Raw genomic sequence first — 54,834 nt, 5'->3', positions numbered from 1 at the left:
GACCAGCAGGTCCACGGGGCGCTGCTGGTCGGCGAGCCGGTCCGCGACGCGCTGCAGCTCGGCACGGTCGGTGAGGTCGGCGGGGAGCACCTCGCAGGTCGTGCCGTGCAGCTCGCGCAGCTCGTCGGCGAGGCCCTGGAGGCGATCCTGCGCGCGGGCGACGAGCACCAGGTCGTGACCGCGGCAGGCGAGCTCGCGGGCGAAGGCCTGACCGATGCCGGCGGACGCGCCGGTGACGAGAGCGATTGCCATGCGGGCAGTATGTCGGACCCGGCCCCTAGGGTGGGCGCGTGCGCATCGCTACGTGGAACGTCAACAGCATCCGGACCCGGGTCGACCGGGTCGTCGCCTTCCTGGAGCGGCACGACGTCGACGTGCTCGCCCTGCAGGAGCTCAAGTGCAAGGACGCGCAGTTCCCGACGCTGCCCTTCGAGCAGGCGGGCTACGAGGTCGCCGTCCACGGGCTCGACCAGTGGAACGGTGTCGGCATCGCCTCCCGGGTGGGCCTGAGCGACGTGGAGGTCGGCTTCGAGGGCATGCCGACGTACGGCGAGCCGGAGGCCGTCGCCGAGGCCCGCGCGCTGGCCGCGACCTGCGACGGCGTGCGGGTGTGGTCGCTCTACGTCCCCAACGGGCGCGAGGTCGGCCACAGCCACTACGCCTACAAGCTGGACTGGCTGGCGCGGCTGCGCGACCGGGGGGCCGAGTGGCTCGCCGCGGACCCGCAGGCGCAGGTGGCGCTGATGGGCGACTGGAACGTCGCCCCCCGGGACGAGGACGTGTGGGACGTGGCGGTCTTCGACGGGGCCACCCACGTCTCCGAGCCCGAGCGGGCCGCCTTCCGCGCCGTCCTCGAGGCGGGCTATGCCGACGTGGTGCGCCCCCACACGCCCGGCCCGGGGGTCTACACCTACTGGGACTACACCCAGCTGCGCTTCCCCAAGAAGCAGGGGATGCGCATCGACTTCTGCCTGGCCTCCCCCGCCCTGGCGGCCCGGGTGACCGGCGCCTGCATCGACCGTGAGGAGCGCAAGGGCAAGGGCGCGAGCGACCACGCCCCCGTCATCGTCGACCTGGACTGAGCCCACCGGGGTCGACGGGCCGCGGGAGCGGCGGCCGGACGCCCGTCGGCCGGAGGGCGGGGCTCAGGGCTCGGTGCCCAGCCCCTGACACCCGGGCAGGAGGCCGGGCTCAGGCGGCCAGGCGCAGCGGCTGCAGCTGGTCGATGCCGCGGGTGCCCATGACGAAGAAGCCCAGGTCGCGGATCCCCTGCTCCTGGCAGTAGCGCTGGACGGCCTCCTGCCAGAGCCGGTCGGTCGGGGTGGCGTGGATCGGACCGTGCCGGACCACGCAGCACGCCGCCGACACGTGGGGTGCACCCACGCCGATGGTGGCGTCCAGGACGGTGCGCTGGGTGACCGGGTCGACCGGGATCTCGTCGAGCCGGAGCAGCAGCGGGGTGAGCAGGTGCCCGTTGAGGTCGCACAGCAGGAAGCACAGCTCCGGCCCCGACCCCGGCCCGGGGAGGGTGTCGCGCAGCACCGTGCGCACCAGCTCCGGGTCGGTGAGGGGCCGCTCGTCGATGAGGTCGTAGATCGTCATACGACCGATGAAAGGCGCGTCGACCGGCCGGGTCCAGGGTGCCGTTCTGCCTGGGGACGCCGACGTGGGCTGCCGCGCGGGCACCAGACGGCATGTGCGTGGCGAGCGGACCAGGCAGGTGGCCTCAGCTGCGGTCGGGGACGGATCGACCACGCAGGGTAAGCGAGAGGACGGCCGCGAGGGCGGCACAGCCGGCCGCCCCCCAGAAGACCGTCTGCACCTGCACCAGGGCCGCCGTGAGCAGCACCGCGGGGTCGCCGGGGTCCGGCAGGTGCGTGGTGGCGGCGTAGAAGCGGCGCAGCCCGATGGCCGTGAGCAGCGCCAGGCCGACGATCATCCCGACCATGCGGGCCAGCACCACCAGCGCGCTCATGCTCCCGTGGCTCTCGGGGGCGACCTCGGCCAGGGCGGCGGCATTGACGGGGGCGAGCGCCAGCCCGAGACCGAGCCCCACCAGGGCGAGGGTGGGGGTCGCCGACCCGCTGGTCAGCGACCCGGTGGTCCAACGCGCCATCTCGGCCAGACCGAGGGCAGCCAGGGCGAGACCGGCCGCCGACACCCAGGAGGGCCCGACACGCCGCAGGAGCAGACCGCCGAGCAGGGCCCCGACCGGCAGCGCCACCAGGAACCGCAGCAGCACCATCGCCGCCGCGGCCTGGGTGCCGGCGACGGTGAGGCGGGCGAGCACGGGCACGTCGACGACCACCGCGGCGAGGGCCGCGCCCACCAGGAGGGACAGGACCAGGGCCGTCGCCCCGACCCGGCGCAGCAGGCCCCGGGGCACCAGCGGCACCGCGGCCGTGCGGTGTCGGACCACCCACCCCGCGGTGCACAGCGCGCCCAGCGGGAGCAGCCACGGGCCCTGCGGGCCGACGACCTGCACGGCCGGGTCGGCGGTCGCGAAGGTGAGCACCAGGCAGCCCAGCGCGCCCGCGACCAGCAGCGTCGCGACCACGTCGACCTGGCGCAGCACCGGTGTCCAGCCCCGCCAGGACAGGCCCAGCCAGGCCAGGACCAGGACCGCGGCCCCGGCGCCCAGCGGGGTGGCGAGGCGAGCCCGAGACCCCAGCGGCAGGTAGCCCCACCCCCAGGTGAGGTGGGTGACCAGGGCCTCGGGCGCCCACAGCGCGAGGACCAGGGCAGCCAGGGCGAGCCCGGGGAGCAGGTGCCGTATGCCGGCGGAAAGCGCTCGACCACCGCGATGCGGGAACGAGGAACCCCGGGCCGGCCGCGTCCGGGACGAGGCACCCGGGGCCGGCCGCGCAGGGACCACCACGTCCGGGGCGGTCGACCGCGCGGCGCCTCCCCGGCGGGTCAGCGCAGCCACCGCGCACCACAGCACCGCGGCCAGGGCGGCGTTGAGCCAGAAGACATCTCGCCAGGTGCCGGCCGCGAGCACGGCCGCGCCGAGGAGGGGCCCCACCACGGAGCCGAGCTCTTGCACCGCACCGACCACCCCGAGCGGCACGCCGCGCCGGGCGGGCGGCCAGCCGTCCGCGACCAGTGCGAGGGTGGCCGGCACCAGGCCACCGCCGCCGAGCCCCTGCAGGACCCGGCCACCCACCAGCACCGGCAGCTCGGTCGCGAGCGCGGTCACCACCGACCCGACGAGGAAGACGACGAGCAGGGCCCGCAGGACGCGTGGCCGGTCGACGAGATCGGCGAGCCGCCCGACGAGGGGCAGGACGACGACATAGCCGAGCAGGAAGCCGCTGATGATCGGGGTGGCCCGCTGCATAGCGTCGATGCCGAGCCCGACCCCGGCCATCATGTCCGGCAGGGCGAGGACCACGACGTAGGTGTCGGCCGCCGCCAGCAGCACCGCGAGGGAGGCGGCCGCCAGCAGGACCCGCGGGTGGGCGTCGGCGACCCCGCGCGCGTCAGGGGGCACTGACGGTGACCTGCTCGCCGTAGCCGTCGAGGCGGACGTCGTACCGGCTCGTGGCGCCGGTCGCGGGGAAGAAGGGGCCGGTCACGGTGACCGAGCGGACCCGGTCGTCGTCGCCGACCTGGAAGGAGACGGGGAAGGTCGCCCCGCGCTGCCCGGCCGCGAGCACGTCGACGACCTTGTCGCCGGGCAGGGTCCCGGTGATCGTCTGCACCTCGGCGCTGCCGTCGCGCTTCTTGTCGCCCAGCGCGGGCGACCGCACCGCGCCGAGCAGCGAGGAGATGCCCTTGTCGGGCGAGAGCAGGTCGGCCGGGTCGGGGGCGCCGTAGTCCGCGGCCTTGGCCGGGACGTAGGACCGGGTGAAGGGCAGGCGCAGGTGCAGCGTCCCGCCGACGGAGACCACGTCGACGGTGCCGGACAGTCCGCGGGCACGCACCGTCAGGGAGCCCTGGAAGGCCGGCTGGTGGGTGACCACGCCCTTGGCGGCGCTGACCCCCTGCGCGTCGGCGGGGAAGTCCGGCGAGGACAGGTCGACCCGCACCGACGGGCTCGCGTCCAGGGTCCTGCGGGCAGCGGCGAGCCGGTCGGCGGCGCTGCGTCCGGGCTCGTCCGGGGCGTCGCTGCAGGCCGAAGCCCCCGCGAGCAGGAGCCCGCTCAGCAGCAGGGCGCTCCCCTTGGTCCAGGTCATCTCAGGTCCCCTCCCGTGCCTCCCCCGACCGTAGCCGACCGAGGTGGGCTAGGGTGCGACCACGACGCGGGGTGCCCCTCGAGGGCTGAGATCACACCCGTCGAACCTGATCTGGCTAGCACTGGCGAAGGGACGTCGCATGGCCGAGCACACCCCGGTCTCACCCCGGCAGGTCGGCGAGGCGGTGCAGCGCCTGCGCGAGGGCAGCCCCCTCGTCCAGAGCCTGACCAACATCGTGGTCGCGCAGTGGACGGCCAACGTCCTGCTCGCCGCAGGGGCGGCCCCCGCGATGGTGGACAACCCGCACGAGGCGGGCGTGTTCGCCCAGGTGGCGGGCGGGGTCCTGGTCAACACGGGCACGCCGTACGACGACACGACGGCGGCCATGCGCGCCGCCGTGGAGGGCGCGGCGCAGGCGGGCACCCCCTGGGTCCTGGACCCCGTGGCCGCTGGTGGGCTGCCGTGGCGCACCCAGGTGGCGAGCGAGCTGATCGGCGTGCACGCCCCCGCGATCGTGCGCGGCAACGCCTCGGAGATCTCCGGGCTGCTCGGCGGTCTGGGCGGCCGGGGCGTGGACTCCGCCGCCCGGCCCGAGGAGGTGCTCGAGCAGGCGCGCTCCCTGGCCCGCGACCACGGCACCGTGGTCGCCGTGAGCGGCCCGGTGGACCACCTCACCGACGGCGAGCGCCTGGTGCGCGTCGCCAACGGCCACGAGCTGATGACCCGGGTCACCGGGGTCGGGTGCGCGCTGGGCGCGCTGATGGCGGGCTTCGCCGCCGTCTGCGAGGACCGGCTCGTCGCCGCCACCGCTGCCACGGCCCTGCTGTGCGTCGCGGCCGAACGGGCTGCCGCGACCACCCGCGGCCCCGGCAGCTTCGCGGTCGCGCTGCTCGACGAGCTGGCCCTGGTCACCCCCGACGAGGTGGCCGAGGCGGTGCGGCTGTCATGACCCGGCCGCCGCTCGACCTCACCGTCTATCTCGTCACCGACACCGTCATGGCGGGCGGCGCCGGCCGGGTCGCCCCCCTCGTCCGCGCGGCCGTCGACGGGGGCGCCACCGTCGTGCAGGTGCGCGACCCCGAGGCGGACGACGACACCGTCCTGCGGATCTCCCGCGAGGTCGTCGCCGCGCTGGTCGGCACCGGGGTGCCCGTCCTGCTCAACGACCGGGTCCACCTCGTCCAGCCGGCCGGGGCCCACGGCGCCCACGTCGGCCAGGGCGACCTCGACCCGGTGCGCGCCCGCGAGCTCCTCGGCCCGGACGCCTTGCTCGGACTCTCCTGCCAGACCGTCGAGCACGTCGAGGCGGCGCGGGCGCTGCCCGACGGCACCCTGGACTACCTCGGCCTCGGGCCGGTCTGGGACCAGACGACCAAGCCGGACGCCGCCATACCGTCCGGGCCTGCCGGAATCGCCCGGCTCGCCGCCGCGAGCCCCTGGCCCACCGTCGCCATCGGCGGCATCAGCGCCGACCGCATCGGCGAGCTGCCCGCCACCGGCGTCGACGGCGCCGCCGTGGTCAGCGCCATCTGCGCCGCCCCCGACCCTCGGGCCGCCGCGACCCTGCTCCGCACCCGATGGAAGGACGCCCCACGATGACTCCCCCGCCCAAGGTCCTGTCGATCGCCGGCTCCGACCCCTCGGGGGGCGCCGGGATCCAGGCCGACCTCAAGACCTTCAGCGCCCTCGGCGCCTACGGCATGTGCGTCGTCACCGCCCTGACCGCGCAGTCGACGAAGGGCGTGACCGGCGTCCACCCGGTGCCCGCGGGCTTCGTCACCGAGCAGCTCGACACCCTCCTGGACGACATCGCCGTCGACGCCGTCAAGATCGGGATGCTCGCCGACGCGTCGGTGACCGCCGCGGTCCGCGCCTGCCTGGAGCAGCTGCGGGCGCACGAGAGCGGCACCGAGCTGCCGATCGTCCTCGACCCGGTCATGGTCGCCACCAGCGGCGACCGGCTCCTCGCCGACGACGCCGTCGCCGCCGTGCGGGACCTGGTGCCGCTCGCCGGGATCATCACCCCCAACATCCCCGAGGCCGCCGTGCTCCTCGGCTGCGAGCCGGCCGGACACGTGGACGAGATGCTCGACCAGGCGCGGCGACTCGTCGACGCGGGCGCGCGGCGCGTCTACCTCAAGGGCGGGCACCTGGACGAGGGTGATCGGGCGACCGACGTGTATGCCGACGCCGACACCTGCGTCGCGGGGTGGAGCGAGCGGGTCGACACCCGCAACACCCACGGCACAGGCTGCACCCTGTCGTCCGCGCTGGCGGCCCTGCGACCGCAGCGCCCCGACTGGATGACCACGGTCACCGACGCCAAGCGCTGGCTGACCGACGCGCTCCACCGCGCCGACGAGCTGCAGGTCGGCCACGGCCACGGACCGGTCCACCACTTCCACGCCACCTGGAGCTGAGATGACCTTCACCCTCGACACCTGGGAGCGCTCGCGCGCCATCCGCACGGCCATCGACGAGCTGCCCTTCGTGCGCGGGCTCGGCGACGGCACCCTGGACCGCGAGCGCTTCACCTACTACATGGCCCAGGACGCGCTCTACCTCGCGGACTACGCCCGGGTCCTGGCCACCCTCGCCGGGCAGGCGACCGACCCGGACGACACGACCTTCTGGGCCGACTCGGCCCGGACCGCGGTCGCTGTCGAGCGCGAGCTCCACTGCGCCCACGTCCAGGACTTCGCCGCGGTCACCCGCTCCCCCACCTGCCTGGCCTACACGTCCTACCTCGCGTCGCTGACGACGCAGGGCTCGTATGCCGTCGCGGTGGCCGGGGTGCTGCCGTGCTACTGGATCTACCAGGACGTGGGGGACGCGCTGCTGCGGACCGCCGGCGACCTCGGCGCCCACGCCTACGGCGACTGGATCGGCACCTATGCCGACGAGGCCTTCGCCGCCTCGGTCGCCACCGCCAAGGCGATCGCCGACCGCTGCGCCGAGGGCGCCTGCGCCGAGACGGTCGAGCGGATGCACGTGGCCTACGCGACGGCGTCGCGCTACGAGTGGATGTTCTGGGACGCGGCCTGGCGGCAGGAGACCTGGCCCGTCTGAGGACCTGGACGTGACGGCGGTGTGACGGCGGACTCGCCAGGGTGCACCGTGGCGAGCCCTCCGTCATACGGCTGGGGTCCGGGTCAGTGGACGGCCTCGCTCGTCGTGTCGTCGTGGCGGACCTTGCCGCGGATCGCGAACCAGCCGACGGTGAGCAGCAGGAACCACAGCGGCGTGACGAGGAGCGCCTGCAGGGTGTCTTTCTCCTGGGTGAGCAGGACCAGGACGACGCCGAAGAACGCCAGCACGACGTACGGCATGAAGGTCGCGCCGGGCATCTTGTAGACGCTGCGGGCGTGCGCCTGCGGGTGGCGGCGAAGGTAGACGACGTAGCTGAGCAGGATCAGCGACCAGACGAAGATGAACAGCACCGCCGAGATCGTGGTGACGACGGTGAAGGCCCCCATCACGGAGTCGTTGAGCATCAGCAGGATCGAGGTCGCCACCAGGATGACGGAGATGAACAGGCCGTTCTGGGGGACCTTGCGCGAGGAGAGCTTGCCGAAGGCCGCGGGGGCCATGCCCTTGTGGGCCAGGCCGTAGAGCATCCGCGAGGTGGAGAAGAGCCCCGAGTTGCAGCTCGACGAGGCCGAGGTGAGGACCACGAAGTTCATCATCGTGGCGGCCCCGGCCAGGCCGGCCAGGCTGAACAGGTTGACGAAGGGGGACTGCGCCGGGTCGATCTTGTCCCAGGGCGTCACGGTCATGATGACCAGCAGGGCGAGGACGTAGAAGATGATCACGCGGATCGGGATCGAGTTGATCGCCTTGGGCAGCGTCGTGACCGGGTCCTTGGTCTCGGCCGCGGTGGTGCCGACGAGCTCGATGCCGACGAACGCGAACACCGCGATCTGGAAGCCGGCGGCGAACCCGCTCAGCCCCTTGGGGAAGAACCCGCCGCGGTCCCACAGGTAGCTCAGCGAGGCCTTGGTGCCGTCGGGCGAGGTGAACACCGTGACGAGCATCCAGACGCCCATGATGATCAGCGCCACGATGGCGACCACCTTGATGATCGCGAACCAGAACTCCATCTCGCCGAAGAGCTTGACGGTCAGCAGGTTCAGGAAGAGCAGGAAGGCCAGCATGGCGAGCGCGAGGACCAGCGACAGGGGCTTCATGTCGCCGGGGTGGTCGGGGTTGACCCAGAAGTTCCAGTAGCCCGCGACGGCGATGATCTCGGCCATGCCGGTCACGACCCAGCACAGCCAGTAGGTCCAGCCGGACATGAATCCGGCCCAGGGGCCGAGCATCTCGGCGGAGAAGTCCTGGAAGGACTTGTAGTCCAGGTCGTGCAGCAGCAGCTCGCCCATGGCGCGCATGACGAAGAAGAGCATCACGCCGACGACGACGTAGACGAGCAGGATCGACGGACCGGCCGCGTGGATCGTCTTGCCCGAGCCCATGAACAGGCCGGTGCCGATGGCGCCGCCGATCGCGATGAGCTGGACGTGGCGGTTGGACAGGTTGCGCTGGAGCTGCTCGCCCGAGGCATGGGGTTGCCCGGACGGGTGCGCATCGACGGTTGCCATGCTGACCTCGCTGTCGTGGTGGGGCCCCTGGGTCCCAGGGGGCGACGGTGCGGTAACCCTATGCGGGCGAGCGCATCTCTCCCCAGGTGAGAGCCGGTATGGCGAGCCCTTGTGACCGACCCGACACCCGTGGGCCGCCCGGCGGGGCGGGCGCGGGGCTCGGCATACTGGAGTCATGAACACCGTTCAGGAGGGGTCGACCGCCGAGCTGCTCGCCTGGGACCGGGAGCACCTGTGGCATCCCTACTCCACCTTCCCCGCGAGCGGGGACCCCTGGCTGGTGCGCTCCGCCCGCGGCGTCCGGCTCACCCTCGAGATCGACGGCGCGCAGCGCGAGGTCGTCGACGCGATGTCGTCCTGGTGGTGCGCGGTCCACGGGTATGCCGTGCCCGAGCTGGACGCGGCCGCGCGCGACCAGCTCGGCCGGATGTCCCACGTGATGTTCGGCGGGCTCACCCACGAGCCGGCGATCCGGTTGGGGCGCCGCCTGGTCGAGCTGGCCCCCCGACTGCCGGGCGCGGCCGCGTCCCCGCTGCAGCACGTCTTCCTCGCCGACTCCGGGTCGGTCTCGGTCGAGGTGGCGCTCAAGATGGCCTGGCAGCACCACGTGGCGCTGGGGCGCCCGCGACGGCGCCTGTTCACGGTGCGCGGCGGCTACCACGGCGACACCTTCGCCCCGATGTCGGTGTGCGACCCGGTCGGCGGGATGCACACGCTGTTCACCGGCGTGCTGCCGGAGCAGGTCTTCGCCCCGCGCCCGCCCGCCGGCCTGGACCGCGACGGGTCCGACCCCGAGACGGCAGCCTGGGAGCGCGAGGTGCGGGCGCTGTACGCCGAGCACGCCGACGAGGTCGCCGCGATCGTGGTGGAGCCGCTGCTGCAGGGGGCGGGCGGGATGCACGTCTGGTCGCCGTACGCCGTGCAGGTCCTCGCCTCCCTCGCTCGCGAGTCGGGCGCGCTGCTGGTGCTCGACGAGATCGCCACCGGCCTCGGACGCACCGGGACGCTGTGGGCCGCCGACCGCTGCGGCGTGGTGCCGGACATCATGACCGTCGGCAAGGCGCTGACCGGCGGCTACCTCACGCTGGCCGCCACCTTGTGCACCCGCGAGGTCGCCGAGACTGTGAGCGGCGGGGCGGCCGGGGCGCTGATGCACGGCCCGACCTTCATGGGCAACCCGCTGGCCTGCGCGATCGCCCTGGCCTCGCTCGACCTGCTGGAGTCGCGCGGCTGGCAGGGAGAGGTCGCCCGCATCGAGGCCGGGCTCGCGAGCGGGCTCGCGCCGGCGCGCGAGCTGCCCCACGTGGCCGACGTGCGGGTGCTGGGCGCCGTCGGGGTGGTCCAGCTGGCCGAGCCGGTGCGGGTCCGCGAGGTGACCCGGGCGGCCCTGGACCGCGGCGTGTGGGTGCGGCCCTTCCGCGACCTCGTCTACACCATGCCGCCGTACGCCTGCACCGACGAGGACGTCACCACCATCTGCCAGGCCCTCGTGGGGGCCGTGAAGGAGTGTCACGCATGAGCCCCGCCCCGATCATCGTCGTCACCGGCACCGGCACCGACGTCGGCAAGACCATCACCACCGCGGCGCTCGTCGTCGGGCTGCAGGAGCAGCGGCTGCGCGTCGTCGTGGTCAAGCCCTGCCAGACCGGGCTGCAGCCGGGCGAGGACGGCGACCTGGCCGTCGTGGACCGGCTGGCCGGCGGCGTCGAGACCGTCGAGCTCGTCCGCCTGCCCGACCCGCTCGCGCCCGACGCCGCCGCCCGGCACGCCGGGCTGGACCTGCCGCCGGTGCCGGTGCTCGCCTCCCAGGTGGCCCAGGTCGCCCGCCGCGACGACGTGGACCTGGTGCTCGTGGAGGGCGCGGGCGGGCTGCTCGTCCGCCTCGACCTCGCCGGGGGAACCGTCGCCGACCTGGCGCTGTGCCTGCAGGAGCTCGGCCTCAAGGTCGGGGTGGTGGTCGTCGCCGCCGCCGGGCTCGGCACCCTCAACCACGCCGCGCTCACCGCGGAGGCCCTGCAGCTGCGCGGGCTGGACTGCCTGGGCTTCGTCATCGGCTCGTGGCCCGAGGAGCCCGGGCTCGCCGAGCGGCTCAACGTCGACGACCTGCCCGAGGTGACCGGCGCCCCGCTGCTCGGCCGTGTCCCCGAGGGGGCCGGGTCGTGGGACCCGCAGACCTTCCAGGACCGGGCGGGGGCCTGGCTGCCGATCCTGTGAGCGGCGCGGGGCACTGCCCGGCCCGCCCGAGGCGGCCCACCCGAGCAAGGCCCCGCGGCCCGCATGTCGGCAGGCCCTCAGCGCGCCGCCGGGCCGACCGACCGGGAGGGCGTGAGCGCCAGGGTCGCGACCAGGCCCAGCAGCACGAGGCCGAGCGACGGGGCCGCCACCACCCACGGGGCCCGCTCGGCGTGGACCACCGAGTCGGCGAGCAGCTTGCCCCACTCCGGCGAGTCGTGGCCCGCCCCCAGCCCGAGATAGCTCAGGCCGGTCAGCGCGAGGGCGAGGTGCGGCACCCGGATCACCGCGTGGCCCAGCACCGGTCGAAGCACGACCGGGAGCAGGTGGGTGCGCAGGATCCACCACCGACCGGCGCCCGCGACCAGCGCCGCCTGGTGGAAGCCCGACGCCCGCGCCTCGGTCGCCAGGGTGCGGGTGTGCACGGCCAGCGGGATCCAGCCGACGAGGCAGACGGCGACGCACGCGCTCGGCAGACCCGGTCCGGCGACGGCCGCGACGACGATCCCCATGAAGACCGAGGGCACGGCGTTGAGCACGTCGGTGACGCCTGCGCCGCGCCCCGAGGAGCACAGGCCCACGAGCAGCCCCACGACGAGGCAGACGGCGCTGAGGACGACGGCCAGGCCAATGGTCTCCACGGCCCCGTGACCGACCCGAGCCCACACGTCCCGACCCACGTGGTCGGTGCCGAGCGGGTGAGCCCAGGACGGTCGCAGGTGGCGGGCGGCCGGGTCGATCGCCACCCGGCGCGTCATACCGCCGAGGACCAGCACCAGCAAGGCGCCCGCCGCGAGCCACCACGCGATGCCGAGCCGACCCCGCCCCTCCGGGCGAGGTCCGCCGACCACTCCCCGGCCGGCGCCCAGCGCGGGCCCGGTCATGGCCCGGTGGCAGAGCACCCCGGCGCCGCCGACCGCCAGGCCGGCGACCACGAGCATCACCGCGCACGCCTGCACCATCGGGATGTCCTGGGACAGAGCGGCGTCGAGCGCGAGCCGGCCCAGACCGGGGATGGCGAAGGTGTCCTCCACGACCACCGACGCCCCCACCAGCCCGGCGAGCAGCAGCAGCACCTGGGGCAGGACGACGGCGACGGCCCGGTGCGCCACCGCCAGGCTGGTCCGCAGGGGCCTGGCGCCGTTGGCCTGCCAGGTGCGGGTCCAGGGCTCGGCCGCCACGTCGTCGACGGCGAGCGCCAGCACCCGCGTGAGCACCCCGACCGCGCAGATCGCGAGAGTGGCCACGGGCAGGACCAGGTGCACGGTCGTCGTCCACCCCGTGGCCGGCAGCAGCCGCAGGTGCAGGGACACCACGACGACGAGCAGCACCGCGACGACGGCCTCGGGCAGGGCGGCCAGCGAGGCGATGACGGTGGTGAGCACGTCCCGGCGCCGCCGTCCGCCGGACCCGGCCGCCAGGATCCGGGGCGTCACCAGGACCAGCGCGATCGCGAGGGCCGCGAGCGCCGAGCACCCCGCCAGGGTGAGCGACACCCCGAGCGCCCCCAGGGCCACGGGGGCGACGGGGGTGCCGCCGACCCAGGAGGCGCCCAGGTCGCCGCGCAGCGCCCGGCTCCCCCAGCGCAGGGCTCCGGTGACGGGATCACCGGCCAGGTCGAGCTCCTGCCGGACGGCGGCCAGGGCTGCGGGGTCGGCGACCCGCTCGACCTGACGGGCGCGCAGCACGGTCTGGGCGGGGTCCTGCCCGGACAGCCAGGGCAGGCACCCGGCCAGCAGCACCACGGCGGCCACGGAGCCGACGAGCACCGCGAGCGGGCGCAGCGCCAGGAGCAGCGCCAGGCCGCGACCGTCCCGCCGGACCAGTCGGCCCGCAGGATGAGCACCCACGGCTCAGCGCGCCAGGGCGGTCTGCTCGGTGACCATGCGCCACTCGAGCGGGTCCTCGCTCAGGCCGGTCACGCCGGCGACCCGCCCGATGCGCACCCGCTCGTGCACCAGCGGGAGATAGGCCGCGGTCCCGAGCATGCGGGCCTCCGCGGCGAGAGCGGCCGTGCGGCGGGCGGCGACGTCGGACAGCGACGCCCCTCGCGCGACCAGGGCGTCCAGGCCGCGGTCGCACAGGTGGGACTGGTTGAAGGTCCCGGCACAGGTGAAGTCGCTCTGCAGCCCGGACAACGGGTCGGCCGCCTGGCTGAGGTACATCCGGGACCCGATCACCGCGTCGTAGGTGCCCGCCGCGATGTCCCGCTCGAGCAGGGTGTAGCTCTTGACGACCGGGGCGTCCACCACGAACCCGGCCTTGCGCAGCTGGTCGGCCACCACGGTCGCGGTCTCGGGCAGCTCGGGGCGGTCGGTATAGGTCGCCAGCGTGATCCGCTTCCCCTTCGCGACGCCCGGGGCCGGGAACGTCGGCGTCGGGCGGCCCTGCGCCCACGCGGTGTCGCCGCGGAAGAAGCCCCGGGCCGGGTCCGCCTGGCCCTCGAAGACGCCCGTGGCGACGGCAGCGGGGTCGACGGCAGCCCGGGCGGCCGCCCGCAGCGCCGGGTCGGCGAGGACGCCCTTGGCGGCGTTGAGGTAGATGCCGGTCGTGCGGGGCACCGGCCGGGAGACCACCTTGTCCGCACCCACGTTGGCGATCTGGGCGATGGGGACGTTCTGGATCACGTCGACCTGGCCGTCGCGCAGGGCGGCCGTCCGTGCGTCGGCCTTGCCGATGAACCTGATGTCCAGGCCGGACAGCCGCGGGTGGCCGCCCCAGTAGGTCGGGTTGGCGTCGGCCTTGGCCTCGGACGCGCCGGTCAGGGCCACCAGTCGGAAGGGGCCCGTGGCCGACCCGATGGGGTCGGGGCGGTTGGGGTCCTTGGCGTAGGCCTTGGGGGCCAGGATCGCCAGGTCCGGGTTGCCCATCCGCTGGACCAGGACCGGGTCCGGGACGGCGGAGGTGACCTCGACGGTGTCGGCGCCGACGGCCTTGACGGCCAGGGGGCGGCCGCTCACCGTCTCGGGCGCCGGCCTGGCCGAGATCGCCCGGGTCAGTGCGCCCGCGACGGCCTGGGCGTCCATCGGGGTGCCGTCGTGGAAGGTCACACCCTTGCGCAGCACGAACCGCGCGGTCCGGTCGCCCACCATCGAGAAGCTGCGGGCCAGCGCCGGCTGCGGGGTCCCGTCCTTGTCGAAGCGGATGAGGGACTCGGTGATCCCCGCGCGGGTGAGCAGCACCGCGTCGTCGCTGTAGGGCGACAGCCCCGCGACCGGCGGGAAGTTGAGCGCGACCCGCAGCCGGGGCGCGGACCCGGACGAGGAGTCCCGCGCCGGGGCTCCCCCCGGCATGCAGCCGCCGACGAGCAGCGCGGCGAGGGCGATCGGGAGGGTGATGCGGGCGCGGCGCCGGCGATGGGTCATGGCGTCTCCTGGTCTGGTCGGGTGGACGGGGACAGGCAGGAGGGGTGAGCCGTCGCGGTGGCATCGGGCAGCCGGCGCAGCACGACGGGTATGCCGGCGGCGGACGCCGCGGGGAGCGCGGCCAGCACCGCCCACGGCACCCAGGCGCAGGGGGCGGGCGAGCGGGCGAGGTCGAGCAGTCCCCCGACGGCGCTGCTGACGACGAGGACGGCGAGTCCACCCAGGGAGGCGAGCGCGCCGAGGTGGGCCCCGAGCCGGCGTTCGTGGGCGGTGCGGGCGACGACGTCGCGCACGACCGGGCCGGTCAGCATGGAGCCCAGGTGGAGCAGCACGACCATGAGGACCGGGGCGAGGTAGCCCGGCATACCGCCGGATGGCGCCCAGGGTGCTGCGAGGGCGACGGGCACGAAGCACAGGGCGTGCAGGGCGTGCCCGGTCACCAGGCGGCCCTCGACCGTCCAGGTGGCGGTCGCCCGGGTCACCGGGACCTGCAGGCCGATGGTCAGGACGGCCGCGAGCACGAAGAACCAGGTGATCGCCGACGAGGGGGCGCCGATCCGCTGCAGCTCGACGGGCAGCGCGAGGTAGAGCATGGCGTAGGACACCAGGGCGGTGGAGCTGAGCACGGCGAAGGCCAGGAAGCCGCGGTGTCGCACGAGCGTCGCCAGCGTCTCCCCCACCGGGGTCGCCTCCCCGGCCCGGCAGCCGGACGGCAGGTGGCGCACGTGGGCGACCAGGATCCCGACGAAGATCGCCGCGGCCACCAGGCAGGTGGTCCGGAAGGGGATGCCGAGCAGCGCTCCGCCCAGCACCGGGCCGACGACCGACCCGGCCTGGCTGCAGACCGTCTCCAGGGCGAGGACCTCGGTGCGGGGCGGGCCGCCGGCGCGCTCCAGGTCGCCGGCCCAGGCGGCGATCGCGGACTCGGTGGCCGGGGAGAACAGGGCGGCGGCCACGCCCACGAGCAGGACCCCGACGATCACCCCGGGCAGGGACGTCGCCAGGCCGAGGAGGACGAAGCCTGCGACCCGTACCGCGCAGCCGACGAGGATGGAGCCCTTGATGCCGACCTGGTCGGCGATGGCGCCCCCGACGACGAACAGGCCTTGCTGGGAGAAGGTCCGCAGGCCCAGGACCACGCCGATCAACCACCCGGCCAGGTGCAGGTCCTGCTCCAGGTGCGCGGCCAGGAAGGGGACGACGAGGTAGAAGCCGACGTTGAACGCCAGCTGGGTCAGCAGCAGCAGACGCAGCGGCCCGGTCAGCCGGGGCCACAGCGGTCGCCGCACGGCCCGCTCGGGGGCGAGGAGGGCGGTCATCGCGGCGCCCGGGTCCGGGGCTGACGAGGGACGGCGCTCACCAGCCGACGGGTGGTCAGGTGGGCGGGGGCGGTGAAGACCTCCTCGACGGGGCCCGACTCCACGAGCCGACCCCGGTCGAGCACCGCCACCGACTCGCAGGTGTGGAACACCGCCCCGAGGTCGTGGGAGACGAGCACCAGGGCCACCCCTGCCTGCTCGCAGGTCTCGCGCAGCATCTGCAGCACCCGCCGGCGCACGGTCGCGTCCAGGGCGGACACCGCCTCGTCGGCGAGGACGACCTCCGGCCGGGGGGCGAGGGCGCGGGCGATGGCCACCCGCTGCCGCTCGCCGCCGGACAGCTCCCCGGGGCGGCGCGACGCCAGGGCCGCGGGCAGGCCGGCGAGCTCGAGGCACCGGGCCACCCGCGCCGCCCGGTCCTCGCGGCCGCTGCGGCCCGGCACGGCTCCTGGTGCCTGGCCGTATGCCGGCTCGCGGCTCGGGTGCAGGTCCAGGCAGCGCAGCGGCTCGGCGACCACGTCGCCCACGCGCAGGTAGGGGTTGAGCGAGGTGGAGGGGTCCTGGGGCACGAGCTGGACCCGCGCCCGGAACCACGGCATCCGGGTCCCGGCCGTCACGGGCCGCCCGTCGAAGGTCACCGTCCCGGCGTCGGGTCGCTCCAGGCCGAGCAGGATCCGCAGCAGCGTGGTCTTGCCGGAGCCGGACTCCCCCACGACGCCGAGCCGCTCGGCCCGGTGCACCTGCAGGCTCACGTCGTCGAGGGCGGTCACCGCGCCGCGGCCGCGCAGTCGGTCGGTCAGGCAGGGGGCGGGATGGCGGCGGGTGAGGTGGTGGGCGACGAGCAGCGGGTCGCCCGTCGTCATGCGGGCACCTCGGCCAGGTCGGGCTCGTCCTCGCAGCGCGCGCACCGCTGCGGCAGGGCGGAGGCGTGGGTGGCCGCGAGCAGCTCGGCCACCGCGGGCTCGTCGGTGCGCGCGAGGACCTCGTCGACCGGTCCGGCGGCCAGCACCCGGCCGGAGCCGAGGACCACGAGGTCGGTGCAGACCTGGGCGGCGACCGCGAGGTCGTGGGTGATCAGCACCAGTGCGCGGTCCTCGGTGAGCTCGCTCAGCAGGGGCAGCACGTCCGCCTGGACGGACACGTCGAGGGCGGACGTGGGCTCGTCGGCCACGAGCAGGGTCGGGTCCGCGGCGAGGGCCAGGGCGAGGGCCACCCGCTGGCGCTGGCCACCGGACAGGTCCCCCGGCCGGCGCCGGGCCACCCGGGCCGGGTCGGGCAGGCGGACGGCCTCGAGCAGGTCGAGGGCACGTCGCCGCGCCTCGCGTCGGCCGACGCCGGTGGCGCGCAGCGGCTCGGCCACCTGGTCACCGACCCGCACGAGGGGGTTGAGCGCCGAGCGCGGGTCCTGGGCGACCAGCCCCACGGTGGCACCACGCAGCCTGCGCCATCCCGCCTGGTCCAGCCCGCTGGTGGGTCGTCCCTGGAGCAGCACCTCGCCGGTCCAGGACGCGGACGCCGGGAGCAGCCCCAGCATCGCCGACGCGGTGAGCGTCTTGCCCGAGCCCGACCCCCCGATGATGCCGAGCCGGTGACCCGGGTCGACCCGGAGGCCGACGTCGTGGAGCACCTGCCTGCCGGCGAAGCCGACGCACAGCGATCGCACCTCCACGACGGGCGGCGCATCCTCGGTAAGGGTAACCGTTCTCATTATCCTCGATCATGGCAGAGCATCCCACGGCTGTCCACCTGCGCCGACGGGACCACCACCGGACCGCGGGGGCACGTCACGAGGGGCTCGGCCCACCTCGGGCGAGGTGGGCCGAGCTCCTACGGCCTCGGTCAGGCCAGGATCGGTCAGCGCACGGTGAGCGCGTCCGCGTCGTCCTGGCGGTCCACGACCACGGCCTGCCCGTCCCGCACCTGACCGGACAGCAGCGCCCTGGCGAGGCGGTCACCGATCTCCCGCTGGACCAGCCGGCGCAGCGGCCGCGCGCCGTAGGCCGGGTCGTAGCCCGTCAGCGACAGCCATTCCCGGGCCGCCGGCGTCACCTCGAGCCGGATCCGGCGGTCGGCCAGGCGACGACCCATCTCGTCCACCTGCAGACCCACGACGTGACCGAGCTCGTCGGTCGACAGCGGCTCGAAGACCACCGTCTCGTCCAGGCGGTTGAGGAACTCCGGCTTGAACGCCGCCCGCACCGCCGTCATCACCGCCTCGCGCTTGGCCGCCTCGCCCATGACCGGGTCGACGAGGAACTGCGAGCCGAGGTTGGAGGTCATCACCAGGATGACGTTGCGGAAGTCCACGGTCCGCCCCTGCCCGTCGGTCAGCCGGCCGTCGTCCAGGACCTGCAGCAGGATGTCGAAGGTCTCCGGGTGCGCCTTCTCCACCTCGTCGAGCAGCACGACGCAGTAGGGGCGGCGCCGCACGGCCTCGGTGAGCTGGCCGCCCTCCTCGTAGCCCACGTAGCCGGGAGGAGCCCCCACGAGCCGGGCCACCGAATGCCGCTCGGAGTACTCCGACATGTCGATGCGCACCATCGCCCGCTCGTCGTCGAAGAGGAACTCCGCGAGCGCCTTGGCGAGCTCGGTCTTGCCGACACCGGTGGGGCCGAGGAACAGGAACGAGCCGGTCGGACGGTTCAGGTCCGCGACGCCGGCCCGCGAGCGGCGCACGGCGTCGGAGACCGCCTGCACCGCGGCGGCCTGGCCGATCAGGCGCCGACCGAGCATCTCCTCCATGTGCAGGAGCTTCTCGGTCTCGCCCTCCAGCAGGCGCCCGGCCGGGATGCCGGTCCACGCCGAGATGACCTCGGCGATGGCGTCGGCGTCCACCTGCTCCTGGACCATCGGGCCCCCGGTGTCGGCGGACGCCACGGCGGCCTCGGACTCGGCGGCCTGGGCGGCCTCGACCTCGCGCTCCAGGGCCGGGATCTCGCCGTACAGGATCGGTGCAGCCTCGTCGAGACGGCCCTCGCGCACCATGACCTCGGCGCGCGAGCGCGCCTCGTCCAGTCGCGCCTTGAGCTCGCCGACCTTGTTGAGGCCGGCCTTCTCGGCCTCCCAGCGGGCGGTGAGCGCGGCCAGCTCCTCCGAGCGGTCCGCGATGTCCTGGCGCAGTCGCTCGAGGCGCTCGCGGGACGCGTCGTCACGCTCGGCCGACAGGTGCAGCTCCTCCATCCGCAGCCGGTCGACCTGGCGTCGCAGCTCGTCGATCTCCACCGGGGAGGAGTCGATCTCCATGCGCAGCCGGGACGCGGCCTCGTCGACCAGGTCGATGGCCTTGTCGGGCAGCTTGCGGCCGGTGATGTAGCGGTCGGAGAGGGAGGCGGCGGCCACGAGGGCGGAGTCGGCGATGGCGACCTTGTGGTGCGCCTCGTACCTCTCCTTGAGCCCGCGCAGGATCGCGACCGTGTCCTCGACGGACGGCTCGCCGACGAGGACCTGCTGGAAGCGGCGCTCGAGGGCGGAGTCCTTCTCGATGTTCTCGCGGTACTCGTCCAGCGTGGTCGCGCCGATGAGGCGCAGCTCGCCGCGGGCCAGCAGCGGCTTGAGCATGTTGCCGGCGTCCATCGAGGAGTCCCCGGAGGCCCCGGCGCCGACGATGGTGTGGATCTCGTCGATGAAGGTGATGACCTCGCCCTCGGACCGACGGATCTCGTCGAGCACGGCCTTGAGCCGCTCCTCGAACTCGCCGCGGTACTTCGCGCCGGCCAGCATCGCGCCGAGGTCGAGGGCGATCAGCCGCTTGCCGCGCAGCGACTCCGGCACGTCGCCCGCGACGATGCGCTGGGCCAGGCCCTCGACGACGGCGGTCTTGCCCACGCCGGGCTCGCCGATCAGGACGGGGTTGTTCTTGGTGCGGCGGGAGAGCACCTGGACGACGCGGCGGATCTCGGGGTCGCGGCCGATGACGGGGTCGAGCTTGCCGTCGCGGGCGACCTGGGTCAGGTCGGTGCCGTACTTCGCGAGCGACTCGAAGGTGCCCTCGGGGTTGGCGGAGGTGACCTTCTGGCCGCCGCGCACGACCGGGATCTGCTCCTCGACGGCAGCCGGGTCGAGCCCGAAGGACCCGGCGCGGGCGATCGCGAGCAGCAGGTGGTCGGTGGAGACGTGGGTGTCGCCCATCGCCGCGGCGGCGTTGCCCGCCTGCTGCAGCACGGCCTGGGTGGCCTGGGACGCGGTGGGGGTGCCGGTGCTGCCGCTGACGGTGGGCAGCGCGGCGAGGGCCTTGGCGGCGGCGGCTCCGACGCCGCGGGCGTCCGCACCGGTCGCGGTGATCAGCGGGCCGGTGGTGGTGTCCTGCTGGGCGAGCAGGGCCATGAGCAGGTGGGCGGGCTCGACCTGCGCGTGGTGGGCGCCGGTCGCGTCGTGCACGGCCGCGTTGACGGCCTCGGCTGCCTTGGTGGTCAGCTCCATGGGGCGGCTCCTGGTCGGATCGGGTCGGCAGCGGCCTCGCGGCCACTGGTGGTGGTATGCCGAAGCTCGGCTCGCCCTGGTCAACGAGCACAAAGTTGAGCGTATTCCACTCAAGGAGGCCGGCGCACCCCTCACCCGGGGTGGTCGGACCTTCTCCGCCTTTCACCTGCAGTGATGACTGCGTGTCCATCGACGACTGCCATGAGTGAAAGATCCACAACGCCACGCGACCGGGAGGTGAACACTTGGAACCGCCGAGGGGAGCAGTCGCCCCCCGGGTCGAAAGCACCCCCTTGAGCACCCAACAATGAACGCGTGGACGTTTCGCTCATCCTTCTCGTGCTGGTCGTGATCACGGCCCTGGCCTTCGACTTCACCAACGGCTTCCACGACACCGGCAACGCGATGGCCACGTCCATCGCCACCGGTGCGCTCAAGCCCAAGACCGCGGTCGCCCTCTCCGGCGCCCTCAACCTGATCGGCGCCTTCCTGTCCGTGGAGGTCGCCCTCACCGTCACCAACGCCGTCATCAAGATCCAGAACAAGGACGGCTCCCCGATCACCTCGCTCATGGCGAACCACGGTCAGGCCCTGCTCCTGATCGTCCTCGCCGGCCTCATCGGCGGCATCGTCTGGAACCTGCTGACCTGGCTGCTCGGCCTGCCCTCCAGCTCCTCCCACGCCCTCTTCGGCGGGCTGATCGGCTCGACCATCGCCGCCATGGGCTGGGCGGGCGTCAAGTGGAACGGGGACGGCAGCAAGCTCGACGGCGTCGTCGGCAAGGTCGTCATGCCGGCCCTGGTGTCGCCGTTCATCGCGGCGCTGATCGCCTCCGTCGGCACCTGGCTGATCTACAAGATCACCGAGGGCGTCAACGAGCGGTGGAAGGAGGGCGGCTTCCGCTGGGGCCAGATCGGTTCCGCGTCCCTCGTCTCCCTCGCCCACGGCACCAACGACGCGCAGAAGACCATGGGTGTCATCACCCTCGCCCTGATCGCCTACGGGTCCCACACCGACACCCACTCGGTCCCGTTCTGGGTCAAGCTGTCCTGCGCCCTGGCGATCGCCCTCGGCACCTACCTCGGCGGCTGGCGCATCATCCGCACCCTGGGCAAGGGGCTGGTCGAGATCTCCTCCCCGCAGGGCATGGCCGCCGAGTCCGCCTCGGCCGCGACGATCCTCACCTCCAGCCACCTCGGCTTCGCCCTGTCGACCACGCACGTGGCCACCGGGTCCATCCTGGGCACCGGCCTGGGCAAGAAGGGCGCCGAGGTCCGCTGGGGCGTCGCCGCCCGCATGCTCGCCGCCTGGTGCATCACCCTCCCGGCCGCGGCCGTCGTGGGGGCCGTCATGTACGTCATCGGCCACACCATCGGCGGGATCGTCGGCGTCGTGGTGATCTTCGCCATCCTGTGCGGCCTGTCCGGCTACATGTGGTACCGCTCCAAGCAGAAGCCCGTGGACCACAACAACGTCAACGCCGAGTGGGACGACACGGACGACGCCGCCGAGGCGATCGCCGCCAGCTCCGACCCCGTCGCCGCCACCCGCGCCTGAGAGGACCGTCACCCATGAAGAACCTCGAGCTCCTCTTCGACGCCGCCTGGAAGGTCCTGGCCGTGGGCCTGGTCCTCGGGGCCGGCCTGCCCGCCTTGTTCGCCGTGGGCATCAAGGCGATGGCGTACGGCGTCGGCGGCTCCGCCGAGATCGACAGCACCGCCACGCCGCACCCGGTCGGCCGGGTCGTGGGGATCGTGTGCTTCGCCGTCGTGGCCGCCGCGATCCTGACCGGCATCACCATCATCGTGGCCTCGGGCTTCGGCAAGGCCGTCGACTTCAGCCACGTCTACCCCACCATCGTGGACAAGAAGCACTGAGCAGGGCAGAGTCGGCCGTCATGCAGAGCACCGTGCTGACCCGGATCATCGACTGGCTGCGGGCGGGCTATCCGCAGGGCGTGCCGCAGCAGGACTACATCGCCCTCCTCGGCATCCTGCACCGCGACCTCACCGAGCAGGAGGTGCTGCAGGTCGCCGGGGAGATCGCCCGGCACAGCGAGCCCGGCACCCAGGTGTCGCGCGCACAGATCGAGCAGCGGATCCGCCAGGCCGTCCACGAACGGCCCTCCGCGGAGGACGTCCAGCGGGTCGCGAGCCGGCTGGCGGCCGGTGGGTGGCCGCTGGCGCCGGCCGACGCGCCCTCACGTTCGCGAGACAATAGTTCGACCGAGAGTATTTGACGTCATACTGGACGTAACGTCCACGGCGACGGGGCGCTCGGCACCGCACGGTGTCGCAGCGCCCCTCCGTCATCCAGGCACGCCACGTCACGCCCCTGCAGGTCGAGCACCCAGCCGGTCACCGGCCCCACCCGAGGACGACACCATGAACCACTACCTGGAACGCGTCATCTCCTGGCTCCGCGCCGGTTACCCCGACGGGGTCCCCGCCACCGACTACCAACCCATGCTGGCCCTCCTGCGCCGCCGGCTCAGCGACTCCGAGGTCGAGGAGCTCGGCCAGGAGCTCGTGCGTCGCGGCCTGGTCCCGGCCGACCACGTCGACGTCGGCGTGGGCATGACGCGGGTGACCGCCGAGCTGCCGAGCCACGAGGAGATGATCCGGGTGAGCGAGCGGCTCCTGGCCGAGGGCTTCCCGGTCGCGGTGGAGGAAAGCCCCTCCACGGGTGGTCCGGCCAGCTAGCCTGCGACGGTGGAGTGGGTCTACGGCTGGTGGGGGTGGTTCGACTGGCCGCCCACCTGGGGCAACCTGTGGGTCTACCTGGTCATCGTGCTGGACCTGGCCTTCCGCGTGGTCGCCGCCGCCGTCGTCTCCAACGAGCGCCGACCCGCGAGCGCCGTCGCGTGGCTGCTCGCGATCTTCCTCGTGCCCTTCGTGGGCCTGTTCGCGTACGCGCTGATCGGTTCTCCCAAGCTCCCCCGCCGCCGCCGCAACAAGCAGCGTCGGGTCTCCGAGGTGATCCTCCAACGCACGGCCGACATCGACACCCAGGGCCCGGACTCGGCGCCGCCGTGGCTCGAGCCGGTCACCCGGATGAACCGCCGGCTCGGGGCGATGCCCATGGTCCCCGGCTGCGAGGCCACCCTGGAGCCGGACTACCTGCTGTCGTTTCGGCGGATGATCGAGGAGATCGACGCCGCGGTGGACTTCGTGCACGCCGAGTTCTACATCCTGTCGGCGGACGAGACGACCGAGCCGGTCTTCGCCGCGCTGGAGCGGGCCGTGGCCCGCGGCGTCACCGTCCGGGTGCTCTTCGACCATCTGGCGTCCCTGCGCATCCCGGGGTACCGGGCCACGCTGGCCCGGATGCAGGAGTCGGGGGTGCGCTGGGCCCGGATGCTGCCGTTCACGCCGTTCAAGCGGGAGCTGCTGCGGCCGGACCTGCGCAACCACCGCAAGCTCCTCATCGTCGACGGGCGGGTAGCCTTCGTCGGCTCGCAGAACCTCATCGACGCGCGTTACGGCAAGCGGCAGAACCGTCGGCTCGGACGCGAGTGGCGGGACATCATGGCGCGCTTCGGCGGCCCCATCGTCCAGGAGCTCGACGCGGTCTTCCGCACCGACTGGTACTCCGAGACCGACGAGCTCCTCGACGTCGCCGACCCACCGGTCGACGTCCTGGACCAGCCCGGGCGCCTCTACGCCCAGTGCGTGCCGAGCGGGCCCGGCTTCGAGGCGCAGAACAACCTCAAGCTGTTCAACTCGCTGATCTACAACGCCAACGAGTCGGTGCGGATGGTGAGCCCCTACTTCGTGCCGGACGAGTCGATCCTGATGGCCATCACGACGGCGGCCGAGCAGGGCCTGGACGTGGAGCTGTTCGTCTCCGAGCAGGGCGACCAGCGGATCGTGCACCACGCGCAGCGGTCGTACTACGGCCTGCTGCTGGAGGCGGGTGTCCGGATCTGGATGTACCCCCCGCCCTACGTGCTGCACGCCAAGACCCTCACCGTCGACGGCCAGACCTCGGTCGTCGGCTCGTCCAACCTCGACGTGCGATCCTTCCAGCTCAACCTGGAGGTGTCCGTCCTGGTCGAGGGCGAGGACTTCGGCCGGGACCTGGCGGCCTACGAGGACGAGCTGCGCGCCGCGTCCCGCCCGCTCAGCCTGCTGGAGTGGCAGCGGCGTCCGTGGCACCAGAAGGTCGCCGACGGCTTCTGCCGGCTCGCCTCCGCCTTGATGTGACAGGCCGTATGCCGGGGAAGACTCCCGTGGTCACCCCCGGCACACGGCCCGACCCGAGTCCCCTCGTCAGCGGACGTCGACGAAGACCGGGTTGGTGTAGAACCACGTGTCGATCCACGGGTTGCCGGCGTCGGTGGCGCCGTCGTGCGGGATCGGGCCGTGCGGGTCGACCGCCGCGCCCAGGGGGCCGACGCCGTGCCGGTGGCCGTCGCTGCCCCGCAGGCGCAGGTAGCCGGACGAGGTGGCGACGAAGGCGTGGGTCAGGTGGATCTCCCCGCGCCTGCCGGTCGTGTCGAAGGTCCGCGTGACCCGGGTGTCCGGGGCCTTCCAGGTGTCGCGGTCGGCGACCGGGCCGGTGACCCTGCCCTGGATGACGTCGACGTGGGCCAGCCGGGGGGTGATCCCCCACGCGTTGGCGTAGGTCGTCGGTCGGACGTGGACGGTGAGCACCACCAGGCTGCCGCGGGCGGCCGTGACCCGGCCGCCGAGCGTGGCGACCTCGCGCCGACCGCGGGGGCCCTGGGCGGTGACGGTGACCTCGACCTGGTTGACCAGGTGGCCGTGGTCGACCCACGAGCGCCCCTCGCGCAGGGCCTGCATCACGTCGCGGTAGGTCTTGCGTTCGACGCCGGTGTGGTTGCGGCTGAACTTGCCGGGCCAGTAGTCCGCGCCGCCCTGGGGCTCGGCGGTCGGCACCGGGTCAGGACGGCGACCCATCGTGTCGAAGCTCTCGCCCGCCGGGTAGTCGCCCACGCGGGTGCGGTCGCGGGACTCGTTGTGGTGGTCGGAGTTGGAGGTGATCCAGAAGGGCCGGCCCTCGGCCAGCATGGAGTCCCACAGCCCGCCCACGACCGACGTCGCCCAGTCGAAGCCGCCGCGCGTGCGGTAGGCCTCGAGCGGGTAGCCCGGCCAGGAGTAGGGGGAGGGGGCATTCTCGTACTCCCCACGCTGGTAGGAGGGGTCGCGGTTGGTCCCGAAGGCGCCCGCCTGCGCGCCGGGTGCGCCCTCCATGCCGATCATGATGTCCGGCGCCGCGTCGCGCCAGGCTCGCAGCTCGTGCGGGGAGTCGATGCCGAGGCGCAGCGGGTGGTTGGCGAGGACGAGCACGTCGTCGACCACCCCGCGACGGCGCTCACCGGCGAGCCACTGCAGCGCCTGCACGGCCTTGGCCTCCCACTCGGCGACCTGCGGGGTGCCGGGAGCAGGCTTCTCCCACTTGTTGAGCTTGCCGTCCCACTGCTTCTCGAACTGGCGGATCAGCTCGACGTCGTTGGCGCCGGGGGCGACCATCACGGTGCAGTGCTCGGCCGCGGGGATGTACCACTCCAGGCCCTGGAAGACGAGCAGGCCCGGGTTCGCCGCCCGCATCCGCTCCAGGACCGCCTTCTCCAGGTAGGCGCCCTTCTCGTGGTGCGCGACGTTGGCGTGCTCGGTGAAGACCATCCAGTCGACGCCGAACTCCCGGGCCTTGGCGACCTGGGTGTCGACGAGGTACTTCGCGTCGTGGGAGAAGACCGTGTGCACGTGGTGGTCGCCCACGAGCCACCGGTAGCCCTTGGCCTGGCCGCGTCCGCCGGGCGCGGCGCTCGCCGGACCGAACGTCCCCGGCAGCAGGCCCGCCCCGAGGGCGGCGGCGCCCGCGAGCAGGCCCCGTCGGGAGGGTCGCGCGGGACGTCGCGGGGACAGCGGCGTCACCGGCTCGTCCCAGTTGGCGGGGAGGGGGTGGTCGTGCGAGCCGTCGCGGCACATGGGGTGATCGCTCCTGAGGTCGATGGGGTCGTGGGTCTTCCCCCGGGGACGCTAGGAGGGTGCGGTGACGGCACGACACCGCGCAGGTGAACGTGCCGTGGCTAGGCTGGGCCCATGGCAGTGATCGAGATCGTCCAGGGCGACATCACCGAGCAGGCCGTCGACGCCATCGTCAACGCCGCCAACTCCTCGCTCATGGGTGGTGGGGGCGTGGACGGCGCCATCCACCGCGCCGCCGGCCCGAGCCTGCGCGAGGAGTGCCGGCACGTCCGCGCGACGGACCTGCCCGACGGCCTGGGCGTGGGGGACGCGGTCGCCACCTCCGCCGGTGACCTCCCCTGCCGCTACGTCATCCACACCGTGGGCCCCAACCGTCACGAGGGCCAGATCGACCCGCGGCTGCTCGCGTCCTGCTACACCCGCTGCCTCGACGTCGCCCAGGCGCTGGGGGTGCGCTCCATCGCCTTCCCCGCGGTCAGCGCCGGGGCGTACGGCTGGAAGGTCGCCGACGTGGCGCGGATCGCCCTGGAGCAGGTGAGCCGTCATCCCAAGGACGGCATCGACCTGGTGCGCTTCGTGCCGTTCGACCCCACCTCGCGCGACGCCTTCGTCGCGGCGCAGGCACGGCTGGAGGCCCAGGGGTGAGCCGCACCTGGCGGGTGGCCGCCGGCCAGCTGCTCAGCGGGGAGGACGTCCGGGCCAACCTCGCCGAGGCGGTTCGCCTGGTCCGTGACGCCGCGGCGGCAGGCGCGTCGCTCGTGGTGCTGCCCGAGGCCACGATGGTGAGCTTCGCGGTCCCCGTCGGGCCGTATGCCGAGCCCCTGGACGGCCCGTTCGCGGACGGGCTGCGGGCGGCTGCCCGCCACCACGAGATCACGGTCGTGGCCGGGATGTTCGAGCCGGCACCCGACGGCCGGGTCCACAACACGCTGCTGCTCACCGGCCCGCACGCCGAGGTGGCCTACCGCAAGGTCCACCTCTTCGACGCCTTCGCCACCCGCGAGTCCGACCACGTCGCCCCTGGGGACGACTACGTGACCGTCGACGTGGACGGGGTCCGCGTCGGGCTGGCGACCTGCTTCGACGTCCGGTTCCCGGACCAGTTCACCGCCCTGGGCCGGGCAGGGGCCGAGGTCGTGGCCCTGGGCGCCTCCTGGGGCGACGGGCCGGGCAAGGCCCAGCAGTGGGACCTGCTCACCGCTGCCCGGGGGCACGACGCGCAGGCCTGGGTGGTCGCGGCGGGGCAGGCCTGGCGACCGGACGCCGGGTCCAGGCCGCTCGGGGTCGGCCGCAGCGCGGTCGTCGACCCCGCGGGGGCGGTGCGCGCGCGACTCGACGCCCACCCGGGGCTGCTCGTGGCGGACCTGGACCTGGACCTGGTCGCGCGGACGCGACGGCAGGTACCCGTCCTCGGGGCCGGGTGAGCCCGGGAGGTAGCCCACTCGCCATCGCCCCGGACCACGCACGGACTTTCCTCACTGTCAGCATGACAGGTTCACCCAGCGTGAATCCTTGATCCCCTAGGGTCCTCAGTCAGGCGATCGGCCCGTTTCCGCCCGTTCACGCCGTGCTCCCGCTCGGCTACATTCCACGTCATGGGACGTCACTCCTCACCCCACCGCAGCGCCACGCCGAAGGCTGCGCTGATCGGTCTACCGCTCGCCACCGTCGTCGGGCTCGGGTCGCTGTTCGCGATCAACCACCACTCCGGAGGCGGCGGGGACACCGCCACGGCAGCCTCCGCGGTGTCCTCGGCCCCAGCGCTCAAGGGGTGCACGACGTCGACACCGCTGCGGGTCACGACCACCGAGGACTTCGCCCCCGTCCTGCGCACGGTGACCGATCGCCTCGAGGCCAACGGGAAGGACTGCGTCGACTACACCATCACCACCGAGAGCTCGGCCGTCACCGCCTCGGGCCTGATGAGCGGCGCCAACGACCGCACCCAGGTGTGGATCCCCGACTCCTCGGTCTGGGTGCAGCGGGTCACCGCGGCGAACCCGGACCTCAAGCTCGAGCTGGGCCAGCCCGTCGCGACCTCCCCCGTGCTGTTCACCATCCCCCACGCCGCGGTCGGTCGGGTCCGGCAGGCCCCGCTGCCGTGGTCCCACCTGATCCGCCAGCAGGTCCTGCCGCTCCGGGTCGCCACCCCGGAGCGCAGCACGGCCTCCCTGGTCTCCCTGCTCGGTGTGCAGAAGGCGCTCGCGGTGAGCGCCGCCAACGACGCGACGGCCCTGCAGAAGCTGCTGCTCGTGCTCTCCCGCACCACGATCGACGAGCGGGAGCTGCGCCGCCTCGCCACGTCCTCCGACCCGGGCGCGATGACCTTCCCGGCCTCCGAGCAACAGATCGTCGCGATGAACGCCGCCCACCCGGACGCCAAGGTGGGGGCGATCACCCCTGCGGAGGGCGTCCCTCAGTTCGACTACCCCGTGGTGCCCGTCGCGGGCGCCAAGTCCGCGCCGGCCAAGGCCGTCGAGGCGTTGCGGGCTGGGCTCACCTCCCAGGAAGGTGTCGCCGACCTGACCAAGGCCGGGTTCCGCGTGAACGGGTCGCCCGGGCCGGGCGTGGAGGGCGTGCCCGCGTCGCTGCCTCCCACGATGCCTGCGGGCAACGCGCGCGACACGGACACGGCCCTGAAGATGTGGGTCACCATGTCCCGCCAGACCCGCATGTTGACCGTCATGGACACCTCCGAGTCCATGAAGAAGCCCGCCCTGCCCACCATGAACCGCATCGACCTGGCGCGCAACGCCGCCGTCCAGTCCCTGGCGAAGTTCCCCGACAGCAGCCAGATCGGGCTGTGGTCCTTCGACATGGGCGCGGACGGGCAGCCGGACTGGAAGGTGCTGGCGCCCACCCGTCAGCTGGACGAGAAGGTCGGCGCCGTCACGCAGCGGGCGGCCCTCGGCCAGGCCCTGCAGACGTTGAACTGGCGCCGGGCCAACGGCACCGCCCTCTTCGACACCATCTGGGGCGGCTACCAGGAGATGCAGAAGACCTACCAGCCGGACTACACCAACACCCTGCTGCTCATCACCGACGGCAAGAACGACGACCCGGACTCGATCACGGAGGACCAGCTGATCGGGAACCTGCGCAAGGCCGGGGCCGACAGCTCGCGACCGGTGCGCCTCGTCCTGGTGGCGGTCAGCGCCGACGCGGACTTCGCCACCCTCGACCGCATCGCCCGGGCCGTCCCGGACGGCAAGGCCTACGACGCGCGCAAGGTGGAGAGCTTCTTCTCGATCATGCAGGAGGCGCTGGCCTCGCGGATGATCGCCAGCAAGTGACCGTCGCCCGACTGGCGCACGCAGGCCCCGCCCCGCAGCGTGCGGGGCGGGGCCTGCGTCCTGCCCCTGTCGGGGATCACGGGTCGGGTCGGACCGGACCGGCCCTCAGGCGCGACCGTCCGGACGCCATACGACGAGGGCCTGACCGGCCGGGTGGTGGGGCCGAGGTCGCTGACCGGGGGCCATCGCCACGACCTCGCCGCGTCGGCCGGCGGCGAACACCCGTTGGCCGTAGGTCGTGGCCGCGCGGAGCCGCTCCACCTCGGCGGTCGCCTCCTCCAGCCGCGAGTGCAGCGCCGCGAGGTGCTCCTGCAGCTCCAGGATCCGGCGTATGCCGGACAGGCTCACACCCTCCTCCTGGGACAGTCGCTGGATCTCGCGCAGCTGAGCGACGTCGCGCGGCGAGTACCTCCGACCCCCGCCCCCGGTGCGTCGGGGGGTGACCAGGCCGAGGCGGTCGTACTGGCGCAGCGTCTGGGCGTGCATGCCCGCGAGCTGAGCCGCCACCGAGATCACGAAGAGGGGGGCGTCGTCGTCGGGGGCGAAGGGCTCGGCGGGCACGGCGGTCACTCCCTCGCGGCGCGGGCGCGCAGGTCGGCGCGCACGTCCTCGTCGGCGGTCTCGGCGGCGAGCGTCTCGACGGCGGCGCGAGCCGCGTCGGACAGCTCGGTCGGGACCATCACCTTGACCGTGGCGATGAGGTCACCGGTGGTGTCCTTGCGGGCGACGCCCCGCCCCTTGACGCGCAGCTTCTGCCCGCTCTGGGTGCCAGGCCGCAGCCGCACCCCGACCAGATCGCCACCGAGGGTGGGCACCTTGACGGTGGCGCCCAGCGCGGCCTCGGCGAAGGTCACCGGCAGCTCCACGGTGAGGTGGTCGCCGTCGCGCCCGAAGACGTCGTGGGGCCGGACCTGGACGGTGAGCATCAGGTCGCCCCGGGACGCGCCCGGGTCGCCCTGACGGCCCTTGCCGCGCAGCCGGATCCGCTGACCGTCCTTGACCCCGGCGGGAATCTTGGTGGTGATCCGCTCGCCGTCACCCGCGGTCAGGCTGACGGTGTCGCCGCGGACCGCCTCGCCGAAGCCGATGGTCACGGTGGCCTGGACGTCCGCGCCGGGCCGGGGGCCCCGGGAGGCGCCATACGCGCCGTGGCCGTCGAAGGGCGAGCCCCCGCCGGCACCGCCGAACATCCGCAGCAGGTCCTCCATGTCGGGCTGCTGCCCGCCGCCGGTGGAGGTGAAGCGCATGCCCGGGCCGCCCGCACCACCGGTGAACAGGTGGCTGAAGACGTCCTCGAAGCCGCCGCCCGCTCCCCCGGCCCCGGGCGCGAACCGCGCTCCGCCGTGGGCCATCTGGCGGATGGCGTCGTACTGCTGCCGCTGCTCGGGGTCGGAGAGCACCGAGTAGGCCTCGCCGACCTCCTTGAACTTCTGCTCGGCGGCGGCGTCGCCGGCGTTCTGGTCGGGGTGGTACGTGCGGGCGAGCTTGCGGTACTCGCGCTTGATGGCGTCCGCCTCCGCGTCCGCCGGGACGCCCAGCGTGGCGTAGAAGTCCTTCTCGAACCAGTCCTGGCTGGCCACCGGCGTCTCCTTCCTGGGGTCAAAGGTGCTGTCGCGTTCTGGGGATGCAGTTCCGGTATGCCGACCGGCGGGCGTGGTCGCCCGCCGGGTCGGCTCCCGGTGCGCCGCGGGGCGCCTCCCGAGGGAGACGCCCCGCGCCGGGGTGGGCTACTGCGGGTCGGCCACCGAGACCCGGGCGGCGCGCAGCACGCGCTCGCCCTGGCGGTAGCCGGGCTGGAGGACCTGGACCACGGTCGTGCCGGTCGCCCCCTCGGGCAGCTCGGCCTGGACGTGCATCAGGGCCTCGTGGACGGCCGGGTCGAAGGCCTCCCCCACCTCGCCGAACTGCTCGAGCCCGAAGCGGCCGAGGGCGGCCTGGAGCTTGTCGGCGATGCTGGCGAAGGGGCTGCCCTCGGCGAGGTCGCCGTGCTGGCGGGCCAGCGCGATCTCGTCGAGCACCGGCATCAGCGCCTCGACGACGGAGGCGACACCCAGGTCCTTGAGGGTGGCCTTGTCCCGGTCGACCCGCTTCTTGTAGTTGACGTACTCCGCCTGCAGTCGCTGCAGGTCGGCGAGCCGCTCGGCGGCCAGCGCGGTGTCGGGATGCCCCTGACCGGACGTCGCCTCGGCGCGAGCCCGCTCCGCGTCGAGGGCGGCCGTCTGCGCGGCGGTCTCCTCCGGCGAGAAGGGGCTCTTCGGCATACCGTCCTCGTCGTCCTGGTCGCCGCTCTCGTCGGTGCCGGACTCGCCGCCCTCGGCGGACTGCCGGCCCGGCAGGGCGTCGCCCACGGCGCCCCCGAAGGAGTCGTCGCCCATCGCCATGGCGGTGTGCTGGTCGTCGTGCTCGTGGTGCTGGTCAGACATGGGGACCTCCCGGTCGTCGTGGGCGAGACCCGCGTCGGCGGCCGCGCCCTGCTCACGCACCCGACCAGTCTGCGGGTCGATGCGTCGCTTGTCCCGGATGACCGGCCCGGTGGGCTCCCCCTGCTCGGGGGAGCCCACGCGGTCGGTGCTGGCGTCGGTCACTTGGCGTCGTTGTCGTCGACGACCTCGGCGTCGATGACGTCGTCGTCGCCCTTGGCCTGCTGGCCGGCACCGGCGCCCGGGGCGCCCGCCTCGGCCCCCTGGTCCTGCTGGGCGTAGAGCGCGGCGCCGAGCTTCTGCGACTCCTCGGACAGCTTCGTGGCCTTGGCCTGGATGTCGTCGGAGGAGGTGCTCTGGTCGGCGAGGGCGGCCTTGAGGTCCGTCAGCGCCTCGTCGACAGGCTTGCGGCCGTCCTCGGGGAGCTTCTCGGTGTTGTCGGCGAGGAACTTCTCGGTGGAGTAGACGAGCTGCTCCGCGTTGTTGCGGGACTCGGCCTCCTCGCGACGCTTCTTGTCCTCCTCGGCGTGGGCCTCGGCGTCCTTGACCATGCGGTCGATCTCCTCCTTGGACAGCGCGCTGCCGCCGGAGATGGTCATCGACTGCTCCTTGCCCGTGCCCTGGTCCTTGGCGGACACGTGCACGATGCCGTTGGCGTCGATGTCGAAGGTGACCTCGATCTTGGGCATGCCACGGGGCGCGGGGGCGATGCCGGTCAGCTCGAAGGTGCCGAGGCCCTTGTTCTGCTGGGCCAGCTCGCGCTCGCCCTGGAAGACCTGGATCAGCACGGACGGCTGGTTGTCCTCGGCGGTGGTGAAGACCTCGGAGCGCTTGGTCGGGATGGCCGTGTTGCGCTCGATGAGCTTGGTCATCAGGCCACCCTTGGTCTCGATCCCGAGGGACAGCGGGGTCACGTCGATGAGCAGCACGTCCTTGCGCTCGCCCTTGAGGACACCGGCCTGCAGGGAGGCGCCCATGGCGACGACCTCGTCGGGGTTGACGCCCTTGTTGGGCTCCTTGCCGGTGAGCTCCTTGACCAGGTTGCTCACGGCCGGCATACGGGTCGAACCGCCCACGAGGACCACGTGGTTGATGTCGCCGACCTGGATGCCCGCGTCCTTGATGACCGCGTGGAAGGGCTCCTTGCAGCGAGCCAGCAGGTCGGACGTCATCTGCTCGAACTGGGTGCGGGTGAGCGTCTCGTCCAGGTGGATCGGGCCGTTCTCGCCCATCGAGAGGTACTGCAGGTTGATGTTGGTGCTGGTCGCGGTGGACAGCTCCTTCTTGGCCTGCTCGGCGGCGTCCTTGAGGCGCTGCATCGCGATCTTGTCGTTGGCCAGGTCCATGCCGGTCTGGTTCTTGACCTGGGTGAGCAGGTGCTTGACGATTCGGTCGTCCCAGTCGTCGCCACCGAGGCGGTTGTCACCGTTGGTCGCGCGGACCTGGATGGTGGCGAAGCCGTCCTCGGCGTCCTTGCCCACCTCGAGGAGGGACACGTCGAAGGTGCCGCCGCCGAGGTCGAAGACGAGGATGAGCTCGTCCTCCTTGCCCTTGTCCAGGCCGTAGGCCAGCGCGGCCGCGGTGGGCTCGTTGACGATGCGCAGGACGTTGAGGCCCGCGATCTCGCCGGCCTCCTTGGTGGCCTGGCGCTCGGCGTCGTCGAAGTAGGCCGGGACGGTGATGACCGCGTCGGTGACGGCCTCACCGAGGTAGGCCTCGGCGTCACGCTTGAGCTTCATCAGCGTGCGGGCGCTGATCTCCTGCGGGGTGTAGTCCTTGCCGTCGATCTCCTGCTTCCAGTCGGTGCCCATGTGGCGCTTGACCGAGCGGATGGTGCGATCGACGTTGGTGACGGCCTGGCGCTTGGCGATCTCGCCGACCAGGACCTCGCCGTTCTTGCTGAAGGCCACCACCGACGGGGTGGTCCGGCCACCCTCGGCGTTGGCGATGATCTCCGGCTCGCCGCCCTCGAGGACGGAGACGGCGGAGTTGGTGGTGCCGAGGTCGATTCCGACGGCGCGTGCCATGTGGGGCTCCTTGGGTCTGCGGTTCAGGTTGAGTCGCTTGCACTCAAGATATGACCGGCTGCGGCGCTGTGCAACCTCGTGTCAGTGATCTTGAGTCTGACCGTGTCAACTCTTGGTGGGCCGGATCCATTCCCGGCCTCTCGCCGACATCGCCGAAGTCGGCGTCGGAGACAGACGTGCGATCGAACGGCCTGCTTGAGGCGCTGGGTGAGGCGGGTCTGCCTGATGCCCGGTGCCGGCACGAGCGTGCTGGCGATGCTCCGACAGGCGCCCAGGCCGTGGGTGGGCAAGGAGGCCCAGTCGGCTGGCCAGATGATGAGCGCGATGCCCCATGCGGGGCTGCATGCCGCGAAGATGGGGGCCTTCTCATCGGTGGGGGCGACGGAGGCGACTCTGCATGTCATGGCTGTCTCGTCGACGCGCTCGTCGCGAGCGATCGCGCCTGCTGCGCGCTCTCGGATCATGCGGCCAGTGCGGGCACGCCTGGGCGGACCATCCGGGCGCGGGGCCTCACCTGAACGACATGTGCGACGAGTGCGGCTTCGAGGTGGACCACGGCCAACGCGATGAAGAGCAGGTATGCACGAGACCCTGCCCGCTGATGACGGTGGCCCAGGTGCAGGCCTTGGAGAGCCTGTGGGGCGAGGTCCCGGCCGGGGCCGGGCCACCGAGCAACGACCAGGAGATGGCTTTCGCCGTCGTCGACTCGTGGTTCGCCGGCGTGCTTTCCTCGCACCAAGCCAACCAGGATGGCCTCGACGAGCTGAATCGGTTGCTCCTCGACCCCGACACCCCACAGGCTGTCCGGACTGTCGCCGAGACCGCGCACCTCATCTGCACCCGCCCGACAGACGTCTCGTAGATCACGAGCCACACGTGGCCTGAGCGGGCGAGCTCAGCCGCCTCCGGCGCAGCATGTGCGTGCGAGCACCTCATGGCCGTGTCTGGGCGGCGCGACCACCGCCGCCCGCTGGGTCCGGTGCCATGGAAGAGGATGCCCGTGCCTATCTGCCCGAGCTACGCTCCGGCGGTGAACAGAACGGCTGCATCGCAGGGGGCACCACCCCGAGCGGGGCTGTTCGATCCCCGGGAGGGCACGTGCTGACGATCCGTTCGGTCGACGTCGAGGACGACGGCGACTTCGACGCTTTCTGTCGCGTCTTCGAGCGGGCGGCTCGAGCCGACGCACCCCATATGCCGGTGCCCGCTGACGGCGAGGTGCGCCCCTTCCTGCGCGCGTCGCCCGACAGCACCCCGGTCCCCCTCGTCGCGGTGCTCGACGGGGTGACGTGTGGGCTGGCGCTGATCCACCTGCACGCCTCGACGCCCGACCGTGCCTTCGCGAATGTCGTCGTCGCTCCCGAGTTCCGGTGTCGAGGGGTCGGGCACGCCCTGACCGAGGCCGTCGTCGAGAAGGTGGTGGCGTCCGGGCGGGTGCTCGTCGACGCCGAGGTGGCGCTGCCACCGGGTGCAGGGGTCGATCATCCCTTCTGCCGGTTCGCTCTGGCCCACGGCTTCCGGGCCGGAGAGGTGGTCGTGTCACGAGCGCTTCCCCTGCCTGTGCCGGACTTCGACGAGCTCGCCCGGGAGGCTGCGGCCCATCACGCCGGCTACCACATCGTGACCGCGGTGGACGACCTGCCCGATCACCTCATGGGTGGTTTCGTCACTCTCATGAACCGCATCGCCCTCGAAGCGCCCAGCGGCGACCTGGACGTCGTCGACGCCGGGTGGGACGTCGAGAGCTATCGGCGGCGCATCGCGCTCGACGTCGAGGGCGGACGCCACCGGCTGCTCGCCGTGGCCGTGGCCCCGGACGGCACCGTCGCCGCTGCGACGGCCATGCTGGCCTCGTCGTCCGACGTCTTCCATCAGCACGGCACGATCGTGGTCCCCGAACATCGCGGGCGCAGGCTCGGGGTGGCCGTGAAGGTCGCCAACCTGCGGGCAGCAGCCACCGCCTTCCCGGGGCGCTCGAGCGTCGTGACCAGCACCGCGGACACGAACGCCCACATGGCTGCCATCAACGAGCGGCTCGGCTTCGCCGTCGTCGGAGCAGGCGTCGAGCTGCAACGCCAGCTGCAGGCGACCAACTGCACACCTCGAGCACGGTGACCAGGCGGTCAGAGACCCGTCGGACGTCAGCAGGAGACAACGCCCTCGATGCGCCAGATGAGTACGGGTGAGGAAGGCAGATGTCAGGCCTTGCGCAGGGAGAAGACGTCCCCTGGCACGCAGTCGAGTGCTCGGCAGATAGCCGTCGCAGAGGTGAACGGGACTGCGCCGGGCGGTCCCGTCCGACTCATTCGCGACGCGTGCGGACATGGTCGCGGAGCATGTGCCCGCGAGCATCGAAGGTGAGACGAGCGTGAGCACGAAAACGGCAAGAACGAGACGCGCACAGACCATCGAAAGGGAACCGGGTGGCTTGCTGCCGGCCGGTGACTGCCCGCAGGACGTGGCTCACGGGGTGTCGGTCGTCGGTGGTCTCCGGCCCCCCGTGCTGTGGCGCTCGTGCGAGACGTCGAGGGCGCGGGGTTGACCCTGACACGGTGGTAGACGTCAGGCTCGAGTCATGGCCGAGACCACGACCTTGATGACGATCGGCGAGTTCAGTCGCCTGTCGCGGCTGTCCGTGCGGATGCTGCGCCACTACGACGCCCACGGCGTCCTCGTGCCCGCGGCTGTCGACCCCTCGACGGGATACCGCCGCTACGCGCCTGCTCAGCTGGCTACCGCCGCCGAGATCCGTGCCCTGCGCGACGTCGGGTTCGCCGTCTCCACCATCAGCGCCCTCCTCGCCGCCCGCGGCACCGACGCCTGGACGAACGCGCTGGAGCTCCAGCGCGCCACCCTCGCCGACGAGCTGCGCGCGTGCCAGCACCGGGTGACCCTCATCAACCGCATGCTCACGCACGGAGAACCCACCATGACCATCACCGTCGAACGCCGCACCATCCCCGCGATGACCGTCGTCGCGCTGCGCGGCACCGTCCCCACCTACGCCGACGAGCCCCGGCTCTGGCAGCAGATGACGCCACTGCTCACCGCCCAGGGCATCACCCCGACCGGCCCGTGCGGGGTGATCGAGCACGACGACGAGTACACCGAGCACGACGTCGACCTGCAGATCTTCGTCCCCGTCGACCCCGCCACGACCGCCACCGCACCCCTGGAGGTCATCACCCTGCCCGAGCGGGACTGCCTGGTGGCACGAGTGGCCGGGCCGTACGAGCAGATCTCGACGGCGCACGACGAGATCAACGCCCGGATCACCACCGACGGCCTCCGTCCCGCTCACGGCATCACGGCGGCCACCAAGACCTTCAACTGCTATCTGACCACCCCCGACCAGGTCGGTCCCGGTGACCTCGTCACCGAGGTCTGCCAGCCCTTGGCCTGACCGTGCGCCAGGCCCTGGGTGACGTCGACCGGCGCGTTGCCCAGGGCCCCGCAGCATCCCGGGCCGTGTCTCGTGATGCCGGTCGAGGCGGACCTGCTCGCGAGAGCGGCCGGGCGGCGCTGGCGTCGGCAGGGAGCACCCCCACCTCCCGCCCCGGGTAGCCCCTCAGACGCCCTCCAGGTGCCGCCAGAAGGTCTCGGGGCCGGCACCGCGGACCACCAGGGCGACGAGATCCGGGATGAGGCAGTCGTCCTCGTCGTGGGGCCGCCGGGGTGCACGCCGGTCGGGTCCCACCCGGTCAGGATCTCCTGGACGGCGACGGCGAGGTCAGGAGGAGGTCTCACCGGGCGGATGCCGTCGCGGCGGCGCCGAGCCGTCGTCAGGGGCCGCGTGATCGCTGCCCGTCAAAGACCACCGTACGCCGGGACAGGCTCGGCGCGCCCGATCCTGCCCCCCTGACGGCGCGACCGGACGATCCCTGGGACGGCTCACGGCGAGACAAGGCCCCACCGGGATCCCGCAGGCCGCATCCTTCCCCGTATGCCGCACACCACAGCCCGCACCCTTGCCGTCGCCGCCCTGGCCACCGTGACCCTCGCCGGCTGCGGCGCGTCCGGGGACGCCACCCGCACCGCGACCACCTCCTCGGTGGCCACGACGACTGCGGCCGTGCCGACCGCGGCCACCTCGGGGTCGCCCACCGGATCCACGTCCGCGGCCACCACCGGCGCCCACAACGCCGCGGACACGATGTTCAGCCAGCTGATGATCGCCCACCACCAGGGCGCGGTGGACATGGCGGCCCTCGCGGCCACGCGCGCCGGCAGCCCGGAGGTCAAGGCGCTCGCGGGACGGATCGCCACCGCCCAGCAGCCGGAGATCGCCCGCATGAAGGGCTGGCTGACGTCCTGGGGCGAGTCCTCAGAGAACCCGCACGCGGGCATGCAGATGCCCGGCATGGACATGAACGGCGCGTCCCAGGAGCAGGTCATGGCGACGTTGAGGAAGCTGAGCGGACAGGCCTTCGACAGGGAGTTCCTCACCTCGATGATCGCCCACCACCAGGGCGCGCTGGTCATGGCCCAGGACGAGCTCAGGCAGGGCCAGGACGCCGGGAGCAGACAGCTGGCGCAGAGCATCCTCGCCGGCCAGCAGCCGGAGATCGACCAGATGAAGCGCCTTCTCGCGGGTAGCTGACCGTCTGGCCCGAAGGCCGGGACCAGCACGAAGGCGTGTGCGCTGCGCGTTCGCCCGGTTGCCTCGTGCAGCCCTGTGGGGCCGCCCGCGTGGTCATGGACGCCTAGGATGACCTGGAACTACGCGGTGGCACGACGGCTCGCTAGCGTGCGACCAGGCCTCCCACGTTCCTGGTCGAGGCCACTGCGCCCAGAGGAGCCCTGATGAACCGCGGACTACCCGTCCTTGCCACGACGCTCGCCCTCCTGGTGGCGGGCTGCAGCAGTGCTGCCACGTCCACCACCACGAGCACCGCAGCCGCCCCGGCGGCCACCACGGCCGGCACGACGACCCCGTCGAGCGCCGCGGCGAAGGGTGACCCCAACACGCTGGCCCTGCCTGCCCTGTCGGTCGCTGCACCTGTCACGGAGTGCTCGACGCGCAACAAGATGGTGACGCCGCCGCCGGACATCCGGTCGGTCTGCCGCTGGACGGGCAGCCAGCCCATGGATGCCACCGCGGGGACCACGATCATCGTCGGCCACTCGACCAAGGACCCCTCGAGCAAGGGCGCCCTGGAGGACGTCCGTCGCCTCAAGGTTGGCGACACGGCCACCATCGGCGGACGCACCTGGAAGGTCGCAGAGGTGCTCCCTGGCGTCGACAAGCGAAAGCTCCCCGCGTGGGTCACGGCCCGTTCGGGGGCGCGCCAGCTGGGTCTGATCACCTGCGAGGTCACCAACGACACCCACAACGACATCGCGCGTCTGGTGGCCGCCTGAGCCGTGCCCCGGAGCCGCCGTCGGCGGCTCCGGGGCACCCTGACCAGACGGGAACGAGGGGGCCTGACGCCATACGCGTCAGGCCCCCTCGTCGCGCCCTGCAGGAAACCGTCACACACGTGTGCCCCGGGTCCGTCGGACCCGGGGCACACGTGTCAGTCAGCGGTGCAGATCACAGCCCGCTGTTGAAGATCGGCACGTCCGGGGTGGTGGGCTTGGTCGGCACCTCGGGCGAGCAGGGGGTGTTCTGGTCGGTGAAGATCCAGGAGGTCTTCGCCGACTTGTCGAACTTCGTGCCGGGCTGCGGCTTGGCGACGACCTTGATCGAGCCCTTGCTCCACTCGGAGACGACCCAGTCGACGCCGGGGGTGGCGCCGGTGATGATGCGGTCGTTGTCGGGGCCGCAGACGACCTCGACCTCAGGAGCCGGCGGCACGACGACCGACGGAGCGGTCACCGTGGGCTCGGGGTTGGTGGGCGTGTCGGTCGGCTTGGGCGTCGGCGAACCGGTCTTGGTGGGCTCGGGCGACGGGGTGTCGGTCGGCTTCGTCGTCGGCGTGTCGGTGGGGCACGGCTCCGGCTTGGGGCACGGGGGCGTGTCCGTCGGGGTCGGGGTCGGGGTGTCGGTGGGGCACGGCTCCGGCTTGGGGCACGGGGGCGTGTCCGTCGGGGTCGGCGTCGGGGTGTCGGTGGGGCACGGCTCCGGCTTCGGGCACGGCGGCGTGGGCTTCGGCGTCTCCGTGGGGCACGGCTCCGGCTTCGGGCACGGCGGCGTGGGCTTCGGCGTCTCCGTGGGGCACGGCTCCGGCTTCGGGCACGGCGGCGTGGGCTTCGGCGTCTCCGTGGGCGTCGGCGTGGGAACCGGCTTGTCGGGGTGAATGTCGATGACGCCCTGGGAGCGCCCCTCACCCGGGAGGCTGTCCCACACGAACATGCCGTTGGTGGACGCGCTGCTCGCCTTGAGGAGGTACTCGTAGGTCTTGGTGAAGACCTGGTTGGTGACCTCGGCCTCGCCGACGATCCGGGTGTCGAACCTGTAGGCGCTGCTCACGTTGAGGCCGCTGGAGAAGTGCCAGACGGCGGCCGCGGTGGCGTGAACCATGGCCGACTGGACCTTGTTCGGGCTGGCGTTGGTGATGTCCACGCCGATCTTGTCGGCGAGCGTCGACATGCTGGCAGAGCCGAACCCGTGGTCGATGACCCAGCGCAGGCGACCCTTGTCGGCGATCTGGTAGCTGCTGAGCTGGTAGGTCGTCAGCCGCTTCGTCCGGTTGAGAACACCGTCGGACAGCGGGACGTCCGGCTCGATGCAGTAGGCCCAGCGGTCCACCTCGCGGTCACCATCCAGGTCCAGGCCCACGTAGGCCGGACGCGCCCCGATGTGGTTGGAGAAAGCGATCTCGCGGGTGGGGAAGGTGCTGGCGATGAGGGCCTCGGCCCGGTCGTCGGCGTGGGCGGCCGGGGCGACCGTGAGGCCGCTGATCGTCGAGGCGGCGCTGAGCGCCAGCGCGAGTGTGACAGGAAGAGGATGAGCGCGCACGGCGGGTGCCTTTCAGCGAGTTTGCGCTCTGGAGGCGCAAGAGGAATGACCCGCTCACCATTGCGTTGTACAGGTGCTCTGACCAGGGAACTTAACGTTCAAAAGCGACTTTCCACCCGAATGGGGTGGCAACGACCTCGGACAGCGACCCAGTGCTACCGGTCCGTAGCGTGAACTACCCGCACAAGATCCACTGACCTGTAATCGCTTCGTGGTCGGCTGCTCCATCCGGGGAGGAGGCCTGACGCGATCTCGGGGTCAGCCCCCTGCGCCGCCGAGCGTGGTCGAGGCGATCTGGACGACCAGGTTGATGGTGGTGCCCACGACGACCGCACCGAGCAGATAGCTCAGGATCGCGTGGCGCAGCGCCAGCCGCCGCACCGCCCTCGTGTTGATCGCCGTGTCCGAGACCTGGTAGCACATGCCCAGGGTGTAGGCGAGGTAGGCGAAGTCCTGGTAGTCCGGGTCCGAGGTGGCGTTGAAGTCCACGCCGTGCCCGCCGCTGTCCCTGAAGTGCGCCCGCGCATACCGCATCGTGTAGACGAGGTGCACGAGCGTCCACGAGGCCGCGACCGACAGGGTGCCCACCAGCGCCCCGAGCGGGAGCGTGCTGCCCTTGTCCGAGCCGGCCGCGAGCAGCAGCCCCACCCCGAGCAAGCTGCCCACCGCGGCGCCCACCAGGGCGACGTGCGTCCCGGCCCGCCCGGACTCGTCGGCCGTCGCGTGCGCCCGGACCTGCTCGTGGGTCATCCGCCGCAGATGGGTCCAGGTGAGGACGCAGTAGCTGCCCGCCAGGACGATCCACCCGCACATCACCGCCATCACCGGCGCGGCCACCAGGGCGAGGGCGCCCCCCGCCAGGACGCCGAGGGCGATGGCGATCGCCGCTCGTCCCAGAGCCTTGTGACGGATCATGCCGGCCTCCTGCAGGGTTGGGGCCACGACGTCGCGGCGAGGGCGCACCGGCGGCGCCGGTGACCTACGGTGGTGGGGCACGAAGGAGGTGCCGCATGAAGGTCCTGCTGGTGGAGGACGAGGTCAACATCGCCGAGGCCGTCCGCCGCGGGCTCACGCGTGAGGGGTTCGTGGTCGACGTCGCCCACGACGGGGTCACCGGGCAGTTTCTCGCGACCGACCAGGCGTACGACGTGATCGTCCTGGACATCATGCTGCCCGGCCGGCACGGCTACGACGTGGTCCGCAACCTGCGCGCCGCCGACGTGTGGACACCCGTGCTCATGCTCACCGCCAAGGACGGGGAGTACGACCTGGCCGACGCCCTCGACCTGGGGGCCGACGACTACCTGACCAAGCCCTTCAGCTTCGTCGTGCTCGTGGCGCGGCTGCGGGCCCTGGTCCGCCGCGGGGCCCCCGAGCGACCCACCGTGCTGCGGGCCGGGGACCTCGAGCTGGACCCCGCGAGGCACTCGGTGACCCGCGCCGGGACACCGATCACCCTGACCGCCAAGGAGTTCGCGCTCCTGCACTTCCTGATGCGGCGCCAGGGCGACGCGGTGTCCAAAGCCGAGATCCTCGACAACGTCTGGGACCCCGCCTACGAGGGCGGCGACAACGTGGTCGAGGTCTACGTGGGCTACCTGCGCAAGAAGATCGACGCCCCCTTCGGCGTGCGCTCGCTGGTCACGCTGCGCGGAGCCGGCTACCAGCTGCAGGCCGTGTCGACGGCGGACTGACGACGCCCGGATCGTCATCAGGCTCAGTCCTCCTGCGGCAGGGGCAGCTCGACCTGGAAGCGGCACCACCCGTCGGGGGCCTCGGTCGCGACGACCTCACCGCCGTGCCCGGACACCAGGGCGCGCACGATCGCCAGACCCAGCCCGCTGCCCCCGGAGTCGCGGTCCCGCGCGTCCTGCAGACGCGCGAACCGGTCGAAGACCGCCTCGCGCTGGCCCGGTGGCACGGGCGCGCCGTCGTTGTCGACCGCGAGCCGGGCGCGCCCGTCGACGCGGGTGAGCTGGACGCGGATGCCCGTCCCGGCGTGGCGGGCGGCATTGTCCATCAGGTTGCGCAGCACCTGGGTGAGCTGACGGGCGTCCCCGCAGACCCGAACCGGCTCGACCCGGGCGGTCACCGTCAACCCGCTGGTCGCGCGCATCCGGCGGACCTCGGCGAGGGCGACCTCGTCCAGGTCCACGTCCGCCTGCACGGACCGGCGGCCCGGGTCGTCGGCCCGCGCCAGGGTCAGCAGGTCCTCCACCAGGGACTGCATCCGCAGGGTCTCGGCGAGCACGACCTGGCGGCCCTCCTCGTCGATGCCACCGGGGGACGTCTCCCCCACGGCGCGGATGGTCGTGAGCGGGCTGCGCAGCTCGTGCGACGCGTCGCTGACGAAGGCGCGCTGAGAGGCGTCGGCCCGCTGGATCCGGTCGAGCATGGCGTTCATCGTCTCGGCCAGGCGAGCGATCTCGTCCCCGCCCGACGGGACGGGGACCCGCGTCGTCGACCCCGCGGCCTGCACCGCGGCCACCGAGACGCGGATCTGCTCGACCTTGCCGAGGGCGCTCGCCAGCACCCGGCCGATCAGCCACAGCAACCCGCCCAGCAGCAGCGCCGCCAGGCAGCCCAGCGCCGCGGTCGCCCCCTTCACCAGCGTGGTCTCCACCTGCAGCGGGGAGGCCACCAGCACCGTCACGGCACCGTCGATGGGCCGGGCAAGCCCGCGTGCGGCGACCGCGTAGGGGTCCTTGGGGTCGGGTCGCACGCCGTCGACCTGAGTGGTGAGGGTCTGTCCAGGCCCCGGGTGCAGATCGGCCACCTGCTGGTCGGCGACGGCCGGGTCCGAGCTGGCCAGCACCGTCCCCGCCCGGTCGACCAGCTGCACGAGCGCGCCGTTGGTGGGTGCCCCCGCCAGGGCCTCCCGAGGGGTCTGGCCGTCGGCGAGCTCGGCTGCCACGTCCTGCGCCCGGTCGGACGCCTCCGCCGTGGCCGAGACATAGAGAATGCGGTCCAGGGTGAGGGCATAGGCCGCCAGCGCCACGGTCAGCGTCAGGGCCCCCATGAGGGCGGTGGCGACGAGGATCCGGGTGCGCAGCGACGCCCGCCCGAGGCGGGTGAGCAGCACGCTGTGGCTCGTCATACGAGCCAGGCTAGGGTGCAGGGAGGGCCATGGCGGGGCAGCCACGTCGACCCGTGTGCTGCTCACCCCGGCCCTTCCTCCGCTCCGACGCCGTGGTCGGGGCCGCGACGACAGCGAGGGGGACGCGACCCCGACCGTGGTCACGGTCTCACCCGACGGCTGAGCAGAGGCTGAATCGTCTCGTGGCCCGACCCCCGCTGCTCGTCGCCCGTCCGCCTCGCGCGGGACGGGCGGCGTCGTCTGCGATGCTGCCGGTATGACGCCGTCGACCTTCCTGCTGCTGGTCGGGGCGGGCGTGGGGGCAGGGGTGGTCGGCTACCTGACGGGCATGGCCTCGCTGGTGTCCTTCCCGGCGATGCTCGCCGCCGGTCTGTCCCCCGTCGCCGCCAACGTCAGCCAGACCATCGGCCTGGTCGGCATCGGGGCCGGTGCCGCGGCCCGGTCCACGTCCACGCTGCTGGCGGGCGGGCGACGGGACCTGCTGCTGCAGCTGGCCCTGTCGGCGCTGGGCGGGCTCCTCGGGGGCGGCCTGCTGCTCGCCGGCGGCGAGGGATCCTTCGAGGCGGTGGTGCCCTGGCTGGTCCTGGTCGCCTCGGTGCTGGTGCTGCTGTCGCCGCGGCTGCGGGCGGCGCAGGGCGGACGGACGGCCCCGCGCTGGGTCTACCTCGCGGGGGTCTTGGCGATGAGCACGTACGGCGGCTACTTCGGCGCCGGCGCGGGCACCATCTATCTGGCCGTGGCGCTGCTGGCGTCGACGGAGACCTTCGCCCGCTCGATGATCCTCAAGTCGGTGCTGCTGGCGGTCACCAACCTGGTGGCGTCGGTGCTGTTCGCCCTGTCCGGGGTGGTGCACTGGTGGGCCGCCGTGGCGCTCGGCCTCGGGTGCGTGGCGGGCGGGCACCTGGGCGCCGCGCTCCAGGACCACGTGCCGGAGCCGACCATCCGCCGGGCGGTCGCGGTGGCCGGCGTCGGGCTCGCCTGGTGGCTGGCCCACCGCTGAGCACCCTCCGCTCCGGCATCGGCCGACCCGTCGGCCCGCGGCCCCCCGCGTGTCCTCCTCGTCCCGGCAGCGGCTCAGCCGCGCCCGGCGAGGTAGCCGGGCAACCAGACCGCCTCCCAGGCGGGGAGCTCGTCCCGCCAGAACGCCGGCCGCTCCGGCACCTCGTCCGCGAGTCGGTAGCTGCCCGAGCTGCGGTGCAGGTAGCCGTAGTCCACGAGCTCGCGGCGCCAGAACGCGAAGTCCTCGTGCACCGCGATCAGGCGGGCGTTGACCTCCTTCTCGGCATACTCCTCGCCGGGCTCGAAGAGGCGCACCAGCTGCAGCAGCACGTGGGCACGCACCCTGCGCCGCGCGGGGAAGGAGCGCAGCCGCCCGTCCTCGTCGACGAAGCGCGCGACGACGCGCTCGTGCTCCTGCCGCGCCGCGTCGTAGGCCGGGTCCGGGTGCGAGTCCCCCTCGACGTCGGGGGCGCTCGGGACGCCCTCGCGGCCCGGGGTGCCCGGATCGGCGGCCAGCAGGTCGGCGCGCGCCGCGGTGTAGCGCTGCCCGGTCTCGCGCATCCGCGCGCGAACCAGGTCCTTGAAGTCACGGTCGTCGGTCATGGTCACCTCGGTCTGCGTGCCGCATCCCCAGCCTGCCGACGCAGCCGGACGTGAACGACGGATCGGCTCGCGTGGTCCGAGGATCTGCTCCCCTTCGCCGTCGCACCGGAGCTGGGGTCCTGGTGCCGGCTGGGCGCTGGACCGCGCCGCCGGCTCCACCTTGCCACACGACCGAGGGTGACGTCATGGGAGTTCCGGACGAGCTGCGGGCGGACTGCGGCCGCTGCGCCGGGTTGTGCTGCACCGCACTGCCGTTCGCCCGGTCGAGCGACTTCCCGGTCGGGAAGCCGGCCGCGGTGCCCTGCCGGCACCTGGCTGCTGACCACTCCTGCGAGATCCACGACCGGCTGCGCGCCGAGGGGTGGCGCGGGTGCACGGTGTTCGAGTGCTTCGGGGCGGGACAGCAGGTGGTCCAGGTGACGTATGCCGGAAGGACCTGGGCGGACTCCCCCGAGCTTGCGCCGGAGATGGTCGCAGCCTTCGAGGTGATGCGGCTGGTGCACGAGGTGCGGTGGTACGCCGGCGATCTCGTCGAGCGGCACGCCGAGGGGCTGCCGGCGGACCTGCTCGCGGAGGTGACCGCGCTGGGCGAGCGGGCGGGTCGCCTGGCCGCCGCCCCGGCCCCGGAGCTGACGCCTGAGGCCGCGAGCTCCCTGCAGGGACAGGCCGGTCCGCTGCTGGTGCGGGCGAGCGCGGCGCTCCGGGCGGGAGCCGCGGCGCGAGCCGGTCGGGCGAGAGGGCGTGGGGGACGCAGGTTCTCGGCATACGCCGATCTCGCCGGAGCCGACCTGCGCGGAGCCGATCTGACCGGGTCGGACCTGCGCGGGTCCCTGCTGATCGGGGCCGACCTGACCGGCGCGACCCTGGACCGCACCGACCTGCTCGGCGCCGACCTGCGCGACTGTCGCCTGGGGGCCGTCGATCTCACGCATACGCTCTATCTCACCCAGGCGCAGGTCAACGCAGCGCTGGGTGACGCCGCGACCGCCCTGCCACCGCGGCTGCACCCGCCGCGGCACTGGCCCGCCTAGGCGTCGGTCGAGGCCGCGGACCGGGACCGCTCCCGGCGGCGCAGGTCGCGCTCGCGCCGGCGCCCGTGCTGGCCGAAGGTGCCCGCGGCCATCCACATCAGGGCGACGACGACCCCGCCGATCGCGGCATAGCCGTCGGCGTGGATCGCGGTGAAGCCGACGCCGTAGAGCATGGTGACGGCCAGGGCGAGGAACGACAGAGTCTCGGTGTCCATGCCCTCGATCCTGCTGCCGCGCAGGTGGATCGACCCATGACAGTCGTCATCTCCCGACCACGACAGCCGTCCGGGTAGGTTCGCCGCATGCGCGTCCTGGTCCTCGCCGACACCCACTCGCCCCGCCGCTGGAAGGCCCTGCCGGAGGGCCTGCGGGAGCCGCTGGCGGCTGCCGACCTGGTGCTGCACGCCGGCGACGTGTGCGAGCCGTCGGTGCTGGACACGCTCGCGGCCTACGCCCCCGTGCACGTGGTGCTGGGCAACAACGACGGGGCGGACGTCGCGGCCTGGGGCGCGACCGAGACGCTCGAGCTCGAGCTCGGCGGGGTGCTGGTCGCGATGATCCACGACGCGGGGCCGCGGGGCGGGCGAGCGGCGCGCATGCACAGGCGCTTTCCCCAGGCGCGGTTGGTGGTGTACGGCCACTCGCACATCCCGCTGGACGAGCCCGAGGGGCCGGTGCACCTGTTCAACCCCGGCTCCCCCACCGACCGCCGCCGCCAGCCGGTGGGGACCTACGGACTGCTGGAGCTGACCGGTGGGCGGGTCGTGCGCAGCGAGATCGTGCCGCTGCCCGCCGACCAGCCCTGACCGTCAGCTCTCGCGGGCGGCCTCGGGAGGCGCGGCCGGCGCCTCCAGGGTGGGGTGATCAGGGGTGGGGGACGAGGGACCGGCGGCCGGAGGCAGCAACGCGGCCATCTCCTCCAGCCGGAAGAACTCGGCCACGCTGCGGGCGCTGCGGCCCCCGGCGTCCGGGTCCGCCCCCGCCTCCAGCAGGTCCACCACGATCTGCGGCTCCTGCCGGAACACCGCGCAGCCGAGAGCCGTCTGGCCCATGTCGTTGACCCGGGCGTGGTCGGCGCCGTGCTCGAGCAGGGCCCGCACCATGTCCCGCTGCTTGTGGTAGGCGGCAAGGATCAGCAGGGTGTCGCCCTTGGCGTTGGTGAGGTTGGGGGTCAGGCCCTGGTCGAGCAGCGGCGCGACCAGGTCGACCCGACCCGTGCGCGCGGCCTCGAAGACCTCGTGGAGGAAGGCGAGCTCCTCGTCGGTGAGCGACGTCATGGTGGCTCCCGGTGCTCAGCGACCGCGGTCGCGACGGATCTGCTTCCCCAGGCGGGCGAGAGCAGGACGTAGCGCGGGCTGCGGCAGCAGTGCGCTGGCCCGCATCGACGCCCGCAGCACCGCGCCGGGATAGACGAGGGGGGCGCCCGCCTGCAGCCCCACCCAGGCCTCACGGGCGCACTGCTCGGCAGAGATCCGGGCGAAGCCCGCGGCATTCGTCAGGGGCCCCATCCCGGACACCTCGTCGAACTCGGTCGCCACCGGGCCCGGCGCCAGCTGCGTCACCGTCACCCCGGTGCCGACGAGCTCGGCCCGCAGACCCTCGGACAACCCGTTGACGAAGTACTTGCTCGCGCAGTAGACCACCGCCCCTGGCGTCGGCGTCTGCCCGGCGCTGGACCCCACCATGAGGATGGCGCCGCGGCCCTGGGCGACCATGCCAGGAAGCAGCTCGCGGGTCAGCAGGGTGGGCGCGGTGACGTTGACGGCCACCAGCCGGGCGATCCGCTCCGGATCGGCCTCCTCCAGCAGCCCGTAGTCGCCGAAGCCGGCGTTGTTGACGAGGACGTCGACGTGGCCGTGAGCACCGCGCACGTCCTCGGCCAGGCCGTGAACCCCCTGCGGGGTGGACAGGTCGGCGGGGCGGACGTCAACGACGAGCGGCGCGCGGCCGGCCCGGTCGACGGTGGCGAGCTCGGTCGCGAGCGCCTCCAGCCGCTCGCGGCGGCGGGCGACGAGCACGACCGTCGCGGCGGTCGAGGCGGCCTCACGGGCCAGGGCGGCCCCGATGCCGGACGAGGCGCCGGTGATGAGGACGACGCCGTCCAGCCAGTCGGGGGTGGCCGTGGGAGCGGAGGGGAAGGGGAGGCGGGGCACGAGGTCTCCTGAGGTACGGCGGAAGGACGACCAGGACTTCCTACCCCGGTGCCCGCCCCCCTCAACCGTCCGGACGCGGCGCGAGCGGAGGTCCGGGCACCGAGGACCTGGTGCGACTACGGTGCGGACATGGTCGAGCACACCCCGGACGGGCGGTACATCGTCGTCGACGGCCGCCGCTGGCGGGCCACGGACCCGATCCTCGACGAGGACGTCCAGGCCCGGCTGCGGCAGCACCTGGGCAAGGCCCGCTCGGCCATCGGTCGCACCCGCGGCGAGGAGGCCCGCCGACCCTGGCGGGACCGGGTCCAGCTGGCCAAGACCGGTCTGGGCGAGCGGGGCGCGCCGTGGTGGGAGCTCACCGAGGACGAGCGCCACGAGCGAGCCACGGCGGCGCTGGCCGAGCTGGACACCCGTCCCACCCCTCCCCTCCCTGGCCCGGGATCGTGTGCGGCTACCGCCGAGATCCGGCGGTAGCCGCACACGATCCTGGGCGGTGACGGGTGCCGGTGGGGTGGTCCTGACCCGGAAGGGCACCGCTCCCGCCCGTCCGACTCCTAGCCTGGTCGGCACCGGGCACGCGGGTGACGTGCCCTCGACGGGGGATCGATCATGCGCCAGATCAGTCACGTCGCGGCCGTTGCCGCCGCCGTGCTCGCCATACCGGCCGCTGCCCCTGCGCCCGAGGCCGCGTCCGCGTCCGCGCCCGCCGCCGGGGTGTGGCGCTGCCCGGTGACGAGCACGACCTGGCGTGGGGTGCAGCGCTTCTGGACCGGCGACCGGCGCTGCTTCACGAGCCCGTGGTATGCCGGAGCGCACCCGGTCATGATCGGCTTCGGCTGCAACCCGAGCCCGTGGTACCGCAAGGCCGCGGTGTGCCGGTGGCGCGGCGGCGTCCACCACGGTGTGGACGTAGACATGCCGGTGGGGACACCGGTCTTTGCGGGGTCCGGCGGCATCGCGCTCGTCAACCCGCGCACCACGGGCAGCGCCTACGGGCGACACCGCCTGATCCTGCGGGCGGGTCGCACCGACGTGGTGCTGGGTCACCTGTCCCGCCTGACGGTTCGCGACGGGCAGGTCGTGCGCAACGGCCAGCTGCTCGGGTGGTCGGGGATGAGCGGGGTGGAGCGCGCCGACGGACCGCACCTGCACGTCGAGGTGCGGCCCGCCGGCACGACATACACCCGGGCCGTCGACCCGGGCCGGGTGCTGCACCTGGCCGCGCGCTGAGCCCACTGCCCCGCTCCGCTCCACTCCCAGGATCGTGTGCGGCTACCGCCGAAATCCGGCTGCAGACGCACACGATCCTGGTCAGGTCTGGTCAGGTCGGGGCGGGGCGGGGCGGGGCGGGGCGGCGGGGCTGGGAGGATGGTGCCCCCGTCCCCGCACCGGAAGGTGTCGCCGTGCGACTCGCCCGACCCGCCCGACTCCACCGCGCGCTGGCTCGCGCCGAGATGGTCACCTGGACCCTGCTGCTCCTCGGTATGGCGCTGAAGCACGGCGCCGGACTGGACGGAGCCACCCGGATCGGTGGCGGGGTGCACGGGTTCGTCTTCCTCGCCTACGCGCTGGTCACCGTGCTCATCGTCGTCGACCACCGCTGGGGCGCACGGGATCTGCTCGTCGGTCTGGGGTCGGCCGTGCTGCCCTACGCGACGGTGCCCTTCGAGCGGTCGGCGCAGCGGCGTGGCCTCGTGGCCGGGGACTGGCGCCTGCTGCACGATGCGGCCCGGGGCCCGCTGGAGCGGCTGGTGGGGTGGGCGTTGCGGCACCCGATGGCCGCGGGCGTCGCCGCGGTCGTGGCGCTGGCGGTGGTGTTCTCCGGGCTCCTGGTCGCGGGTCCGCCGACCCGGTGGTTCGCCTGATCAACCGCCGCCGAGGAGCGCCGGGGCCCGGCCCCGCCGCCGACGACCCCCGGGCCCGGTCCCGGCCCCGTCCTGAGGCCGGGCTCCCACCGGGTGTCATGCCCCCGTGGCGGCCGCCCAGGTCGTGTAGCCGCCGTCCAGGTTGCGCACCCGCCGACCCTGCCGGCCGAGCAGCTGCGCGGCCACGTGGGCGCGGATCCCCACGGCGCAGTGCACGATCAGGTCGCCCTCGGGCACCTCGGCCGCCCGCGAGCGCAGCTCGTCCACGGGGATGTTGATCGCCCCCGGGATCGCCCCGCGGGCGAACTCCTCGGGCGTGCGGACGTCCAGCACGACCTCGCCCGCCTCCTGCGCGGCGGCGACCTCGTGCCACTGGACGTTGACCTCCAGCCCGGTGGCGAGGTTCTCGTCCACGAAGCCCAGCATGTTGACCGGGTCCTTGGCCGCCCCGAACTGCGGTGCGTAGCACAGCTCCAGCTCGGCCAGCTCGCGTGCGGTCAGCCCGCCGCGCATGGCGGTGGCGATGACGTCGATCCGCTTGTCCGCACCCTCGCGCCCGACGGCCTGGGCGCCCAGGATCGCGTCGGTCTCCGGGTCGACGAGCAGCTTGAGAGCCAGGCCGGTCGCCCCGGGGTAGTAGCCCGCGTGGTGGAGCGGGTGGGTGTGGATGATCCGCGGCTCGTGGCCGGCGGCGCGCAGCCGCTTCTCGCTCCAGCCGACGGTGGCGACCTGCAGGCCGAGCACGCCGACGACGGCGGTGCCGAGGACCGGCCGGTCCGAGACCTCGCGCCCGGCGATCACGTCCGCGACCCGGCGGCCCTGGAGGTTGGCGGTGTTCGCGAGCGGGACGAGCACGTCGGAGCCGTCGAGGGCGTCGCGCTTCTCGACCGCGTCGCCCGCGGCATAGATCGCCGGGTCGGAGGTCTGCAGCCGGTCGTCGACGAGGATCCCGCCGCGCTCCCCCAGCTCCAGCCCGGCCGCCTCGGCGAGGGTGGTCTCGGGGCGCACCCCGATCGCGGCGACCACGACGTCGGCGGGCACGCGCTCGCCGGTCGACAGCTGCACGGCGTCCTCGTCGATCGCGGTGACCGAGGTGGACAGCCGCAGGTCGATGCCGGCCTCGCGCAGCACCCGGTGCACCGGCGCCACCATCTCGGGGTCGAGCGGCGCCATCACCTGGGCGGTGGCCTCGACGAGGGTGACGGACAGGCCGCGGCGGAGCAGGTTCTCCGCGACCTCGAGACCGATGAACCCGCCCCCGACGACCACCGCGGTCCGCGCCCCCTCGACCGCGGCGACCATGGCGTCGGTGTCCTCCACGTCGCGCAGCGCGAGCGCCCGCTCGATGCCCGGGACCGGCGGCCGGACCGGACGGGCCCCCGGGGCCAGCACGAGGGCGTCATACGACAGCTCCTCCTCCTGGCCGGACTCCAGGTGCCGTATGACGACCCGCCGACCCGCCCGGTCGATGCGCACGGCCTCGGTCCCCACCCGCACGTCCAGGTCGAACCTCGCCCGCAGCGTGTCGGGGGTCTGGAGCAGCAGCGCCGACCGCTCCTGGATGACCCCGCCCACGTGGTAGGGCAACCCGCAGCTGGCGAAGGACACGTGGCCGCTGCGCTCGATCACGGTGATGCGGGCGGACTCGTCCAGGCGGCGCAGGCGGGCGGCCGCGGACATGCCGGCGGCGACGCCCCCGATGATCACGATGTTCATGGCGCCACCATATACCCCCTGGGGTATTATCCCGGCATGACCCCGTGGCTGATCCCCCTCGCCGTCCTCGTCGGCCTGCTGCTCGGCGCCCTCGGCGGCGGCGGCGCCATCCTCACCGTCCCGATCCTGACCTACCTGGCCCACCAGGCGCCCTCGGCGGCGACGACCGGCTCGCTGATCGTGGTCGGCACGTCCTCGCTGGTCGGCCTCGTCCCCCGGCTCCGCGCGGGCGAGGTGCGCGTCACCGAGGGGCTCACCTTCGGTCTGCTCGGCACGGCCGGAGCCCTGGTCGGGTCGCGCCTGTCCACCCAGGTGCCCGGCCCCGTCCTGATGACCGCCTTCGCCGCGCTCCTGCTGGTGGTCGCGACCCTGATGTGGCGCAGGCGATCTCGTGGCGCGTCTGCCGCCGCCCCGCCGCAGCCGCGCCGCTGGCCGGTCCGCGTCGCCGCCGCCACCGGGGTGGGCCTGCTGACGGGCTTCTTCGGCGTCGGCGGCGGCTTCGTGGTGGTGCCCGCGCTCACGCTGGTGCTGGGCCTGTCGATGACCACGGCGGTGGCGACCTCGCTGCTCGTCATCGCCATCAACGCCGCCAGCGCGCTGGCCTCGCGCGCCGCGGGCGGCCTGGTCGTGGACTGGTTGGTGATCCTGCCGTTCGCGCTGCTGACGGTCGTCGGCACCCTGCTCGGTGCGCCGCTCGGCCGCCGGGTGGGCCAGGCCCGCCTGCAGAGCGCCTTCGCCGTGCTGCTCGTCCTGGTGGCCGCGGTGGTGGCGACCCTGAACGTGCCGCAGCTCTTCTGACATACCCCCTGGGGTATGTGGTAGCGTGACGACGTGCGGTCGGGCTCTCCCCCCTCCGCCCGACCGCACCCCCACCATCAGCACCACCCCGGCAGCAAGGAGTCCTGACATGTGTCGTCCCGTGACGTGCCAGACCTGCGGCAAGACCACCTGTGCCGGCTGCGGTCGCCACGTCGACCAGGTCAAGGGCTCCGGCTTCCTCGCCCGCCTGCTCGGCCGCTGACACCCCCACCCGCTCACCAGGAGGCACCCGTGCAGCTCGACCCCGACGACCTCGACCCCGTCCTCAAGCGACTCGCCCGCGCCCAGGGGCAGCTCGCGGCGGTGATCCGGATGATCGAGGAGGGCAGGGACTGCCGCGACGTCCTCACCCAGCTGTCCGCCTGCTCCAAGGCCCTGGACCGCGCCGGCTTCGCGCTGATCTCGACCGGCCTGCAGCAGTGCCTCACCACCGAGAACCCCGACCGCGAGGCCGATCTCGCGGCCATGGAGAAGCTCTTCCTGTCCCTGGCCTGAGTCCGCGCAGCCTCGCACCTCGCGACCGGGCGCGAGGCTGCCCGCCGTCGTGGCGCTGCCCGCCGAGCCCCGTCAGGGGGTATGACGAGGACATGCACCTCCCCACCCTCCCGCCCGCCCTCGTCGCCGGGCTCGACGTCCGCAGCGCCACCCCCGTCAGCGGCGGCGACATCGCCCGCGCCTACCGCCTGGAGACGCCGCACGGGCCCCTCTTCCTCAAGACCCGCGACCGGCCGGGGCCGGACCTGTTCGAGCGGGAGGCCGCCGGCCTGGCGATCCTGCGCGAGCACGTCCCCACCACGCTGGGCGTGCCGCGGGTGCTGCGCGCCGACCGGACCGGCCTGGTGCTGGAGTGGATCGACCAGGGCCGCCCGCAGCGGCATACGGAGGCCGAGCTCGGTCGGGCGCTGGCCTGGCTGCACCGGACCACCCACCCGACCTTCGGCGCGATCGACGAGGCGCTCGCGGGCTTCATCGGCTCCCAGCCGGTCGACCTGACGCCCACCGAGGACTGGCGAGAGTTCTTCGTGGAGCGGCGGATCCGCCCGCTGACGAAGCGCGCGGTGCAGGCCGACCGGCTCGACCCCGCGGCGCTGCCGCTCGTGGACCGGCTGGCCGCCCGGGCCGACGAGCTGTGCGGACCGGTCGAGCCGCCCGCGCTCCTGCACGGGGACCTGTGGGGCGGCAACCGGCTCGTGGACCGCACCGGCCGCTCGTGGCTGATCGACCCCGCGGCGTCCTGGGGGCACCGCGAGGTCGACCTGGCGATGATGCAGCTCTTCGGCGGCTTCGGGGCAGAGGTCTTCAGGGCGTACGACGAGGCCTTCCCGCTCGCCGAGGGCTGGCGCGACCGGGTGGGGTGGTACCAGCTGCCGCCGCTGCTCGTGCACGCCATCCTCTTCGGCGGCGGCTACGGCCGCAGCGCCCTGCGGACGATGCGCGGCTACCTCTGAGCGCTCCGGCCCTGCCAGGATCGTCCGCGGGTCGCCCACAGGCTCGTGGCGGTCACCGCGGCCAGGATCGCGACGATCACCCCCAGGCTGGCGAGCGTCGGGACGGTGGGCACCCAGGCCCACACCCCGTGCGCCCAGTGCAGGATCAGCTTGGTGGCGATGAAGAACAGGATCAGCGCCAGGCCGTAGGACAGGTGCACCAGGCGGGACAGCGCGCCCTCGAGGACGAAGTACAGCGCGCGCAGGCCCAGCAGGGCGAAGGCGTTGGTGGCGGAGACCAGGTAGGGGTCGCCGGTGATGCCGTAGACCGCGGGCACCGAGTCGATCGCGAAGATCACGTCCGTGCCGAGCACGGCGAGCACGACCAGCAGCAGCGGGGTGACGGCGCGGCGTC

56 protein-coding genes and 1 riboswitch (2 of these 57 running past the window's edge) are annotated in these 54,834 nt (G+C 73.3%); of the genes, 30 read left to right on the top strand and 26 right to left on the bottom strand.

Annotated features, from left to right (window positions below; all coding sequences use genetic code 11):
• Nucleotides 1-252: the beginning of an SDR family NAD(P)-dependent oxidoreductase gene (locus ACK2IS_RS02975; RefSeq protein ID WP_409484677.1), read on the bottom strand. Its footprint begins 525 nt before the window's first position; the window shows 252 of its 777 coding nt (coding positions 1-252); it begins with the start codon at nt 250-252; its stop codon lies off the left edge, out of view.
• Nucleotides 253-290: 38 nt separating this feature from the next.
• On the opposite strand from ACK2IS_RS02975, the gene ACK2IS_RS02970 reads away from it, so the two are divergent.
• Nucleotides 291-1,082, top strand: coding sequence for an exodeoxyribonuclease III (locus ACK2IS_RS02970; RefSeq protein ID WP_409484676.1), 792 nt, complete (start codon nt 291-293; stop codon nt 1,080-1,082).
• Between the two features lie 109 nt (nt 1,083-1,191).
• On the opposite strand, the gene ACK2IS_RS02965 is transcribed toward ACK2IS_RS02970, so the two are convergent.
• The 3 genes from ACK2IS_RS02965 to ACK2IS_RS02955 all read right to left on the bottom strand — a co-directional run bounded on the left by ACK2IS_RS02965 (nt 1,192) and on the right by ACK2IS_RS02955 (nt 4,178).
• The gene (locus ACK2IS_RS02965; protein ID WP_409484675.1) at nt 1,192-1,602 is read right to left on the bottom strand and encodes a hypothetical protein; all 411 of its coding nucleotides are present in this window, start codon (nt 1,600-1,602) and stop codon (nt 1,192-1,194) included.
• Nucleotides 1,603-1,726: 124 nt separating this feature from the next.
• Nucleotides 1,727-3,493, bottom strand: a complete 1,767-nt coding sequence (locus ACK2IS_RS02960; RefSeq protein ID WP_409484674.1) for an MFS transporter — start codon at nt 3,491-3,493, stop codon at nt 1,727-1,729.
• On the bottom strand, nt 3,483-4,178 hold the full coding sequence (locus tag ACK2IS_RS02955) for an LppX_LprAFG lipoprotein (RefSeq protein ID WP_409484673.1): 696 nt from the start codon (nt 4,176-4,178) through the stop codon (nt 3,483-3,485). Before ACK2IS_RS02955 ends, ACK2IS_RS02960 begins: the two co-directional genes overlap by 11 nt.
• A gap of 57 nt (nt 4,179-4,235) precedes the next feature.
• A riboswitch (TPP riboswitch) is annotated at nt 4,236-4,328 on the top strand.
• Here ACK2IS_RS02955 and thiM point away from each other — a divergent pair.
• The 4 genes from thiM (at nt 4,318) to tenA (ending at nt 7,247) form a co-directional block, all read left to right on the top strand.
• Nucleotides 4,318-5,127, top strand: a complete 810-nt coding sequence (thiM, locus tag ACK2IS_RS02950; RefSeq protein WP_409484672.1) for a hydroxyethylthiazole kinase — start codon at nt 4,318-4,320, stop codon at nt 5,125-5,127. (Overlaps the previous riboswitch by 11 nt.)
• Nucleotides 5,124-5,777 (top strand): thiamine phosphate synthase, encoded by a 654-nt coding sequence (gene thiE / locus ACK2IS_RS02945; protein WP_409484671.1) that lies wholly within the window; start codon nt 5,124-5,126, stop codon nt 5,775-5,777. Before thiM ends, thiE begins: the two co-directional genes overlap by 4 nt.
• Nucleotides 5,774-6,598 carry a bifunctional hydroxymethylpyrimidine kinase/phosphomethylpyrimidine kinase gene (thiD, locus tag ACK2IS_RS02940; RefSeq protein WP_409484670.1) on the top strand — a complete coding sequence of 275 codons (825 nt, stop codon included), beginning with the start codon at nt 5,774-5,776 and terminating at the stop codon, nt 6,596-6,598. The genes thiE and thiD overlap by 4 nt, the downstream gene beginning before the upstream one ends.
• 1 nt (nt 6,599) lies before the next feature.
• Nucleotides 6,600-7,247, top strand: a complete 648-nt coding sequence (gene tenA / locus ACK2IS_RS02935; RefSeq protein WP_409484669.1) for a thiaminase II — start codon at nt 6,600-6,602, stop codon at nt 7,245-7,247.
• A gap of 83 nt (nt 7,248-7,330) precedes the next feature.
• Here tenA and ACK2IS_RS02930 read toward each other — a convergent pair whose 3' ends face one another.
• Nucleotides 7,331-8,776, bottom strand: a complete 1,446-nt coding sequence (locus ACK2IS_RS02930) for an amino acid permease (protein ID WP_409484668.1) — start codon at nt 8,774-8,776, stop codon at nt 7,331-7,333.
• 175 nt (nt 8,777-8,951) lie between these two features.
• On the opposite strand from ACK2IS_RS02930, the gene ACK2IS_RS02925 reads away from it, so the two are divergent.
• Together ACK2IS_RS02925 and bioD are read left to right on the top strand one after the other, a co-directional pair.
• Nucleotides 8,952-10,295, top strand: a complete 1,344-nt coding sequence (locus tag ACK2IS_RS02925) for an adenosylmethionine--8-amino-7-oxononanoate transaminase (protein ID WP_409484667.1) — start codon at nt 8,952-8,954, stop codon at nt 10,293-10,295.
• On the top strand, nt 10,292-10,990 hold the full coding sequence (gene bioD / locus ACK2IS_RS02920; protein ID WP_409484666.1) for a dethiobiotin synthase: 699 nt from the start codon (nt 10,292-10,294) through the stop codon (nt 10,988-10,990). Before ACK2IS_RS02925 ends, bioD begins: the two co-directional genes overlap by 4 nt.
• 77 nt (nt 10,991-11,067) lie before the next feature.
• Here bioD and ACK2IS_RS02915 read toward each other — a convergent pair whose 3' ends face one another.
• The 6 genes from ACK2IS_RS02915 to clpB form a co-directional block, all read right to left on the bottom strand.
• A complete protein-coding gene (locus ACK2IS_RS02915; RefSeq protein ID WP_409484665.1) occupies nt 11,068-12,858 on the bottom strand; it encodes an ABC transporter permease subunit in 1,791 nt (596 codons plus the stop codon).
• 3 nt (nt 12,859-12,861) lie between these two features.
• Entirely contained in the window at nt 12,862-14,373 is a 1,512-nt protein-coding gene (locus ACK2IS_RS02910; protein ID WP_409484664.1) for an ABC transporter substrate-binding protein, read from the bottom strand.
• Nucleotides 14,370-15,692: an MFS transporter gene (locus tag ACK2IS_RS02905; protein WP_409484663.1), complete on the bottom strand. Its 1,323-nt coding sequence runs from the start codon at nt 15,690-15,692 to the stop codon at nt 14,370-14,372. Before ACK2IS_RS02905 ends, ACK2IS_RS02910 begins: the two co-directional genes overlap by 4 nt.
• Nucleotides 15,689-16,555 carry an ABC transporter ATP-binding protein gene (locus ACK2IS_RS02900; RefSeq protein WP_409484662.1) on the bottom strand — a complete coding sequence of 289 codons (867 nt, stop codon included), beginning with the start codon at nt 16,553-16,555 and terminating at the stop codon, nt 15,689-15,691. The genes ACK2IS_RS02905 and ACK2IS_RS02900 overlap by 4 nt, the downstream gene beginning before the upstream one ends.
• Nucleotides 16,552-17,361 carry an ATP-binding cassette domain-containing protein gene (locus ACK2IS_RS02895; RefSeq protein ID WP_409484661.1) on the bottom strand — a complete coding sequence of 270 codons (810 nt, stop codon included), beginning with the start codon at nt 17,359-17,361 and terminating at the stop codon, nt 16,552-16,554. Before ACK2IS_RS02895 ends, ACK2IS_RS02900 begins: the two co-directional genes overlap by 4 nt.
• 185 nt (nt 17,362-17,546) lie before the next feature.
• A complete protein-coding gene (gene clpB, locus ACK2IS_RS02890) occupies nt 17,547-20,111 on the bottom strand; it encodes an ATP-dependent chaperone ClpB (protein WP_409484660.1) in 2,565 nt (854 codons plus the stop codon).
• A gap of 315 nt (nt 20,112-20,426) precedes the next feature.
• On the opposite strand from clpB, the gene ACK2IS_RS02885 reads away from it, so the two are divergent.
• The 5 genes from ACK2IS_RS02885 to cls all read left to right on the top strand — a co-directional run bounded on the left by ACK2IS_RS02885 (nt 20,427) and on the right by cls (nt 24,316).
• The gene (locus ACK2IS_RS02885) at nt 20,427-21,668 is read left to right on the top strand and encodes an inorganic phosphate transporter (protein ID WP_409484659.1); all 1,242 of its coding nucleotides are present in this window, start codon (nt 20,427-20,429) and stop codon (nt 21,666-21,668) included.
• Between the two features lie 14 nt (nt 21,669-21,682).
• Nucleotides 21,683-21,988, top strand: a complete 306-nt coding sequence (locus tag ACK2IS_RS02880; RefSeq protein WP_409484658.1) for a hypothetical protein — start codon at nt 21,683-21,685, stop codon at nt 21,986-21,988.
• A 20-nt stretch (nt 21,989-22,008) separates the two neighbouring features.
• Nucleotides 22,009-22,350, top strand: coding sequence for a DUF3349 domain-containing protein (locus ACK2IS_RS02875; RefSeq protein ID WP_409484657.1), 342 nt, complete (start codon nt 22,009-22,011; stop codon nt 22,348-22,350).
• Nucleotides 22,351-22,495: 145 nt separating this feature from the next.
• On the top strand, nt 22,496-22,813 hold the full coding sequence (locus ACK2IS_RS02870; RefSeq protein ID WP_409484656.1) for a DUF3349 domain-containing protein: 318 nt from the start codon (nt 22,496-22,498) through the stop codon (nt 22,811-22,813).
• A gap of 9 nt (nt 22,814-22,822) precedes the next feature.
• Nucleotides 22,823-24,316 (top strand): cardiolipin synthase, encoded by a 1,494-nt coding sequence (gene cls, locus ACK2IS_RS02865; RefSeq protein WP_409484655.1) that lies wholly within the window; start codon nt 22,823-22,825, stop codon nt 24,314-24,316.
• A 66-nt stretch (nt 24,317-24,382) separates the two neighbouring features.
• Here the strand turns inward: cls and ACK2IS_RS02860 are convergent, their stop codons facing one another.
• Nucleotides 24,383-26,065, bottom strand: coding sequence for a PHP domain-containing protein (locus tag ACK2IS_RS02860; protein WP_409484654.1), 1,683 nt, complete (start codon nt 26,063-26,065; stop codon nt 24,383-24,385).
• A gap of 114 nt (nt 26,066-26,179) precedes the next feature.
• On the opposite strand from ACK2IS_RS02860, the gene ACK2IS_RS02855 reads away from it, so the two are divergent.
• From ACK2IS_RS02855 to ACK2IS_RS02845, 3 genes are all read left to right on the top strand, one after another.
• Nucleotides 26,180-26,710, top strand: a complete 531-nt coding sequence (locus ACK2IS_RS02855) for an O-acetyl-ADP-ribose deacetylase (RefSeq protein ID WP_409484653.1) — start codon at nt 26,180-26,182, stop codon at nt 26,708-26,710.
• The gene (locus tag ACK2IS_RS02850) at nt 26,707-27,489 is read left to right on the top strand and encodes a nitrilase-related carbon-nitrogen hydrolase (RefSeq protein ID WP_409484652.1); all 783 of its coding nucleotides are present in this window, start codon (nt 26,707-26,709) and stop codon (nt 27,487-27,489) included. Before ACK2IS_RS02855 ends, ACK2IS_RS02850 begins: the two co-directional genes overlap by 4 nt.
• A gap of 171 nt (nt 27,490-27,660) precedes the next feature.
• Nucleotides 27,661-29,358 (top strand): substrate-binding domain-containing protein, encoded by a 1,698-nt coding sequence (locus ACK2IS_RS02845; protein ID WP_409484651.1) that lies wholly within the window; start codon nt 27,661-27,663, stop codon nt 29,356-29,358.
• Nucleotides 29,359-29,463: 105 nt separating this feature from the next.
• On the opposite strand, the gene ACK2IS_RS02840 is transcribed toward ACK2IS_RS02845, so the two are convergent.
• The 4 genes from ACK2IS_RS02840 to dnaK form a co-directional block, all read right to left on the bottom strand.
• Nucleotides 29,464-29,919, bottom strand: coding sequence for a heat shock protein transcriptional repressor HspR (locus ACK2IS_RS02840; RefSeq protein ID WP_409484650.1), 456 nt, complete (start codon nt 29,917-29,919; stop codon nt 29,464-29,466).
• A gap of 5 nt (nt 29,920-29,924) precedes the next feature.
• Nucleotides 29,925-30,938, bottom strand: a complete 1,014-nt coding sequence (locus ACK2IS_RS02835; RefSeq protein WP_409484649.1) for a DnaJ C-terminal domain-containing protein — start codon at nt 30,936-30,938, stop codon at nt 29,925-29,927.
• 147 nt (nt 30,939-31,085) lie between these two features.
• Entirely contained in the window at nt 31,086-31,943 is an 858-nt protein-coding gene (gene grpE, locus ACK2IS_RS02830) for a nucleotide exchange factor GrpE (RefSeq protein ID WP_409484648.1), read from the bottom strand.
• Entirely contained in the window at nt 31,940-33,805 is a 1,866-nt protein-coding gene (gene dnaK, locus ACK2IS_RS02825; RefSeq protein ID WP_409484647.1) for a molecular chaperone DnaK, read from the bottom strand. The genes grpE and dnaK overlap by 4 nt, the downstream gene beginning before the upstream one ends.
• Nucleotides 33,806-34,406: 601 nt before the next feature.
• On the opposite strand from dnaK, the gene ACK2IS_RS02820 reads away from it, so the two are divergent.
• From ACK2IS_RS02820 to ACK2IS_RS02810, 3 genes are all read left to right on the top strand, one after another.
• The gene (locus ACK2IS_RS02820) at nt 34,407-34,667 is read left to right on the top strand and encodes a hypothetical protein (protein WP_409484646.1); all 261 of its coding nucleotides are present in this window, start codon (nt 34,407-34,409) and stop codon (nt 34,665-34,667) included.
• 236 nt (nt 34,668-34,903) lie between these two features.
• On the top strand, nt 34,904-35,920 hold the full coding sequence (locus ACK2IS_RS02815) for a GNAT family N-acetyltransferase (RefSeq protein ID WP_409484645.1): 1,017 nt from the start codon (nt 34,904-34,906) through the stop codon (nt 35,918-35,920).
• A 460-nt stretch (nt 35,921-36,380) separates the two neighbouring features.
• A complete protein-coding gene (locus tag ACK2IS_RS02810; protein WP_409484644.1) occupies nt 36,381-37,208 on the top strand; it encodes a MerR family transcriptional regulator in 828 nt (275 codons plus the stop codon).
• A gap of 165 nt (nt 37,209-37,373) precedes the next feature.
• Here ACK2IS_RS02810 and ACK2IS_RS02805 read toward each other — a convergent pair whose 3' ends face one another.
• Nucleotides 37,374-37,502 (bottom strand): hypothetical protein, encoded by a 129-nt coding sequence (locus ACK2IS_RS02805; protein WP_409484643.1) that lies wholly within the window; start codon nt 37,500-37,502, stop codon nt 37,374-37,376.
• 246 nt (nt 37,503-37,748) lie between these two features.
• Between ACK2IS_RS02805 and ACK2IS_RS02800 the strand changes: the two genes are divergently transcribed.
• Nucleotides 37,749-38,405 (top strand): DUF305 domain-containing protein, encoded by a 657-nt coding sequence (locus ACK2IS_RS02800; protein ID WP_409484642.1) that lies wholly within the window; start codon nt 37,749-37,751, stop codon nt 38,403-38,405.
• A 203-nt stretch (nt 38,406-38,608) separates the two neighbouring features.
• Nucleotides 38,609-39,166, top strand: coding sequence for a class F sortase (locus tag ACK2IS_RS02795; protein ID WP_409484641.1), 558 nt, complete (start codon nt 38,609-38,611; stop codon nt 39,164-39,166).
• Nucleotides 39,167-39,338: 172 nt separating this feature from the next.
• Here ACK2IS_RS02795 and ACK2IS_RS02790 read toward each other — a convergent pair whose 3' ends face one another.
• Both ACK2IS_RS02790 and ACK2IS_RS02785 read right to left on the bottom strand, forming a co-directional pair.
• Nucleotides 39,339-40,706 carry a thioester domain-containing protein gene (locus ACK2IS_RS02790; protein ID WP_409484640.1) on the bottom strand — a complete coding sequence of 456 codons (1,368 nt, stop codon included), beginning with the start codon at nt 40,704-40,706 and terminating at the stop codon, nt 39,339-39,341.
• 258 nt (nt 40,707-40,964) lie between these two features.
• Nucleotides 40,965-41,621, bottom strand: a complete 657-nt coding sequence (locus tag ACK2IS_RS02785; RefSeq protein ID WP_409484639.1) for a DUF1345 domain-containing protein — start codon at nt 41,619-41,621, stop codon at nt 40,965-40,967.
• A 95-nt stretch (nt 41,622-41,716) separates the two neighbouring features.
• Between ACK2IS_RS02785 and ACK2IS_RS02780 the strand changes: the two genes are divergently transcribed.
• A complete protein-coding gene (locus ACK2IS_RS02780) occupies nt 41,717-42,400 on the top strand; it encodes a response regulator transcription factor (RefSeq protein WP_409484638.1) in 684 nt (227 codons plus the stop codon).
• Between the two features lie 23 nt (nt 42,401-42,423).
• Here ACK2IS_RS02780 and ACK2IS_RS02775 read toward each other — a convergent pair whose 3' ends face one another.
• Nucleotides 42,424-43,803 carry a sensor histidine kinase gene (locus ACK2IS_RS02775; RefSeq protein ID WP_409484637.1) on the bottom strand — a complete coding sequence of 460 codons (1,380 nt, stop codon included), beginning with the start codon at nt 43,801-43,803 and terminating at the stop codon, nt 42,424-42,426.
• Between the two features lie 256 nt (nt 43,804-44,059).
• On the opposite strand from ACK2IS_RS02775, the gene ACK2IS_RS02770 reads away from it, so the two are divergent.
• Complete coding sequence (locus ACK2IS_RS02770) at nt 44,060-44,803, top strand: TSUP family transporter (protein WP_409484636.1); 744 nt, start codon at nt 44,060-44,062, stop codon at nt 44,801-44,803.
• A gap of 74 nt (nt 44,804-44,877) precedes the next feature.
• Here the strand turns inward: ACK2IS_RS02770 and ACK2IS_RS02765 are convergent, their stop codons facing one another.
• Entirely contained in the window at nt 44,878-45,405 is a 528-nt protein-coding gene (locus tag ACK2IS_RS02765; protein ID WP_409484635.1) for a DUF2087 domain-containing protein, read from the bottom strand.
• Between the two features lie 185 nt (nt 45,406-45,590).
• Here ACK2IS_RS02765 and ACK2IS_RS02760 point away from each other — a divergent pair, with 185 nt between their 5' ends.
• Nucleotides 45,591-46,436: a pentapeptide repeat-containing protein gene (locus ACK2IS_RS02760; RefSeq protein WP_409484634.1), complete on the top strand. Its 846-nt coding sequence runs from the start codon at nt 45,591-45,593 to the stop codon at nt 46,434-46,436.
• Here the strand turns inward: ACK2IS_RS02760 and ACK2IS_RS02755 are convergent.
• On the bottom strand, nt 46,433-46,651 hold the full coding sequence (locus tag ACK2IS_RS02755; protein ID WP_409484633.1) for a hypothetical protein: 219 nt from the start codon (nt 46,649-46,651) through the stop codon (nt 46,433-46,435). The genes ACK2IS_RS02760 and ACK2IS_RS02755 overlap by 4 nt on opposite strands.
• A gap of 87 nt (nt 46,652-46,738) precedes the next feature.
• Between ACK2IS_RS02755 and ACK2IS_RS02750 the strand changes: the two genes are divergently transcribed.
• Nucleotides 46,739-47,242 (top strand): metallophosphoesterase family protein, encoded by a 504-nt coding sequence (locus tag ACK2IS_RS02750; protein WP_409484632.1) that lies wholly within the window; start codon nt 46,739-46,741, stop codon nt 47,240-47,242.
• A 3-nt stretch (nt 47,243-47,245) separates the two neighbouring features.
• Here the strand turns inward: ACK2IS_RS02750 and ACK2IS_RS02745 are convergent, their stop codons facing one another.
• Nucleotides 47,246-47,713: an ankyrin repeat domain-containing protein gene (locus ACK2IS_RS02745; protein ID WP_409484631.1), complete on the bottom strand. Its 468-nt coding sequence runs from the start codon at nt 47,711-47,713 to the stop codon at nt 47,246-47,248.
• Between the two features lie 15 nt (nt 47,714-47,728).
• On the bottom strand, nt 47,729-48,589 hold the full coding sequence (locus tag ACK2IS_RS02740; protein WP_409484630.1) for an SDR family NAD(P)-dependent oxidoreductase: 861 nt from the start codon (nt 48,587-48,589) through the stop codon (nt 47,729-47,731).
• A 129-nt stretch (nt 48,590-48,718) separates the two neighbouring features.
• Between ACK2IS_RS02740 and ACK2IS_RS02735 the strand changes: the two genes are divergently transcribed.
• The 3 genes from ACK2IS_RS02735 (at nt 48,719) to ACK2IS_RS02725 (ending at nt 50,457) form a co-directional block, all read left to right on the top strand.
• Nucleotides 48,719-49,066: a biopolymer transporter Tol gene (locus ACK2IS_RS02735; RefSeq protein WP_409484629.1), complete on the top strand. Its 348-nt coding sequence runs from the start codon at nt 48,719-48,721 to the stop codon at nt 49,064-49,066.
• A 135-nt stretch (nt 49,067-49,201) separates the two neighbouring features.
• Nucleotides 49,202-49,822 carry a M23 family metallopeptidase gene (locus ACK2IS_RS02730; RefSeq protein ID WP_409484628.1) on the top strand — a complete coding sequence of 207 codons (621 nt, stop codon included), beginning with the start codon at nt 49,202-49,204 and terminating at the stop codon, nt 49,820-49,822.
• Between the two features lie 173 nt (nt 49,823-49,995).
• Entirely contained in the window at nt 49,996-50,457 is a 462-nt protein-coding gene (locus ACK2IS_RS02725; RefSeq protein WP_409484627.1) for a DUF3817 domain-containing protein, read from the top strand.
• A 96-nt stretch (nt 50,458-50,553) separates the two neighbouring features.
• On the opposite strand, the gene ACK2IS_RS02720 is transcribed toward ACK2IS_RS02725, so the two are convergent.
• Nucleotides 50,554-52,173: an FAD-dependent oxidoreductase gene (locus ACK2IS_RS02720; protein ID WP_409484626.1), complete on the bottom strand. Its 1,620-nt coding sequence runs from the start codon at nt 52,171-52,173 to the stop codon at nt 50,554-50,556.
• Between the two features lie 36 nt (nt 52,174-52,209).
• On the opposite strand from ACK2IS_RS02720, the gene ACK2IS_RS02715 reads away from it, so the two are divergent.
• The 3 genes from ACK2IS_RS02715 to ACK2IS_RS02705 all read left to right on the top strand — a co-directional run bounded on the left by ACK2IS_RS02715 (nt 52,210) and on the right by ACK2IS_RS02705 (nt 54,440).
• Nucleotides 52,210-52,971: a sulfite exporter TauE/SafE family protein gene (locus ACK2IS_RS02715; RefSeq protein WP_409484625.1), complete on the top strand. Its 762-nt coding sequence runs from the start codon at nt 52,210-52,212 to the stop codon at nt 52,969-52,971.
• A gap of 252 nt (nt 52,972-53,223) precedes the next feature.
• A complete protein-coding gene (locus ACK2IS_RS02710) occupies nt 53,224-53,487 on the top strand; it encodes a metal-sensitive transcriptional regulator (RefSeq protein WP_409484624.1) in 264 nt (87 codons plus the stop codon).
• A 92-nt stretch (nt 53,488-53,579) separates the two neighbouring features.
• Complete coding sequence (locus ACK2IS_RS02705; RefSeq protein WP_409484623.1) at nt 53,580-54,440, top strand: fructosamine kinase family protein; 861 nt, start codon at nt 53,580-53,582, stop codon at nt 54,438-54,440.
• On the opposite strand, the gene ACK2IS_RS02700 is transcribed toward ACK2IS_RS02705, so the two are convergent.
• Nucleotides 54,431-54,834 carry the final stretch of a TerC/Alx family metal homeostasis membrane protein gene (locus ACK2IS_RS02700; RefSeq protein WP_409484622.1) on the bottom strand. The gene runs 628 nt beyond the window's last position, so only the last 404 of its 1,032 coding nucleotides appear in the window; the start codon falls outside the window, past its right edge; it ends in the stop codon at nt 54,431-54,433. The two genes, ACK2IS_RS02705 and ACK2IS_RS02700, sit on opposite strands and share 10 nt — an antisense overlap.

It is taken from the genome of Arsenicicoccus dermatophilus, assembly GCF_046267915.1.
Lineage (GTDB): Bacteria > Actinomycetota > Actinomycetes > Actinomycetales > Dermatophilaceae > Arsenicicoccus > Arsenicicoccus dermatophilus_A.
Note: the sequence above shows the minus strand (reverse complement) of the source record. Positions and strands in the feature narration are given on the sequence as shown.

Coding starts and splice junctions, on each gene's coding strand:
- ACK2IS_RS02965 (WP_409484675.1), bottom strand. CDS start 1,602: ATGACGATCTACGACCTCATCGACGAGCGGCCCCTCACCGACCCGGAG.
- ACK2IS_RS02910 (WP_409484664.1), bottom strand. CDS start 14,373: ATGACCCATCGCCGGCGCCGCGCCCGCATCACCCTCCCGATCGCCCTC.
- ACK2IS_RS02930 (WP_409484668.1), bottom strand. CDS start 8,776: ATGGCAACCGTCGATGCGCACCCGTCCGGGCAACCCCATGCCTCGGGC.
- thiM (WP_409484672.1), top strand. CDS start 4,318: ATGGCCGAGCACACCCCGGTCTCACCCCGGCAGGTCGGCGAGGCGGTG.
- ACK2IS_RS02855 (WP_409484653.1), top strand. CDS start 26,180: ATGGCAGTGATCGAGATCGTCCAGGGCGACATCACCGAGCAGGCCGTC.
- ACK2IS_RS02795 (WP_409484641.1), top strand. CDS start 38,609: ATGAACCGCGGACTACCCGTCCTTGCCACGACGCTCGCCCTCCTGGTG.
- ACK2IS_RS02775 (WP_409484637.1), bottom strand. CDS start 43,803: ATGACGAGCCACAGCGTGCTGCTCACCCGCCTCGGGCGGGCGTCGCTG.
- ACK2IS_RS02900 (WP_409484662.1), bottom strand. CDS start 16,555: ATGACGACGGGCGACCCGCTGCTCGTCGCCCACCACCTCACCCGCCGC.
- ACK2IS_RS02820 (WP_409484646.1), top strand. CDS start 34,407: ATGACGGTGGCCCAGGTGCAGGCCTTGGAGAGCCTGTGGGGCGAGGTC.
- ACK2IS_RS02730 (WP_409484628.1), top strand. CDS start 49,202: ATGCGCCAGATCAGTCACGTCGCGGCCGTTGCCGCCGCCGTGCTCGCC.
- ACK2IS_RS02760 (WP_409484634.1), top strand. CDS start 45,591: ATGGGAGTTCCGGACGAGCTGCGGGCGGACTGCGGCCGCTGCGCCGGG.
- ACK2IS_RS02705 (WP_409484623.1), top strand. CDS start 53,580: ATGCACCTCCCCACCCTCCCGCCCGCCCTCGTCGCCGGGCTCGACGTC.
- ACK2IS_RS02770 (WP_409484636.1), top strand. CDS start 44,060: ATGACGCCGTCGACCTTCCTGCTGCTGGTCGGGGCGGGCGTGGGGGCA.
- ACK2IS_RS02845 (WP_409484651.1), top strand. CDS start 27,661: ATGGGACGTCACTCCTCACCCCACCGCAGCGCCACGCCGAAGGCTGCG.
- ACK2IS_RS02955 (WP_409484673.1), bottom strand. CDS start 4,178: ATGACCTGGACCAAGGGGAGCGCCCTGCTGCTGAGCGGGCTCCTGCTC.
- ACK2IS_RS02750 (WP_409484632.1), top strand. CDS start 46,739: ATGCGCGTCCTGGTCCTCGCCGACACCCACTCGCCCCGCCGCTGGAAG.
- ACK2IS_RS02745 (WP_409484631.1), bottom strand. CDS start 47,713: ATGACGTCGCTCACCGACGAGGAGCTCGCCTTCCTCCACGAGGTCTTC.
- ACK2IS_RS02780 (WP_409484638.1), top strand. CDS start 41,717: ATGAAGGTCCTGCTGGTGGAGGACGAGGTCAACATCGCCGAGGCCGTC.
- ACK2IS_RS02860 (WP_409484654.1), bottom strand. CDS start 26,065: ATGTGCCGCGACGGCTCGCACGACCACCCCCTCCCCGCCAACTGGGAC.
- ACK2IS_RS02735 (WP_409484629.1), top strand. CDS start 48,719: ATGGTCGAGCACACCCCGGACGGGCGGTACATCGTCGTCGACGGCCGC.
- ACK2IS_RS02870 (WP_409484656.1), top strand. CDS start 22,496: ATGAACCACTACCTGGAACGCGTCATCTCCTGGCTCCGCGCCGGTTAC.
- ACK2IS_RS02905 (WP_409484663.1), bottom strand. CDS start 15,692: ATGACCGCCCTCCTCGCCCCCGAGCGGGCCGTGCGGCGACCGCTGTGG.
- bioD (WP_409484666.1), top strand. CDS start 10,292: ATGAGCCCCGCCCCGATCATCGTCGTCACCGGCACCGGCACCGACGTC.
- dnaK (WP_409484647.1), bottom strand. CDS start 33,805: ATGGCACGCGCCGTCGGAATCGACCTCGGCACCACCAACTCCGCCGTC.
- ACK2IS_RS02800 (WP_409484642.1), top strand. CDS start 37,749: ATGCCGCACACCACAGCCCGCACCCTTGCCGTCGCCGCCCTGGCCACC.
- ACK2IS_RS02715 (WP_409484625.1), top strand. CDS start 52,210: ATGACCCCGTGGCTGATCCCCCTCGCCGTCCTCGTCGGCCTGCTGCTC.
- ACK2IS_RS02720 (WP_409484626.1), bottom strand. CDS start 52,173: ATGAACATCGTGATCATCGGGGGCGTCGCCGCCGGCATGTCCGCGGCC.
- thiD (WP_409484670.1), top strand. CDS start 5,774: ATGACTCCCCCGCCCAAGGTCCTGTCGATCGCCGGCTCCGACCCCTCG.
- ACK2IS_RS02765 (WP_409484635.1), bottom strand. CDS start 45,405: ATGACCGACGACCGTGACTTCAAGGACCTGGTTCGCGCGCGGATGCGC.
- ACK2IS_RS02755 (WP_409484633.1), bottom strand. CDS start 46,651: ATGGACACCGAGACTCTGTCGTTCCTCGCCCTGGCCGTCACCATGCTC.
- ACK2IS_RS02880 (WP_409484658.1), top strand. CDS start 21,683: ATGAAGAACCTCGAGCTCCTCTTCGACGCCGCCTGGAAGGTCCTGGCC.
- ACK2IS_RS02785 (WP_409484639.1), bottom strand. CDS start 41,621: ATGATCCGTCACAAGGCTCTGGGACGAGCGGCGATCGCCATCGCCCTC.
- thiE (WP_409484671.1), top strand. CDS start 5,124: ATGACCCGGCCGCCGCTCGACCTCACCGTCTATCTCGTCACCGACACC.
- ACK2IS_RS02810 (WP_409484644.1), top strand. CDS start 36,381: ATGGCCGAGACCACGACCTTGATGACGATCGGCGAGTTCAGTCGCCTG.
- tenA (WP_409484669.1), top strand. CDS start 6,600: ATGACCTTCACCCTCGACACCTGGGAGCGCTCGCGCGCCATCCGCACG.
- clpB (WP_409484660.1), bottom strand. CDS start 20,111: ATGGAGCTGACCACCAAGGCAGCCGAGGCCGTCAACGCGGCCGTGCAC.
- ACK2IS_RS02925 (WP_409484667.1), top strand. CDS start 8,952: ATGAACACCGTTCAGGAGGGGTCGACCGCCGAGCTGCTCGCCTGGGAC.
- ACK2IS_RS02875 (WP_409484657.1), top strand. CDS start 22,009: ATGCAGAGCACCGTGCTGACCCGGATCATCGACTGGCTGCGGGCGGGC.